A 57,671-nucleotide genomic window follows, 5' to 3' on the forward strand; every position below is an offset into this window, starting at 1 on the left:
GGAGAGATCCCCCAGTTGTCGGCTTCACCCCACCCCTGAAGGGGTGGGCTTTCGCCTCGCTACCGCTGTAAACCATTATGAGAAGTGGTGAGGGTTGTAGTTGTGTTAGGGATACCTGAGAAAAATAGGAAACCATAATGCATTAATATATGGTTAGAAAGTTGCATTAATCTAAATTTCTTTAATGGTATTACTATTGATTAGGTGTATGAAAGAAACTATATGTTATAGCAAACTTCCATCTTGGATAAAGCCTCATGGAAGCTCCCTCTTCTTTCGGTAGAGGTCATTTTACAGTGGTATGTCTATGTTTAATTCATTTGCAAGTTCTTTGTATCGGTTTCTTATGGTTACTTCTGTGACTGACGCTATTTTTGCAACTTCTCTTTGTGTTCTTTTTTCTCCGCATTTTAGGGCTGATATGTATATTGCTGATGCTGCTACTCCTGTTGGCCCTCTACCGCTTACGAGGCCTTTTTCTATTGCTTCGTTGATTAAATCGTGTGCTACTTTTTCTACTGCTTCTGATAGTTCGAGTTCGCTGCAAAATCGTGGTATGTAGTCTTTTGGTGATATTGGGAGTAGTTTGAATCCTAGTTCGCGTGAAATAAATCTAAATGTTCTTCCAATCTCTTTTCTTGATACTCTTGCTACTTCGGCGATTTCGTCTAGGGTTCTTGGTACGTCTCTTTGGCGGCATGAGGCATAGATTACTGAGGCTGTAACGCCTTCTATACTTCTACCTCTAATTAGGTTTTCTTTTATTGCTTGTCTATACAAGACTGCTGAGTCTTCTCTTACGCTTTGTGGTAGTTTTAGTTGTGAACACATTCTATCGAGTTCACTTAAGGCGAACGCTAGGTTGCGTTCCATTGCGTTGCTTACGCGTACTCTTTTTTGCCATTTGCGCATTCGATATAGTTTGGCTCTTTTGTTTGATGATATGCTTCCGCCTTGAGAATCCCGGTTTCTCCAGTCTATCATTGTTGACAGGCCTTTGTCATGTATTGTAAAAGTCATTGGAGCTCCTACTCGGCTTTTACTTTCCCTTTCTGAACTGTCGAAAGCTCTCCATTCTGGACCGGTGTCTATAAATTCATCGTCTACTACCAACCCACATTTTTCGCAAATTAGTTCTGCTCTTTCATGGTCAACTGAAAGTTTTTTTGAACCACATTCATTGCATATATTACTTTCTTCATATTCTCCAATAGATTCCCTCTTTATAATTGATGGAGATTCCCCCTCTCCCTCACTCTTGGAATCGGGTTTTTCATAGGAATCGGTCAATATAAATCCTCCACTAAAAAAACAGTTCTACTTAAAGTCAGAGCGAGATAATAGCCCTTCACGAATTAGAGTAGTACTCTAAATTAAATAAAACTTCGTATAAAAAATAACTTTAATAATTTCTATCTGTTTTTCTGAGAGGTATTTAGGTTTTATTAGGTTTTTAAGAGGTTTTTTGGTTTTTATATCTGTTTTTAATTTATTCTATTTCGATTGGGGTTACCTAAAACTGTTGAATGTTTTTATTGAACCCATTTTCTTAAAGCAATGGCTTTAATTTTTATTGGTTTTGTATTTTTTTATTTATTGTTTTTAGTTGTCTAGATTTATTGTTTTGGAGATATGATAGTATATAAAAAAAATTTCAGTGATTTTATGAAGATTGGTTTTATTGGTGGAACTGGACATATTGGTGAAGGCCTTGCATTGAGGTGGGGTAAAGACAGTAAACACGAGATATATATTGGTTCTCGTAATGATGAGAGAGGGGAAGAGGCAGCAGGTAAGTATAGAGAGATTTTGGATGAAGCGGGATATAGTAATGATATTAGTGGTGGGGATAATCGGTTTGCTGTTGAAAACAGTGATGTTGTAGTTGTATGTATTCCGCATAAGTCGGTGGTGGAAACGATTAGGTCTTTAGAAGATGTTTTTGATTGTCAGGTATTAATCTCCCCTATCGTACCGATGTATAAATCTGATGGTAGTTTTTGTTGCGAAGATTGTTGTGCTGCTGTAGAACTTGATGATGCGGCTCCAGATAGAGTTGATGTTGTTTCTGCATTCCATACCGTTCCAGCAAAGGGTTTATCTGAGTTTGATCGACCATTAGATTGTGATGTAGTTGTTTGTGGAGATGATTCAGAAACTAAGGAAGTTGTTTTTGACCTAATAGACGATATTGAGGGAATGAGGGGTCTGGATGGTGGAGATCTATCTGTTTCACAGTTGACTGAAGCAATGACTCCGCTTCTTTTGAACGTTTCTATAAGAAATGATATTTCCCACCCCACGATAAAATTCATATCTCCTTAACCTTTTCTATATTTTCTATTTTGGCTATATCTCCATTACATTTTGAAGGACCTAAATAGAGGGTTTAGTTCTCTCAACTTCTTACAAGTTTTAATGGTTTTTAGGGAGGGGGCTTACTTTCTCCTAGTCGTAGGTTTGGTTATAGGTTTATCTCTGTTTTCTGTGTAAATGGTTTTTGGTAGGGTTTTTATTTTTTTTGTTTTTTGGTTCTGTAAAATGGTTTTTGAACAGGTTTTATGTTTTTTGTTGTTTTTGTTTTTGGTTGGTTTTTGGTTTTTTTACCAAAAGATTTTAAGGGTATAGATACAACTTCATAGGAAAATTTTTAGTATTGCTAATTGGGGCAATCAGTATGAAAGATGCATTTCTTGCCTTGGAAGATGGCACGGTTTTTAGGGGCCGGGGTATTGGTTCTGAGGGGCTCACCAGAGGTGAATTGGTTTTCAACACTTCTTTTACTGGTTATGAGGAGGCTATGACCGGCCCGTCATATAAAGGACAGGTATTGATGTTTACTTATCCGTTGGTCGGTAATTATGGCTTTAGTTATGAGTCTATTCAGTCTGAAGAAGTGGGTGCTGAAGCGGTTGTGGTTAGAGAGGCTTGTGACAACCCTTCTCACAGGAATTCAGAGGCAACTTTTGATGAGTTCTTAAAGGATATGGATACCCCGGGGATTGAAGGTATTGACACGAGGATGTTGACTATTAAAACTAGAGAGAGGGGAACGCTTAAGGCCGCTGTGGCGGTTGGAGACTATGAAGTTGATGAGGTTGTTGAGTATGCTAAAGGAGCGCCGGACATACAGGACCTTGATCTTGTAAGTGAAGTTAGTTGCAATGAGAGTTATAGTATTGAGGGAGATGGTTCAAGGATTGCAGTGTTGGATTGTGGTGTTAGGAAGAGTATACTTGATAGGTTGAGTGAGAAAGATTTTGATATCAAGGTTTTCCCTGCAGATAGTTCAAGTGACTTGATACGTGAGTTTGATCCTGATGGGATTCTTGTTTCGAATGGCCCAGGTAATCCTAAGATGGCTAAGGCGCCAATTAATTTAGTTAAGGATTTGGTTGGTGAATTACCGGTTTTTGGTATCTGTTTTGGTACTCAGATTATTTCTCTTGCAGTTGGAGCGGATACCTATAAAATGAATTTTGGTCACAGAGGTGCTAACCATCCTGTTAAAGACCATGAGACGGGGACGGTTCACATTACTTCTCAAAACCATGGATTTGCAATCGATAAGGAAAGCCTTGATGGGACTGGTTTAAATGTTGTTCAAACAAACGCTAACGATGGTACGGTGGAGGCGGTTGAAAACGAAGAACTAGATATTTATGGAGTGCAATACCATCCGGAAGCGGAGCCAGGTCCAAGAGATACGAAGGATCTGTTTCTAAATAAAGTTCTTAAAATTATTGAGGGTTAAAATGCCGAAAAGATCAGATATTAATAAGGTCTTGATGATCGGGAGTGGGCCTATACAGATTGGACAGGCTGCTGAATTCGATTATTCTGGTTCTCAAGCTTGTCGAGCTTTACGTGAAGAGGGTGTTGAGGTAGTTCTTGTAAACTCAAATCCAGCGACTATAATGACAGATCCCGAGATGGCTGACGCCGTTTATATCGAGCCATTAACCGTTGAATCGGTGAAGGAGATAATTGAAAAAGAAAAGCCTGATGGAGTTGCAGCAGGCCTCGGTGGGCAGACAGGATTGAACTTGACAGCGGAGTTGTCGGAAGCAGGTGTGCTTGAAGAATATGATGTTGAGGTACTAGGGACTCCTATCGAAACTATCTACGACAGTGAAGATCGAGAACGGTTCAGAAAGATGATGAACGAAATTGGTGAGCCTGTTGCAGAAAGTATTGCTGTTGAATCTATAGAAGCAGCTAGAGAAGCAGCTGAAGAACTGGGTCTACCTATAGTTGTTAGGCCAGCATACACACTTGGTGGTTCTGGTGGTGGTATAGCTAAAACAGAAGAACAACTTGAGAACATCGTTGAGCGTGGACTTAAGTTATCAAGAATAGATCAAGTCTTAATCGAAGAAAGTGTTCTTGGATGGAAGGAAATAGAGTATGAGGTAATGAGAGATTCCAAAGACACTTGTTTAACAGTAGTGAACATGGAGAACTTCGATCCAATGGGTGTGCACACCGGTGAATCGACGGTTGTAGCTCCAAGCCAAACACTGTCTGACAAAGACCACCAAAAAATGAGGTCAGCAGCTATAAAGATAATACGGTCTCTGGGAATAGAAGGAGGATGCAACATACAGTTTGCTTTCAATTCAGAGACAGGTGAATACAAAATAGTTGAAGTCAACCCACGTGTATCCAGATCTTCAGCACTTGCATCAAAAGCTACTGGATATCCGATAGCTAGGGTATCTGCAAAAATAGCGATCGGCATGGATCTAGATGAAATACCAAACGATGTAACCAAATCAACTCCCGCTGCTTTTGAGCCAACCGTTGACTACACAGTTGTCAAAATACCTAGATGGCCTTTCGATAAATTTAGAGATATAGACAGAACCCTTTCAACCCAAATGAAGGCCACCGGAGAGGTTATGGCGATAGGTAGAACCATGGAAGAAAGTATACAGAAAGCGGTTAGGTCTTTGGATATAGGTGAAGATGGTTTAAACCCTAACAAGCGAAGGGTGTTCAGTGATGAAGAAGAGATAGTTAAATATCTTGAAACACCTACCGATCTAAGGTTGTTCGTTATATACGATGCCTTGAAAAATATGTTCACGGTTGAAGATGTTTCTGAAATAACTGGTATGGATCCCTTTGTAATCAATAAAATCCAGAACATAATCGATCTTGAAAAAGAGATAGAAAAAGATTGGAAATCCTGTATTCAAGAAGCTAAAATATCTGGTTTTACAGATGGACAGATTGCAGATATTGCTGGAATAGAGGAAACTGAAGTACGTGACTTTAGATATGAGGAGATGGATCCTACCTACAAGATGGTTGACACATGTGCAGCTGAATTTAAAGCAGAAACGCCATATTACTACTCTACATATGAAGAAGAAAATGAATCTAAAGGTGAGAGCGATAATGAGAAGGTATTGATTCTGGGAGCCGGTCCAATAAGAATCGGTCAGGGAATCGAGTTCGATTATTGTTGTGTGCACGCTGTCTCTGCTCTTAAAGAAGAGGGTATTGAAACCATGATAATGAACAACAACCCAGAGACAGTATCAACAGACTACGACACAAGCGATAACCTATTTTTCGATCCTCTAACACTTGAAGACGTAATAAACGTAATCGAGAAAGAAAAACCAGATGGAGTAATGGTTCAGTTTGGAGGGCAAACATCGGTAAACCTAGCGGTTGACTTAAAACAAGAGCTTGAGAGAAGAGGTCTGGATACAGAGATATATGGAACCGATCCAGAAAAAATGGATATGGCAGAAGATAGAGATCGGTTCAACCGACTACTAAAAGACATGGATATACGACAGCCTGAAAGCGGAATAGCTTCATCAAGAGAAGAGGCATTAAAAGTTGCGGAGAAAATAGGTTTCCCATTGCTTGTAAGACCTTCATACGTATTAGGTGGTAGGGCAATGGAGATTGTTCACGACAACGCCGAGCTAGAGGAATACATAGAAGAAGCAGTTAAAGTAAGTCCAGATCACCCAATACTAATAGACCAATTTATCGAAGACGGAATCGAAATCGATGTAGATGCGGTTTCAGATGGCAATGAAGTTCTTATTGGCGGCATAATGGAGCACATAGAACAAGCTGGAGTCCATTCAGGAGATTCAGCATGTGTACTACCCCCACAATCAATAAACAAAGAAACCATCGATGAAATAAAGAAATACGTACGGGAAATAACAAAAGAACTCGAAGTAATAGGCCTCATAAACATACAGATGGCTATTAAAGATGGAAAAGTATACTTACTTGAAGCAAACCCAAGATCAAGCAGAACAATCCCCTATGTAAGTAAAGCAACCGGAATACCACTAGCAAAAATAGCAGCGAAGACTATGGTTGGTAAAACTATAAAAGAACTCGGATACAGCGAGGTAACCGATCTAGACCACGTAGCAGTTAAAGAAGTCGTAATGCCTTTCGATAAACTACCAGGCGTTGACGCAATACTAGGTCCAGAAATGAAATCCACTGGAGAAGTAATGGGTATCGACTACGAATTCGGAAAAGCATTCTACAAAGCTGAAATCGCAGCTGAAAATGAAATACCCACAGATGGAACAGTGTTCATGTCAATAAAAGACGAAGATAAAAAACCAATGGTTCCAATAGCCAAAAAATTCATGGAACACGGTTTAAAACTCGTTGCAACAAAAGGCACCGCCGATTACCTAAAAGAACAAGGAATCAAAATAGAAGAAATAAAGAAGGTAAGTGAAGGATCACCAAACATAATTGACTGGATACGTGAAGGAAAAGTAGACCTAATAATAAACACACCAACATCTGGAAAACAACCCAAAAACGATGGATATAAAATAAGAAGAGCAGCAGTAGACCTAAAAACACCATACATAACAAACATACAGGCTGCCAAAGCAGCAGCAGACGCAATCGAAGCAATCAACAAAGGCGAAATAGTAACCAAATCAATAAACAAATACCAAGAAGGAATAGGAGAAAAACAAAAATGACTAAAGTAGTACTCGCATACTCAGGAGGACTGGACACATCCGTCTGCGTACCCCTACTAAAAGAAAAATATGGATACGATGAAGTAATAACAGTAACCGTTGACGTAGGACAGCCAGAAGAAGGCTTAAAAGAAGCAAAAGAAAGAGCAAAACAAATGGATGTACAGCACTACGAAATAGACGCAAAAAAAGAGTTCGTAGAAAACTACCTACATCCATTAATACAAGCAAACGGAAGCTACGAAGGATACTACCTCGGACACGCAATAGCCAGACCATTAATAGCAAAAAAAATATGTGAAATAGCAGAAAAAGAAAACGCAGACGCATTAGCCCACGGATGCACAGGTAAAGGAAACGACCAATTCAGATTCGAAACAACATACCGAGTGCACTCAAAACCAACTACAGAAATAATAGCTCCAGTCAGAGAACTAAACATGACAAGAAACGAAGAAATCGAGTACGCAAAAAAACATGGAGTAAACATAGACTTCGAAGAAAAAAAATGGAGCATAGACGAAAACATATGGAGCCGAAGCATAGAAGGAGGAAAACTAGAAAACCCAAACTACATACCTCCAGAAGAAATCTACCAATGGACCACAAACCCAGAAAAAGCCCCAAACAAACCAGAAATAATAGAAATAACATTCGAAAAAGGAATACCAACAAAAATCAACGGAACAAAACACAACCCAATAGAACTAATACAAAAACTAAACAAAGAAGTCGGAAAACACGGAGTAGGTCGAGTAGACATGATAGAAGACCGAATACTAGGTCTAAAAGCACGGGAAAACTACGAACACCCCGCAGCAACAGCACTAATAACAGCACACCAAGACCTCGAAAACCTAATACTAACCCGAAAACAACTAAAATTCAAAAAAACCGTAGACCAAGAATGGGCCGACCTCGCATACAACGGCCTACTATACGAACCACTATACAACTCACTACAAGCCTTTATAAAAAACACACAAAGACAAATAGATGGAACAGTTAAATTGAAGTTATACAAAGGCTCAATATATGTAGTTGCAAGAGAATCCAAAAACGCTTTATACTCAAAAGAACTCGTCTCCTTCGATGACAAAACAATAGACCAAAAAGACGCAGAAGGAGCATTAAAATACCATGGCTACCAATCAAGACTCTCAAAATCAAGATCCAAAAAAAATAAATAAAACATAAATGGAGGAAACAAAATGGCACTATATCACCATAAATCAAAAAGAAGACAATCTGGCGGAAGAAGAAGACCAAAAAGAAAAAAACGAAAATACGAACTCGGTTCAGAACCAATGCCAACCCAAGTAGGTGAAGAAAAAACCAAAAAAATACGAATGATGGGTGGAAACAAAAAAACCAGAGCACTAAAAACCAAAAAAGCAAACGTAACAAACCCAGAAACAGGTGAAACAACCCAAACAACAATAACAGAAGTAACAGAAAACGAAGCCAACCCACACTACGTAAGAAGAGACATCATAACAAAAGGAGCAATAATCCAAACAGAACAAGGAAAAGCCAAAGTAACAAACAGACCAGGACAAGACGGAGTAGTCAACGCCAAACTAATAAAATAAAAAACAAAAAAACCAAAAAAACAATGAAGAATCCATCCCGAAACCCGGGATGGAGCCAAAAACAGTTTACTATCTCAGTTTACTATCTCTTTTCTTATTCCAAGGGTTTCAATAAACCCTATTGAATAGTTTCTGCTTCAAGATTCCTGATATTTAGACATCTCTGCAGTTAGGTTCTGTATAGGCATTGTCTGAAGCCATACCTTGCCTGGGCCTTCAAGCGTTGTCAAAAACATTCCTTCACCACCGAACAAAACGTTTTTCACACCCTTAACTCGATTGATACTCATATCAACTGTTTCTTCAAACATACCAACTGAACCAGTTTCCACCCTAATTTTCTCACCTGGCTCTAACTCCATAATATGACATTCACCATCTATTTCAACAAACGCATGTCCCTCTCCAGAAAGTTTTTGAAGAATAAATCCTTCTCCTCCAAAAAACCCAGTTCCAATTTTCTTTTGAAAAGCAACGTCATAATCAACAGTTTCTTCAGCACAAAGGAAAGAACGTTTCTGACACAAAACACTTTTTTCCTCAACATCAACCTTTAAAATCTCCCCTGGATAAGTATGTCCAAACGAAACTTGAGCCCCATCTTCTCTAGCTTCAAAGAAATTTAAAAACGTCCCACCACCCGATATCCTTCTTTTTAAAGCCTTTGTAATCCCGCCCTTAGATTTAGTATCCATATCTACTTTCGAATCCATCCACTTCATGTTTCCAGTTTCAGAATAAACCGTTTCACCTTTATCTAACGTGACTTCAACAAAAGGCATAACAGTACCTTTAATCTCATAATTCATACAAAACACCATTTATAACGACCATTATTCTAAAAAAAACATGGCCTAAAAAATAATTCACCCATAAACACTTAAGAACATTGTTTAACATCATTATCTTTGGGGGCAAGATCTTCCTCTCTAAAGAATAGAGGGCTTACTGCTCTCCAGCTCCCCTAAGTGTTAAAAATTAAATCCAAACACAATTGCATTTTGGTGTTATTCAGGGCCTTTGTTTTTTAGTGTTTTCGATTTAATTTATATTGTTTGACGGATATTGAAGTCATAAGTTTGCTGTGGTCTATTTAAGTTTAGGTTGCAGTGTTTGTGTTTTGATTTAAGTAAAGCTGTTATTAGTTTTGGAGTGTTAGTATGATCGATAAAGTTGATTTGGATTACGATCCTGAAGTGATTGAAGGGAGAGTCAGGGAGTTTTGGGAAGAGAATGATGTATATGAGAGGTCAAGGAAGAGAGACCTTGATGTTGAGGAGAGGTTTTATTTTGTTGATGGACCGCCGTATACTACTGGTAGAATTCATTTAGGAACGACTTGGAATAAGATTATAAAGGACGCTGTTCTTCGTTATACTACTCTTAAGGGAGTTCCGGTTATGGATAGGGCTGGCTGGGATATGCATGGCCTTCCAATTGAGGTTAAGGTTGAAAAGGAGTTTGATTTTGAGAGTAAACAGGATATTGAGGATTTTGGTATTGATAACTTTGTTAAGGAGTGTAAAAACTATGCTCTTCAATATAAGGAGAGTATGACGGAGCAGTTTAAGGAGTTGGGGGCTTGGCTTGATTGGGATGACCCCTACATGACTATAAATAATAATTATATTGAGTCTGCTTGGTGGACCCTGAAGCGTGCTGATGAAAGGGGTTTACTTGAGAAGGGAAAGAGGATTGTTAATTGGTGTCCTCGTTGTGAGACTGCTTTAGCCGACAGTGAGGTTGAGTATGACGAGGTTTCAGATCCATCTATATTTGTTAAGTTCCCTGTTGAGGGCTATGAAAACCGGTTTATAGTTATTTGGACAACAACTCCTTGGACCATTCCTTCTAACCTTGCTGTGGCTGTACATCCTGATTATGAATATTCAGTTGTTAAAGCGGTTAGAGATGGTGAAACTGAGGAACTAATTGTTTCTTCAGAGCTTATAGAGGATGTTTTAAGAGAAGGTCGATATGAAGATTATGAGGTTGTTGAGACATATATAGGTCGTGAGCTTGAAGGATTAGAATATAGGTTTCCTTTAAGCGAGCAGGTTCCTAAACAACAAGAACATATATCCGATTTAGTTCACACGGTTTTTGCTGAAGAGTTTGTTACCGTGGAGAAAACCGGTCTTGTACACTCTGCTCCAAGCCATGGCCATGAAGATTTTGATATGGGGCAGAAACGTGGTCTTCCCTTGTTCAATATCGTTGATGAAAAAGGACAGTATACAGACGGAGGAGGTAAGTACAGTGGGTTGTATGTTAAAGACGCTGACCCCGTTATAATCGATGATCTCCAACAAAACGGTTTGTTGTTATCTAGTGAAGAAATCAAACATAGATACGGGCATTGTTGGAGGTGTGATACCTCTATTATATATTTAGCAACCAGCCAATGGTTCTTGAATGTATCTGAACTGAAAGACAAGATGGTTAGTGAGGTTGATCGAGTTGAGTGGACACCTGAATGGGCTGGTTCCTCAAGGTTTAAGGATTGGGTTTCAAACGCTAAAGATTGGTGTATATCCCGACAAAGATATTGGGGAATTCCATTACCAGTATGGGAATGTAGTTGTGGCTCTAGAACAACCATTGGTACAATAGATGAATTAAAAGAAAAAGCATTTAATTGTCCCGAAGATGGTTTAGAGCTACATCGACCACATGTTGATAAAATATTACTCGAGTGTGATGATTGTGGTTCAGATATGGAGCGTGTGGAAGACGTTATCGATGTTTGGTTCGATTCCGGAGTTGCTAGTTGGGCCAACCTCAAATATCCAGAAGAAGAGGATTTGTTTGAGGAGTGGTGGCCTGCAGATTTTATTGTAGAAGGCCATGACCAAACCCGGGGTTGGTTTTACTCCCAACTTGGAGCCGGTGTTATAGCTTTCGATAGAGCGCCATATGAATCGGTTTTAATGCATGGCTTCGTTTTAGATGAAGATGGAAAGAAAATGAGTAAGAGTGTTGGTAACGTTGTGCAGCCCGAAGAGATAATCGAGCGTTATGGAACCGATACTTTAAGGCTATACCTATTAAGTGAATGTGCTCCTTGGGAAGACCTTAAATTCAATTGGGATGAATGTCAGAACGTTAAGAGAACTCTAAACGTTTTCTGGAACGTCTATAAATTCACTTCAACCTATATGTCCCTAGATGACTTCAAACCACAGAAGAAACTTGATGAAAAAGCCTTAAAAACCGAAGACAGATGGATACTCAGTAGACTAAACAACCTCATACTAGATGTTGAAGAAGCAATAGAGAGCCGTCAAATACACAAAGGAGCCAGATACATCAAGTCATTCATACTCGAAGACCTATCACGATGGTACATCCGCCTAATAAGAGACCGAACCTGGGTAGAAGCCGAAGACAAAGACAAACTAACAGCATATGAAACACTACACGAAGTTATACACAAAACACTCATCTTGATGTCTCCATACACCCCATTCATAACAGACAAAATGTACCAAAACCTAGTTAAAACCCAAGATTTTGGAAAAGAATCAGTACATCTAGAGAAATTCCCAAAACCAAAAAAAGAATTCATAAACAACGAACTTGAACAACAAATGGAGATAGCAAGAGAGATAATCGAATCAGCATCTCATGCAAGACAAAAAGTCGAACTAAACCTAAGATGGCCTGTCCAAAAAATAACGATAGAGCCAAACAACCCAGAAACAGTTAAAGCAATAGAAACCATGGATAGAATAATAAAAGACCAAGTAAACACCAAAAAAATAGAGACCCTAGAACCAAACACAGAGTTCCCAGAACTCCAAACAGTGATAGAGCCAGACATGGGAGTTATAGGCCCCAAATTCAAAGATAAAGCTGAAAAAGTGATGAACACAATAAAACAAGGAAACCACAAACCCAAAAACCTACCAAAAACAATCAAAGTGGATGGAGAAGAAATCAAGATAACAAGAGAAATGGTTAACTTAGAAACAAAAGTACCAGAAAAATACTCCACCTCCAGCTTCACAAACGGAGTTGTCTATGTAGACTCAGAACTAACAACAAAACTAAAACAAGAAGGTTACGCCAAAGAAACAATACGCAGAATCCAAGAAATGCGTAAAGAACTTGACCTACACGTAGAAGACTACATAGAAATAAATTTAGACACACCAGACAAAGAATTCAAAAAATCAATCACCAAATGGAGCGAACACATATCCCACGAAACACGAGCCAAAAAACTAGAGATAAACACCCCCCACGGAGACCTCACAAAACAATGGGAAATAAACGGAAAAGAACTAGAGATAGGCCTAACACCCAAAAACAAATAAAAAACCAAAAACCAGATTACAGGGATAAAAAATCCCTAAAACCTCTTTTTTTATAAAAAAATAAACTAAATAGGTATATAAAAATGGATTACAGAGAATGGCTACCTATATACAAAGAAATAACCAACGACCTATCCATCTCTATGCAAAAAGATAGAGAATCCGCAAGAAAGTTAGAACAAAAAATAACCAAAAAACCAGATCTCAACAGCCTCTCCAAAAAAATAAAAGAAAAAGTATATGTACTAGGAGACGGCCCCAACCTACCTAAAGACCTAAAAAAAATACCAAAAAACCAATTAAACAAACAGACAGTTATAGCTGCAGACAACGCCACAAAAACTGCTTTAAAACACAACATAACACCCGACATAATCACAACAGACCTAGATGGCGACATAAAACCAATACTAAAAGCAGATAAAAAAGGCAGCCAAATAATAGTTCATGCACACGGAGACAACCAAGAATTAATAGAAAAATGGACACCACACATACAAAACATCATCGGTTCAACACAAAACAAACCAACAGACAAATTAATAAACTATGGAGGTTTCACCGATGGAGACAGAGCAATATTCCTAGCACACGAACATGGCGCTAAAGAAATCGAGTTATCGGGTTTTAACTTCAAGCAAGCCAGTAAAACCAAACAGAAAAAACTAAAATGGGCCAAAAAACTAATCCAAAAACTAGAAAATAAAGGAGTGAAAATCACATATACCACCCAAAACAAACAAAAATAAAACCTCTACCCCAAATACACAACCAACAAGCTATTTAGATACCCACTAAAAACAAAAAGATAAATAACAGGAGTCATAAAGAATAAACACGATTAATTATGACTAAAACTGAAGACGGCCTGAAAGAAGCTTTCGCTGGCGAATCACAGGCACGAAATAAATATGAAGCATATTCAAGAAAAGCAGAAAAAGACGGATACGAACAAATAGCCAAACTCTTCAAAGCAGCATCTGAAGCAGAAAGAGTTCACGCCAAAAACCATTTTGAAAACCTAGATAAAATAAAAGACACAAAAGAAAACCTAAAAGACGCAATAGAAGGAGAAAAATTCGAACACGAAGACATGTATCCCGAGTTTGTTGAAGCAGCTAAAGAAGAAAATCAAGACAGTGCCTTAGAATCATTCATGTATGCAATGGAAGTTGAAAAAATACATGAAACACTATACAAAAAAGCTCTTGAATCAGTAGAAAACGAAGAAGACCTAGAAAAAACAGATATCTACGTATGCCAAATATGTGGAAACACAGTTTTCGATGAACCACCAGCTGCCTGCCCAATATGCGGATACCCCAAAAACGAATTCAACAAAGTAGATCTATCCTAAACCAAAGCTAAAACCCCTCCTCTTTAAGGAGGGGGGGAACACAGCCTAAAACAAATACAAAGCATAGAACACAACAAAGAAAAAAACAAAACCCCCAACATACAGACTGCCACCAAAAACACTAAAAAAATAATCAAAAAACCAAACTAAAAAACAAAGACACCACCAACCCAAATACAAACAAAATAAATAAAAAAACAAACAAAAAACCCTCATTCACACCAAAACCAAAACCAAAGAAAAAACAAATAAACATTTTCTATCCAATAAACATATACTATCACTTTTTGTTCTGAGTATTTTAGGTAATCTAGGCAGTCACAACTACACTTTAGCCCTTAACAGGTCCAGAGGCCCAATATATAATAAACAAACAAAAACAAATAACAGACTAAATTCTTGGAGAAATCGTCTATGAAAATAAAGCCACTCGGTATCTGGGCAGTCGGCGTAATAGCTTTCCTTTCCGCACTATACCTATTCCTACAAGCAGCAACAGAACAACAAATAACAACACTCCAAATTATAATTTACGTAATCATAGGTTCCATAGGATTAATATTTATCCAAAAAGGACGAAAACTCAAAAAAAATAAATAAAAAATAATTCCTAATCAATCTATTTTCATTAAAAAAAGGTTTTAGAGTAAACTAACAAATAGATCGTGGCCCCCATCAATTGTAAAAAAAACAAGGGGTGGAAGAGATTATACTACAAGGGATAAGAGGTATTTTTTACCTCTATTTAGCCTTCAACTCTATTTAGCCTTCAAAAAAATAAATTTCCATTTTTAACGTAAAATCATATTAAAGAAATCTTTATATTTATGTTCTATTATCTTGTAGACGGTTGATTTTGTAAACAGCTTAAATAGTTATCTTGATTGAAGATTGAAATATTTATTTAAAATCTGTTATTTTTTTGGTTTTGTTTTGTTGGTTTTTAATTTCGGTTTTTTTACTAAAGGGTTTGTGTAATACTTGAATGTGATTATCTGTTTTTTTAATGTTTTTCACCGTGTATAATTCGATTGATTTTTCTTGTTTCGTTGTGACAGGGAAACTATAGTTATCTGATTGATATTTAAATTCCTTACCTTCTTTAATTTTATTTTGAATGAAATCTTTATGGTTTTCGATTCTTTTATTCACTAGTTTATTTGCGATTTTGGGTATTTTTGGGGTTTGTTTTTTGTAGTTGTTGATTAGTTTTTGGTTTAGTTCTATTCCTATTGAGTTTCTTGCTGTTGTTATTGCTGCTGTGGTTGTGGTTCCTGTTCCCCAGAATGGGTCTAGGACGGTGTCTTGGTATGTTGAGTACATGTTGATTAGGCGGTAGGGTATTTGTATTGGGTATGCTGCGGATCTGTCTCGGTCTCCGTTCTGTAGGGTTTGGTTTGTTCCTTTTATGTCTGTCCATAGGTCTGTAAACCATTGGTTTCTTTCTTCCCAGAAGTAGGCTGATTGGTATCTTTCTGGGTCTTTCGGTTGGAATTCCCTTGGTTTTTGTCCGTTTCGGAAAATGAGGATGTATTCGTGTTCAAGTGTAGGGTAGGCGTTGGGTGGTAACATTCCACTACCCATGAACTTAGCTGCACTGTTTACTGGTTTCCTCCACAATATTTCTGGTAATGGGTCGAAACCGAGTTCTGTGAGTTTATTTATAATTCGTGAGTGGTTTTGGTATACTCTGAAGCTTCCATCAATCTTTCTTGTTGCGTCTCCAATGTTTATGCAGACAATACCACCTTCAACCAAGACTCTCTCCAGTTCGCTCCAGACTTTGTCAAGTTCTCTATGCATTTCTTCAAATGCTTTCGTGCCTTCTCCGTTTAGGATGTGTTTTTTAGTTTTTGAGTTGAGTTTTTGAAATAGGCTGTCCCACATCTCGATCATGGGGTATGGAGGGGATGTAACAACTAACTCGATTGAATTATCCGGAATTTCACCCATTTGACGGGAATCACCCCTAATCACTCTATGTTTAGTCTTAATTATGACATCCTCCCTGTAAGTTGTACAAACTACATTGACCCTACTACTTGAAAAACTATTTTTTTAGGTTTTCTATCCACCTCATTGGTTTTTCCGAGGTGTAGTGATTATCGTTTGCCAGTGTCTTAGTAAGCTTTATCAACAGTAATTCTAAATAGTTTTTTGTAATGTCTCTTGATGATGAAGAGGTTGATTTATCTAGTTTGGTTGATGAGTTTGAACGTCTAGAGGAATCTGTTGAATCTAAAAAACATAGAAATCATATTCAGAAGTTAAAGGAAAAAACAATTAAGTTATCGAATCCAAGGATGTTCGGGGTGGTTGTTGAGGGTTTTGGCAAACGTGATATGATTGAAGCTTTTTTAGGTAGTATCTTAATTGGGATTCCTGTAATAATTGAAGAAGGTACTTTGGAGATTGGTGAGTTCATTGCTCAACATCCTTTGTTTCTTTTAGGAACCCTGGTTTTTGGAGTACTTCTTGTTATAGGTATATTATATTATACCGACATTCAAGATGTTAGGATTACAAACCCAATTTTTGGTTTAATTCCTAGAAGACTTTTAGGTATACTTTCTATAGCCTTTATCTCTTCTATAGTCCTTATGACGGTTTGGGGAAGGGTTGATTGGTCAGAACCAATGATTGCCTTCTCACAATGTGCTTTTACGTTTGTAGCTATGTCCATAGGAGCTGCTTTAGCAGATATATTGCCAGGAACTTAACATCCTTGTGACATCCTCCCAAACGCCTGAAGGTGTTGGGTTTTCTTCAGCGTTTCAGAAGGTTCTTAACTCATTGGATTTTCACCTCCAAATCATCTCCAGTTCGGGCTATGTCATCTATAGCCTCCCCCATATCTTGCCAGAATGTATCTGGCTCAATGGACATATCACTGTTTTAGGACATCACCTCTACAGCAATATTAATCAACGCATTAAACTAAATGTCAAGTTCATCATTACATATAAAACATTTGATACTCTCACTGAACACCCATTCATAAATCATAACATTCCTCACTATCCTTAAATGGAGAAAGGGTTCAGTCTATACTATTTAAAAAATAAAATAAAATAAAAAATATTGAGCTATTTTTTTTAAATTAGATTTGTTTTAATGTGGGGTGAACAGGCTCGGGCGGGGTTGCCTGGGGGTTTTATTGTTTTCCTCAGCAGGTATTGTAGGAGTTCTTGTTCGGTAAGTGGGTGGAGGTTGGGTAGGCTCTCCACTCATGGGTGGAGCTCGGGTTTGATGTTGTTTTGAATGTAGTGTTGTTTTTATTGGGGGTGGGTTAGTGTTCCGTTGTATGCTGTCTGTGCTGGACCTTTCATGTAGGCGGTGTTGTTTTTGAAGATTATATTTAGTTTTCCACCTTTTGTTTGAACTTTGATTGTGTTTCCTTTTATTAGATTTGTTTTTTTTGCTATGGCGGCAGATGCTACAGATCCTGTTCCGCAACTTAGTGTTTCGGCTTCTACTCCTCTTTCAAATGTTCTTACTTTAATTCCATTTTTTGTTTTTTGTATGAAGTTTACGTTTGCGCCTTCTGGGAATATTGGGTTGTTTCGTATTGGTGGTGCTTGTTTGATTATGTCTATTGATTCTACGTCGTCTGTTTGTATTACTGCGTGTGGAACGCCTACGTTGCAGGCGCTTACTTGGTATGGGGTGTTTTCTATTTCTTGGTTTATGAATTCTCCTTTACCTTTAGCGGGTATTGTTTTTTTATTGTATTTTGGTTTTCCCATATCTACTTTTGCCCAGAATTTATCGTTTTTATCTGTTTCTATGTTTAGGGTTCCTGCACCTGTTTCTATATCTACGTTTTTGTTTGTTACTATATTTTCAGTTGCATATTTAGCGGCACATCGGATTCCGTTTCCACACATATCTGCTTCGGTTCCATCTGAATTGAAGATTCTCATTTTGAGGTCTGCTGTTTTGGATGGCTGTAGATATAGTACTCCATCTGCTCCGATAGCAAATCTGCGTTTACAGTGTTTTTCTGCGAACGTGGGTTTGTTTTTCTCGGGTATTTTTGTTTCTTGTAGTTCATCGATTATTATGAAGTCGTTTCCATTTCCATGCATTTTTACAAATTTTATTGGGTTTTTTGACATTTTCCTGCCTTTATTTGGTTTTTTGTTTTGTTAAGAGGTCTTTTAAGGTTTCTCTTTCTCTGATGACTCTTGGTTCGCCGTTTTCTATTAATATTTCTGCTGGTAATGGCCTGCTGTTGTATCTTGAAGCCATGCTGTATCCATATGCTCCAGCGTCTAGTATTGCTAGTATATCTCCTTCTTGAGCTGTAATTTCTCTGTTTTCTGCGAGTATATCTCCAGATTCACATAATGGGCCTGCTATCTCTGCTTTTCTATTGACTCCTTTTTTTGGGGCGTTTTCGATATAGTTTCCGGCGTTTTGGGGGTTGGTTGCGTTAACGACGCCGTGATGTGATCCATACATTGCTGGTCTTTGCAGTATGTTGAATCCAGCGTCTACGCCGATGTATTTATGGAATGGATTTTCTTTTATGTCGTTTACTTTTGTGAGTATTATGCTTGAGTCGCCGACTAGGTAGCGGCCGGGCTCTAATGCTAGTGTTGGTTGTTCTAGTCCGTGTTTTTTTAGGCCTTTTTTGAATTCTGTTGTAATCATTTTGGCGAATTTCTCGATGTCGAGTGGTTTTTCTTCTGGTTTGTATGGGATTCCGAGTCCTCCACCGATGTCTATGAATTTTAGGTTTATGTCGACTTGTTGGGTTATTTCACCAACTATATCCATCATTTTTTCGATTGCTGGCCTGAATTTTTCGACTTCGAGTATTCCGGATCCGATGTGCATGTGGATTCCGATGGGTTTTAATCCAAGTTTGATTGCTTCTTTGTATGCTTCTACTATGTCTTCTTCCCATATACCGAATTTGCTTTCACTTCCTCCTGTTATACAGTGGTCGTGGTGTCCTGCTCCTACTCCGGGGTTTACACGGAAGCTTACTTCTGTTGATGTGATTTTGCTTAGTCTACGCATTTCATGGAGGCTGTCAAGGTTTATCATGACTCCTTTATCTACTGCGTATTTTAGTTCTTCGTTGCTTACGCTTGTTCCGGTATATAGTATTTTTTCAGGTGAGTATCCGGCTTTTATTGCGCTGTAGATTTCTCCAGTGCTGACTGCGTCTATATGGCACCCTTCTTTTTCGAGTATTTGTAGTATGTTTAGGTTTGTGTTGGCTTTGCATGCGTAGTGTAGTCTTATATTGGGGTAGTGTTTTTTTAGTGCTTGTTTTAGTTGGTTGTATTTTTGTTTGATTCGGTCACTGCTTGTTACGTAGAGTGGTGTATCATATTTATCTGCTAGTTGGGTTGTGTCTACTCCATCGATTTCAAGGTGTTGTTTTGTTTTTAGGTGTGGTCTAGTCAAAGTTTATTCCCTCCATTCTTTCTACTGCTTCTTCTATTCTGCCGAGGCTTCTTGTTAGGGCGAACCTTATGTATCCTTCTCCGTGTTCACCGAACCCAGAGCCGGGTGTTGCTACTATCCCTGCTTCGTCTAAAAGTTTTTTAGATGTCTCCATTGAGTTGTATCCTTTTGGACATTTTGTCCATATGTAGAATGTTGCCTCTGTTTTGGTTGGCTCTAGTCCTATGGATTCTATTCCTTCAAGTAATAGGTCTCTTCGGTTTCGGTATTTATTGTTGCTGTCGGAGACGCATTCTTGGGGTCCGTTTAGGGCGGTTATTGCTGCTTTTTGGATTGCTTGGAATGCTCCGCTATCTACGTTTGTTTTAACTTGGCCTATTCCGTTCACTATTTCTTGGTTTCCTACTACAAATCCTATTCTCCAGCCGGTCATGTTGTATGTTTTTGATAGTGAATGGAATTCTACTCCAACTTCTTTTGCTCCATCTATGTTTAGGAAGCTTGGTGGCTCGAATTCATATGAAATTTCGGTGTATGCTGCATCGTGACATACTATAATGTCGTGTTCTTTTGCGAATTCAACTACTTCTTGGAAGAACTGTTTGTCTGCTGTACCGGCGGTTGGGTTGTTTGGATAGTTTAGGTACATTATTTTGGCGTCTTCTGCGTTTTTTGGGGATATTTCATCTAGGTCTGGTAGGAAGTCGTTTTCTTCTTTTAAGGGCATTGGTATTGGTTTTCCGCCTGATAGTATTGTGCCTATTTTGTATACTGGGTAGGCGGGGTCGGGCACCAATGTTTTGTCCCCTGGGTTTACAAAGGCAAGTGGCATGTGTGCTATGCCTTCTTTGCTGCCTATTAGGGATATGGCTTCTTTTTCTGGGTCTATTTTAACTTTAAATCTATCTTTATACCAGTTTGCAACTGTTTCTCTAAACTCTTTCATTCCTTTATAGCTTGGATAGCTGTGTGTTGATGGTTCTCTAACTGCTTCAACCATTGACTCTACTATGTGGTCTGGTGTTGATAAATCAGGGTCTCCTACTCCTAGGTCTATTATATCGATTCCTTGTTCTTCTTTTTCTTTTTTGGCTCTATCGAGTTCTGCAAATAAATATGGTGGTAGTGATTCAATCCTATTTGAATACATTTTATCACTTTTTTCTTGAATTGTTAGTTTAAATTCTTTATTTTTCAGTTTTTAAAGACTACATCTCTTTATTCTTTATGTTTAATTATTTTGATGGAGAGAAAAAGCATTATTTCTATAAGGTGTTAGGGGTTTGGATGGTTTATCATCTATTTTTATAGAGGGGTTTTTTGTTTTATGTTTCTTATTTCCATCTTCTTTTTGATCCCTGTACTTTTGTTTTTATGTTTTTTTTCAGTTTTTCTAGTGTTATGTCCTTTTCTTTCTCTGTGTGGTATTTTATACCTGGTTTTGTTTTTTTGCCGATGCCGCATAATGACATCATTCCACTTTGATCTCTATAGAACACTTTAAACCATTCTTCGGAGAAGGCAATTTCGGCGATTTCTCTTCCTTCTTTTTTTTGGCTAAATACTAAATGGTTTTTTTGGTTTTCTTCTGCTACTGTTTTCTCAAAGTCTCCTGATTCGTTTATTATTTCGTAGATTTCTTTTACAGCCTCTCTTAGTTCTTGAGGTAGGTATGCTGCGAGTTTATCGATTTTTGGTTCTGGTATGATTCCTAGTTTTTTTCTGAGTACATCGTTAAATGTCTGTGCTCCTGTCTCTCTTTTTAGCCTTTCAAGTTCTCTATGTACGCTTTCATCCACCTTTATGTTTTTAGTTGGCTGAACCATTGATATCCTCACTTTTATAATTTATTTTTAGGTAGTTTTTTCTTTTTTAGGGACTTGTTAAGAGAATTCAAGCCCGGTTTTTTTAAGTTTAATCCTGCTTAGATATAACAATATCCTTTATCTACAGTATACTGTTTATCTTAAAGATAATCATAATATTTTTGCATAAAATTTATATTGAATAAACGCATTATTAAGTAGTGGAGGCATTAACAATGGAAAACAACAGTATACACAATATCAAAGAGATGAATAAAGACACAGGAAGCTTATTCAAATACGACCTCCTGTTGACCGCAATACCAGCCTTACTACTAACAATGTTTTTAATTGGGTACACTTCACCAATACCAATCGAAATAGGTATTATGGCTGCTTCAATACTATCATCAGGACTTATATTCTTCGGAATAATAGATATAGTGCCCGAAGACAAATCTTTAGGAAATAAACAATCCTAAAACCACTAAATAACTTTAAGAATCCCCGTTCTCAAAACGAGAACGGATAACAAACCGATTCTATTTCTTAACTACTTACTTATAAACGAAAACTCTAAATCAACCAAAAACCTGGGTTTTTATATTTTTTTTAAAAAAACTGATTTATAAAAATTTATAAATAAATATTATTTGGATTTACAATTATTTCTACCTGGGGTTGTCATTAATTGACGGAGTTCGAACGAGATTTAGTTAAAAGTTTTAATAGTTTTTTTGAGCGTGAAGGTGTTAGAGCTATTGCTTATAGACGAAAACAACATCGTTTTTCAAGTCAGTTTGTGGATATTTTAGTTGACTCTATTAAACCGGAGTTTTATATCGCTATTGAGAATAAATCTATTTCAACGGCTAAAGGTGCGAAAAAACTATATTTTTCCCAACATTTTTCTGAAAACCAGGTTGAGAGGATAGATAAGTTCTTAAACAAAAGTGGTAGGCGTGGTTATCTCGCTGTTGAACTTAAACAAGGAAGAGGTAATCCTCGTAAAGCATTCCTAATCCCATGGGATGAAGTTATAACCAGGTATAAAGATGGTGAAAATGGTTTTGGAGTAAACGAAATCAAAGAGTTTAGAGAGATTAAAAGAAATGGTAAAAAATATAGAGTAAAATCTTTTTTTAAAGAAGGGAGTTAACCCCCCTCTATCTCCAAACTCAATTAATTAAACATTTATATCTCTTCCCAACCTTTTTCTGTTTAAATAAAACTGGATTTGGGTTATGTTGTCTTAATTTCTTTTCCAGTATTTATGCTTTCTATGACTTGTTGCGCGATTGCAGTTCCCTTTCTAATTTTAATTGTACCATCTTGACCTACAGTTGCAGTTAAAACGTATTCGTCATCTGCGTGTATATCAACTGTTTCACCTGATTTATCTTTACCCAAATCAAGTACAACTTGATCGGATTCAATTGAGACATTTACGCCATGTGTTTCGATAGATTTATCTTGTTTTGTTGTTTTTTGTTTTAGTTCAGAGAATGGTCTTACATCAATGCTTAAGCCTAATTCCTTTTCAATCTTCGATATATTTTCGCCACCACGCCCTAATATACGGGCGATTTGGTTTTCAGGTACGTAGACAATTGTGCTGTCGTCTGATTTTACTTCTGCTTTTACGTTACCGCCTATGTATTTTCTTATTTCTTTTTCAACCTGTTTTTCAGCCATTTTCCAGATTGGTTTTGTTGATTCAGATTCTTCGATAGGCATTACTACGACTTGTTCGCCGTATGTATATATTTCGTATTCTACTTCGTTTGTTTCGAAGTTTTTAACCTCTATTACAGGTCTAGCAAGGTCTTTCTCCATCATTCCTGCTGGTACTTTTACTGTGAACCCTATGTCGTATACAGTATCTATTTTTGCTTCATCTAAGAAAACTACGGTGTCAACTACTTGTGGAACCATCCCTAGTTCTACTCGCCCTATTAATCTCTGTAAAGCGTCTATTCCTCTGTTTGCGTGTGTTACACCTATCATTCCTACGCCAGCTAAACGCATATCTGCGAATACTTTGAAGTCTGAGGTTTTCCTTACTTCATCGTATACTGTGTAGTCGGGTCTGACTAGAAGTAGTAGGTCCGCTGTAAGGTCTATTCTACCTTCAAGTGATGTGTATTGAGTTATTTCATCTGAAACCTGTAGATCTCGTGGGTCTTCCATAGTTTTAACTATATAATCTTTTTCCAGTAGGTAGTCTGCTATAGCTTGGGCCAAAGTACTTTTACCTGCTCCAGGAGCTCCTGCGAGTAAAACCCCTCTCTGTTTCTCAGATAACCTTGATTTAAGTTCTGTTGATAATCGATAGTCTTCTAGAGATACTTTCGTTATTGGTCTTACAGCAGTAATTTCAAATCCATCGGCAAAAGGAGGTCTGGCGATTGATATACGCATGTCTCTTAATTGAACTACGGTTGCTCCACCTTCATCAAACTCTATAAAACCCTTAGAACTACGTTTGGCTTTCTCAACAATCTCTCTTGAAAGTTTCTGTACTTTTCTTGCAGTCATTATTTGGTCATCAAGTACCTTCATCTTCATCTCACCTGGTACTCCGACCTTCCCCTTCACCTTGGTACCCTGCTTTATGTGAACCGACATAACGTTATCAATCTTGTTAAAGTAATCTATCAACCTAATTTTGGTTTCAGTTTCTTCAGTCTCTGGTTTCAGGTATTTAACTTCTAATCCCTTAACTCTTCCAACCTCTGCTTGAACTACATCACTTGTGATTAATACAGCGTCTTCCTCTATCGCAAGATCTCTTATCAAGGAGTCTATTTCACCACCTGAAGCCAGTTTTATCTGTTCCAAGTTAGGCCTATCTCCCTTGAAAGTAAGTTCGATTCTGCCTTCATCCTCAAGTTGCCTAAGTTTCTGTATTTCTTGAAGTCCATTAAGACCTATTTCTTGGCCTTTATTTGCTTGAGACTCCAGCTCTCCAACAACTGCTTCAGATATTATTACCTCAACTTCTTCAAACTCTCCATCCTCAATTATTTTTGTAACTCTACCATCTATAACGACACTTGTATCAGGAACAATCTTCTTCATTTTTAATCTCCATAAACTTCATTAGGATTGAAAATCCTTTCCTCAATTTCAATAAAACCATCTGTTGTTAATTTCCTATAAAAACAGGTGTGGTGACCAGTGTGACATGCTCCGCCTTCTTGATTAACTTTTAACAAAATGGTGTCGCCGTCACAATCTAAATACAAATTAATTACTTCTTGAGTATTTCCAGATTCCTCTCCTTTTTTCCAGAGTTTTTGGCGACTACGGCTCCAATAATGCGCTACACCTTCTTCAATCGTTTTATTTAAAGCCATTTCATTCATATGGGCGACCATTAAAATTTTATCAGTTTCAAAATCTTGGACAACTGCAGTAATAAGTCCATCTTTAAAATTTATTTGTTCTTTAATATCGATAAACTCAACACCATTCAATATAACCACCAATCTTTAAAACAAAAAATTGAGAATACAGATTTATCCATAAATTGTTATAACTAAGTAAGGACCTCAATACCATTTATTCTTTCCCCAAACACCTAAAAAACAACCACAAAATAAATTTCGAACGATTTAGAAAAGAATATAATAAAGATATATTAAGTGGCCTCTCCCTGGAGATGAGAGGTATTAGCTCTGCTTTAAGATAATGTTTATTAGAAACCTTGTAGTTATACAAATAGGGGGTGGGGTTTAGAGATGGTGGAGCAGAAAACTGTTAAAGTAACTGTTTATTCCTTTATATTGCTTTTTGTTTTATTGGGGGTTACCCTTTCGTTTTTAACAAGAAGCGTTGTTTATGTATTCATAGGGATTATTGGTGGTGGGATTTTATTTTCATTCTACAGGATCTGTCTGTGGCAATCAGTTCCTCTTGAAGAAAAAATTTATTCCTTTGAAGAGAGCGAAACAGAGTTGTACCCAAAATTTAACTCAATGAAAGTTCAAGTAAATGTGGGAGAAAGAGTATTGTCTAACGAAACTATTGATTATAACGAAAATAACCATACTTCCCGAGCTTATTACTGTGGGCAATGTGGCTTGTTTATGAATACTCATCGTGAAGATTCTATGCCGCCTAAATGGCTTTCTCCAGAGCATAAGAAGTATATAGAAACTCCAAGTTTATTGGTCTGTAGATGTCCTTTATGCAATAATACAACCAGGCATGTTTCTTAACTGATTATGATTCCATAAAGTTGGTATGGAAGGTTTATTCCGATGGAGAAATTTAAGTTTTTAGAGCACACAGCAGATGCACAGTTTATCGCTTATGGCCAAACTCTCAACCAAGCTTTTGAAAACGTTGGTTTAGCAACATTTGAAGTTATGATGGATACCGATTTAATCGAAGATATTGAGAAAACTGAAATACAGGTAGTTGGCGATGAGATTGATGCGCTTGTTTATGACTGGCTTTCAGAACTCATATTTCTTTTCAGTGCAGAAAACATGGTGTTCAATAAATTCAATGTTGAAATAATTGAAAAGGAAAAAAGATTCCAGTTAGATGCGGTTGTATGGGGTGAAAAAATAGATATGGAAAAACACCAAATTCATACTGAAGTGAAAGCTCCAACATACCATGGGCTTTCAGTAAAGAAAAACGATTTTTATGAAATTAAAGTACTCCTAGACACCTAACCATATATCTAGTTACTGAGTTTAAAGATCTAAGATACTTTTTATATTCAATTGGATAATGGAGGAATGAATTATGAAGCGAGAAAAACTAACTAAAATTAATGATTTAACTTGGGAAATCCCAGAAAACTACAAAAACTGTATGACCGTTCCAGGAAGAATGTACCTATCAACAGACCTGGTCGACATAGTTGAAGAAGATACTTACGAACAAGTCGCAAACGTTGCATGTCTACCTGGAATAGTTAAATACTCACTAGCAATGCCTGAAGCCCACCTTGGATATGGATTCCCAATAGGTGGAGTTGCTGGAATCGATATAGAAAACGGTGTAATAAGTCCAGGCGGCGTAGGCTTCGATATCAATTGTGGAGTAAAGACATTAAAGACTAATCTAGAGTTAAGTGACGTCAAAGGAGGGGTTGAAGAACTAATAAATAGATTGTTTTCAAACATACCCTCAGGAGTCGGTTCAGAAAGCAAATTAAAATTGAGTTACAACGACCTTGATTACCTACTGGAAAATGGATTGGATTGGGCTTTAGAAAATGGTTATGCAAATGAAGAAGATGTAATATATTGTGAAGAAGAAGGACGTATGGATAGTGCTAACGCTGATAAAGTTAGTAAAAAAGCTAAACAAAGAGGTCTAAGTCAGGTTGGAACTCTTGGAAGCGGAAACCATTTCCTTGAAGTACAGTATGTAGATGAAGTATTGGATGAAGAAGCTGCAGAAAATTTTGGGCTGGAAAAGAACCAGGTAGTTGTAATGATTCATACTGGAAGCCGGGGATTCGGACATCAAGTATGCACCGACTATGTTAAAAAACTTGAGAAAGCTACAAAGAAATACAACATAGATATTCCAGATAAACAGCTTGCTTGTGCTCCATTCGACTCAAAAGAAGGGCAAGATTACTTCTCTGCAATGGCTTGTGCAGCAAATTATGCATGGGTGAATCGACAAGTAATAACAAGTTGGGTTAGAGATATATTCAAAGATTATTATGGAAACGATACAGAACTCAACACACTTTATGATGTCGCCCATAACATGGCTAAAAAAGAGACGCACAATGTTGATGGAGAAAAAAAAGATCTAATAGTTCATCGTAAAGGAGCTACAAGGGCTTTTGGACCAAACCACAGCGATATACCAAGAGATTACCAAGAAACTGGACAACCAGTAATGATTCCTGGGAATATGGGTGCACCTTCTTACATACTTAAGGGAACCGATTTCGCTATGGAAAACACATTTGGTTCAACCTGCCATGGTGCTGGAAGGAAAATGAGTCGATCACAAGCTAAGAGGGAGTATTGGGGGGAAACTGTTCAAAAAGAGCTTTCAAAACAAGGTATATATGTAAAAGCAACACATGGAGCAGTAATAGCTGAAGAATCACCAGGAGCCTATAAAAACCCTAATAAAGTTGTGAACGTAGCTCACAACGTAGGTATATCTAAAAAAGTTGTTAAATTAAAGCCTCTTGGAGTCGCCAAAGGATAACTAACACACCTAATATCTAACTAAAAATCTATTTATGTGGTAACTCATGTTGGGTTACCACATTTTCTTATTTTAATAGTTTTTTGTTTTTGGGTTTTAACGGTCTTGAAGTGTCTCTACTTCTTCAACTAACTGTTTTCCTGCTGCTACTTCATCTATGCTGTGTATAACAGCTCCAGTTTCTTCTATTATTTTCTTAACTTCATTGAAATCTATTTTGTTTCCTTCGATTGTGACTTTAACATTCTCTGTTTGTTGATCTACTTCATATAAACTTAGGTTGACTCCTTCGATTCCTGAAATAGTGCTTATGCTTGTAGCTAGTTCTAGTAAACTTGGTTCGTGTGGTTTCAATACATCCAAAACTACTCTTTTGATAACGCCAGACATCTTTAATCACTAATGTACGTCTAATTATTTAATATTTGATGTAAATTGATTTAATGGTAAAAAAAGAAAAATAGGTAGGTAGCCTCGTTAGAGGCTTTATCTTTCAAGTTTTGCTTTAACTCTTTTTAGTCGGAAGAAGGATTCTCTTTCCATTTCATCGAGTTTCATTTCAATGTAGTCAACGGTGTTTTCGAATTTTGGTATGAGGTTGTATTCTAGTGCGTTGACTCGTCTTTTGGTTTTCTCGATTTCTTCGGATAGTAGTCTGATGCTTTCTTCTATTTCGGCTACCAGTACAATCATGTCGAGGACTTCTTCGAATCTTTCAGCTGCTTCGTCGAGTTGTGGTGGTGTGTCTATTGGTGAAAAACCTCTTTCTCTGTATTTACGTTTTGGGTTGCCTTTTTTCTCTAGTTTGGGTACAGTTACGCCCATTATGTTTTTCTTGGCCGTTTCAAACTCGAGTTCAGTTTCTTTGACTGAGGTTGTTAGTGATTCTACTTTAACTGCTCCAGATTCTGCCTCTGCCTCTATTAGCATTCGGAATGCATCTTCAAGTTCTTGTTCGAGTTCTTCTCTGATTCCTTTTGCTTCTTTAACGACCTCGAATAACTCCATTATTAGGGCGTCTCTTTTTTCTTCCAGTAGGTCGTGTCCTTTTTCCGCTAGCTCTAGTCTTTCCCGCATCTCGAGAAGGTCCATCCGGATGGGACGGACACCGTCAACGATATCTTTAGACATTTTAATTCAACCTCTTTATTGTTCTGTTTCTGCAGCTTCGGTTTCTTCGGTTTCTTCGGTTTCACTGGGTTGGTAGTATTTTTCTATGTAGTCTCGGTCGATTCTTTTGAGTTCTTTTTTTGGTAGTTGTGAGAATATGTCCCAAGCGATTTGGAGTGTTTCTTCTATTGTTCTTCTTTCATCGAGTTTTTGTGAAACGAATTTTTCTTCGAAGTCGTCGGCTATGTTGAGGTACATTCTGTCTCTTTCGGTTAATGCTTCTTCTCCGACAACTGCTACTAGGTCTCTTAGGTCTCTTCCTTCTGCGTAGCTTGAGTAGAGTTGGTCGCTTACGTCTCCGTGGTCTTCTCTTGTTTTGCCTTCTCCTATTCCTGAGTCCATTAGTCGGGAGAGGCATGGTAGGACGTCGATTGGTGGGTATATTCCTTTTCTATGTATGTTTCTTGAGAAAACTATCTGGCCTTCTGTTATGTATCCTGTTAGGTCTGGTATTGGGTGTGTTATGTCGTCGTCGGGCATTGTTAGCATGGGTATTTGGGTGATTGTTCCTTCTTTGTTTTTGATTTTTCCTGCTCTTTCGTATATGCCTGCTAGGTCGGTGTACATGTATCCTGGGTATCCTCTTCTTCCTGGTACTTCTTCTCTTGCTGCTGCGATTTCCCGTAGTGCTTCGCAGTAGTTTGTTAGGTCTGTTAGTAGGACGAGTATGTGCATGTCTTTTTCATATGCTAGGTATTCGGCGACTGTTAGTGCGATTCTTGGTGTGACGATTCTTTCGACTGCTGGGTCGTCTGCTAGGTTGAGTAGGACGACTGTTCTTTCTAATGCTCCTGTTTTTTCGAAGCTTTTCATGAAGAAGTTTGATTCTTCGTTTGTTATTCCCATGGCTGCGAATACAACAGCGAAGTCTTCTTCTTCTCCTCCACGGACTCGTGCTTGTCTTGCTATTTGGGCTGCGAGTTCGTTGTGGGGTAGTCCTGATACTGTGAAGACTGGTAGTTTCTGTCCTCGTACCAGTGTGTTCATTCCGTCGATTACGGATATACCTGTTTCGATGAATTCTTCTGGGTGTTCTCTTGCTTCTGGGTTTATGGATGATCCATAGATGTCTCTTTCTTCATCTGGGATTATTTCTGGTCCACCATCGATTGGTCGGCCGGTTCCGTCTAGTACTCTTCCGAGTAGGTCTTCGGATACACCTATTCTCATTGTCTGGCCTGTGAATCGGACTTTTGTGTTTTTGGTGTCTAGGCCTCTTGTTCCTTCGAATATCTGGATTACTGCTCGGTCTCCTTCGGCTTCTAGTACTTTACCTCTTCTTTTGACTCCGTCGCTTCCGACGACTTCGACGACTTCGTCGTAGGCTACTCCTGATACTTCTTCAACGACCATTATGGAGCCTGATACTTCAGATACTGTTGAATATTCTATTGCTCCGGATTTGCTCATCTTCTAACCTCCTTTTTAAGTTTGTCTACTTCATTTTTCATTTGGTTCCGGATGTCTGTGACTTCTTGTTCGAAATCTTCTTCTGGTACTTCTTTCATCCGGGCTATTCTTTGTTTGACTTCCATTTCTGCTATTTTGTCTGCTGGTACGCCTTGGTCAACTGCTTCTGTTGCTACTTCGTGGAACTGTAGGATTGTTTCTAGCATCTCCATTTGTTTTTTGGGTGAGCAGTATGTGTCTACGTCGTGGAAGGCGTTTTGTTGTAGGAAGTCTTCTCTTAAGATTCTTGATACATCTAATACTACTCTTTCTTTTTCTGGTAATGCGTCTGGCCCTACAAGTTGTACTACTTCTTGTAGTTCGTCTTCTTGTTGTAATAGTTCAAGTGATTTTCTTCTTAGTTCGAGCCATCCGTCTTTTATTTCTTGGTCCCACCATTTTTTGACGTCTTCGTTGTATAGTGAGTAGGATTCGAGCCAGTCTATTGCTGGGAAGTGTCTTCTGTCTTTTAGTTCTGTGCTTAGGGCCCAGAATACTTTGACTATCCGGAGTGTGTTTTGGGTTACTGGTTCTGAGAAGTCTCCGCCTGGTGGTGATACTGCGCCTACTACTGAGACTGATCCTTTTCTGTCTTCTTGTCTTACCATTCCGGCTCTTTCGTAGAATTCTGCGAGCCGTGTTGCGAGGTATGCTGGGTATCCTTCTTCTCCAGGCATTTCTTCAAGTCGGCCTGAGATTTCTCTTAATGCTTCGGCCCACCTTGATGTTGAGTCTGCTTGTAGTGCTACGTTGTATCCCATGTCTCTGTAGTATTCGGCTAGTGTTATTCCTGTGTAGATTGATGATTCTCGGGCGGCTACCGGCATGTTGCTGGTGTTTGCTATTAGGATTGTTCTTTCCATTAGTGATTCGCCGGTTTCTGGGTCTTCTAGTGCTGGGAATTCTTCGAGAACTTCTGCCATTTCGTTTCCTCGTTCTCCACATCCAATGAATATTATTACGTCTGCGTCTGCCCATTTGGATACTTGGTGTTGTAGGACTGTTTTTCCGGTTCCGAATCCTCCGGGAATTGCTGCTGTACCGCCTTTTGTCATTGGGAAGAATGTGTCGAGGACTCTTTGTCCTGTTATTAAGGGTTCGTCTGGATTGAGTTTTTCGTCTTGTGGTCTTGGCTCTCTTACCGGCCATCTTCTCAACATCTTTATTTCTTCTATTTCTCCTTCCGGGGTCTCTATTTCGGCTATTGGTTCGTCTACTGTGTATTCGCCTTCTTTTATTGTTTTTACTGTTCCTTTGATTCCTCTTGGAACCATTACTCTGTGTTCAACTATCTCTGTTTCTGGGACTGTTCCAAGTATTGTTAGTTCTCTTACTTCGTCTCCTTCTGATACTTCTGGCTGGAACTCCCATTTTTTTTCGAAGTCTATTGATGGTACTTCTATACCACGTGGTATGAAGTCTCCTCCTTCTTGTCTTATGTAGTTCAGGGGTCGTTGTATTCCATCGAATATTGAGCTCATTAGTCCTGGAGCTAGGTCGACGGATAGGGGTTGGCCTGTGTTAACGACCTTTTCTCCTGGAGCGACTCCTGATGTTTCTTCATAACACTGTATTACGGCTTTATCGCCGTCTAACTCGATGACTTCTCCGAATAGACCCATTTCTCCTATTTTCACTACCTCGTACATCTCTGTTCCTTTCATGTTGTCGGCTTCGACAACTGGGCCTGAAACTTTAACTATTCTGCCTTCTTCACCACTGGATTCCACTTTACTTTTAGTAGAAATCTTAAATTCCTCCTTTATTTATTTAGATGTCTTCTAGATCTATCTCTACACCAACTGCTTTCTTAACCATTTCCTGTAACTGGGATTGTGTTGACCCATGTTTGTCAGGTATCTCAACTATAATTGGGAATACGTCTCCTCTGTCTCTGAATCTCTTTAATTCTTCTCGGTTTTGTTCTGCGATTCTTTCTGTTGTTATCACTATGCCTATGTCGTCGCTTAATTCATATAATGCGTCTTCGAATTCTTCTCCTTCTTTCGCTACTGAAGCTTCTTTTACTCCGGCTAGTTTGAAGCCTGTTACGGTGTCTTCATCGGCGATTACAGCTACTTTCACAGTACCAAGACCTCCGAGATCTCTTCATAACTCAGGCCTGCGTTTTTGTATGTAAATATTTTTCTGAGGTTCTGAACCTCTATCCTCTTTAAGGCGAGGTATCCTAGTATTACTCCTGGCCCAAGTGGTTCGTCGCGATATATCTCCATAGCGGTTTTCTTAAGTATTTTGTCGAGTTTTATCGATGCTTTTTCTACAACTTCAGGGCATTCGCAGTCTTTTAGTTCGGTGAGTGGTTCGAAGTAGGTTTCTTTTAGTTCTTGGACTGCTTTTCCTAACTCGTCGTATTCAGCCATTGTTAAAAGTATTTCGATGTCTATTTTGTAGGGCTCTATCAAGAATTGTTCGATTTCTTCTGGATCCATTTCGTCTCTTATTGACCTGAGAACTGTTTCTACGTTGACTCGGTCTACCAATAGACCGAAGTATCTTTCAATGTTTTTGTCGTGTTTTTCGAAGTATTTTTTTATTCTTGTGTCGCTGCGTTTGACTTTATTCATTATGTTTTCGTAAAGCTTTAGGTCTAAGAGAACTTCTGGTTCCAGTAGGTCTTCTTGTTCATCGATTTCTTGAAGTATTGGAACTAAAAAACTGTATTCAGTTTTTTTGAGTTTCTCTGCCGCTTCTTTATAGTCCATGGATTTTGCTATATCGTCTATTAGGTTGTATAGCTCTGTATCTGTTTCTATTAAGAACTCTCTGTAGTCATGGTCTTTATCTTTAATCGCCCTCAATGCTACTTTGAGGTTTTGAACGTCCCAACGGTTCATGTATTCTCTAAATACCTTTTTCAGTATTTCTGGACTGTATTTCGCTATGTTGTTTTCTTCTTTAAGAAGATGATTGCAGAGTTCTCGATCTACATCAAAATAGTCTTCATCTTTCGAGATATTTTCACTGTACTCAGTGTCTTTAAGCATCTCTATTGCTTCCGACACAGTGTCGGTTTGCGCGATCTCTGTCATTTTTTGAGGCGAAATTAACTTTGCTTTTTTCGCCCGTACCCTACCAAGAGAAAAATCTAGTGAAGAGATTCCTGTTTCTTTCATTTAATTACCCGGCCAAAAAACTTTTATTAATATTTATAAATATCTGTTGACAACTGCCATCATTCTCAATCTGCTTTTTTTTATTTAAACTTTTGTTATCGATTTCACTAAATGACCACTAAAATCATTTAATTACTAGCAGCGTTAACCCAAAATTTGGTGGCTAACGGAGTTAGGGCTTATAAAACATAGATATTACTACAAACAAATAGGTTTATGGTTTTGATTTAGGGTTTATTTCCGAATTGTCTTAATTTATGTGTTTTGCTTCGATCCGTACTTTATGGAAGACAAGTCCCTCAGGATCCATGGATAATATTCTTTCTTTGTTCTGTCTGTCAGTGATTTTAAGTCCATTTTGGTTTAGTTTTTCTTCAAGTTGTTTTTCCGTGTTGGCTCCAGCAAGGCACGTTACAACCATGGATATATCTTCTCTTAATTCTTCGGGTATATCCTTGTTAACTATTATTTCAGAAAAATAGGCTCTGCCACCTGGCTTTAATATTTTGTTTATGCAGTCCAAAGCCATTTCTTTTTTAATTAGGTTTAAAACACAGTTGGTGAAAACTACATCGAATGTGTTTTCTTTAAAAGGTATTTTTTCGGCGTCGCCTACAACGAACTCTATGTTATCGATATCTAAATCGTTTATGTCTTTTTGGGCTTTATAAGCCATTTCTCCAGAGAAATCAAGGCCGACTACCTCTCCTTTTGGTAGTAGTTGAGATGTTATAAAACAGTTTAGGCCTCCACCGGAACCTAACTCTAAAACTGTTTCTTTGCCTTCCATCTTTATATCATGTAATGGATAATCACATCCAAGTGATATTAGGTCTTCGGAGGCGGTTTCTGCCTCCGGAGATTCGTTTACATCGATTTCAGTGAACCCATCTACCTCGCCTTCGGCTACCTTTGAATAAAACTCTTTTATCTTTTCTTTCATTTGCTCAATCTCTGTATTTGGAGTATATTTTTTCTCGATATAGAGATTCACCGTTTTTGTTTGTTAGGTTGAAGTTACAGAAAGGTATCATCCTTCCGTCTGGGACAACAACGTGTATGCAACATTTCTCTGTTCTGTTTGTTTCATGTGTCCATGCGTCTTGGAAATCCATTATTGATATTGTTAGGTAGTTTTCCATTGCTCTCCTAACAAAGTCTTCCCATCCTCCTGCTTCACAACAGGAGTCGTCGGAACTCATGGTGTCTAATAGTTCTTGAGGATCTGATTCACAGCCACATCGACTTCCTTTCCATCGATTTTCTACAGATGATTTTGTCTTTTCTGCTATATCTCCGACTTGTCCTGAGGCCCCAAGTGTTTTATCTGTTAATGGAAGAAACTCATCGTTCTCATCTAATATTGCGAGACAACTGACATCACAATGTACACTTGGACAGGAGGTTGGAGTGAAGTTTTTAACCCCTATCTGACCTTCTGTCTGGTTTTCAATTGCTTTAGCAGTTTCCCACAGGGTTACTCTGCTGTCTTCATCTAGCCAAGAAGGAGATCTTCCAAACAACGAGACTGGTTGGAAATGAACTCCCTTAACCGCTGGAATCAGTTCTTTTGCAAAATCAACTATTTCGCCTACTTCATTAATGTTGTAGCCTTTAGCAACAGTTGGTACAAGCACTACACCAACTCCGGCTTCTGCAGCTCTCTCTATTGCCTTTACTTTCTCTTCAAGTAGTGGTTTTCCATATCTTTTTTCATAAACATTATCTGAAACCCCATCGAAACTAAGGTAAAGTGAATCGATTCCTTCATCACATATTTTTTTGAAGAACTCTGGGTCTCTAGCTATTCTCACACCATTTGTATTTAATTCGATGTGGTCTATACCAATCTCTCTACCCATCCTAATTATTTCTGGAAGGTCGTCTCTAATTGTGGGTTCTCCACCAGATATTTGAACAAGAGAACTACCATCTGACCTCTCTTTAACTGTTTCAAACATATCTCTAATCTGGTCTAAAGATGGTTCATAGTAATCTCCACCTTTTTTTGAGTCAGCAAAACAAATAGAGCAATTCATATCGCAGTTTTCAGTTACCTCCAAAACAGCGATGCATGTATGTTGTTTATGTTCATTGCAGAGCCCACAATCCATTGGACATCCTTCTTCTCTTATTGTTTTTGGAGATGTTGGTTTTGTACGATCAACCTCGAAATCCTCCATCCCTAAATAGAAATCTGAATTTCTTGATGTCACTGTTTTAAAGACACCATGTTCCTCACATTTTTTTTCAAGAACCACTTCATCATTTTCTATATATTTCTCTCCAACAATGACTCCAAGACACTCTGGACATACACTTTTATATTCTCCTAATTTTTTAACCAAAAAAACACCTCAATCTAAATATCACAGCTAAACAAAAAATATCTCGCTATTTAGATATTCTAAATAGTATTATTTTATCTTTTTTCTTAAAATATTGATTTATTGTATATTCTGTTTTTTATTTTTTAATTAATTCATTTTTTTAGGCTAACGCTATATGGTTAGCTAACGCTATCTGGTTTTGTCTTATTATAAAAATAAAGCTGGGTCAGGGGTGTTTAGCCCCTTAATCCCTTATTTTTTAGGAATGGTTAGGCTCTTTTTTCTTCTAAGATGTTTGCTGCTGCGGGTAGTGTTTTTACAGCGACGTCTTCGGATACGTATCCTTGTTCACAGTCTGGACAATACATTCCTAATACAGGTCTTGTGATACCTAGATAGCTTATGTCTATGTTTTTTTCTCTGGCTTTTCCACCACATGCTTCGCAGACCCATTCTTCAAGTTCTGTTCCTGGGCCTCCGGAGGCTGGACCTTCAATTGACATTTTATGTCCGTATGCGGATACGAGTTTGAATTTGTCTTCATCGACTTTTCTGTATCTTGCGTATGTTGTAAGGTTGTCGCCTTCTTTTTTTGATAGGACTGTTCCGTCTTCGTTATTTACTAATTTGTGTCCTGATTTCTCGCCTTCATGGATTGCTGCCTTTATGCTTTTTTCATCCAAGCCTCGTTCTTCTACGAGATCTTCTACTTCACCTGACATTTCTAATTCGAATTTTGGTTTCTTTTTCCAAATCATTATTCATACCCCCTTTTTAGAACCTCTCATACTGTCCATGGTCTTTGGCCGCCCTCACCATTGCATGTATATTTCCTACTGGTGCGTATGTTGGGCATTCACAGGCTGTTCCTAGTATGAATCCTCTTGGGCTGTCTTTTCCTTTTTCAAGCTGATCTACAGCTTGATCGTATACTTCTCTTGGAGACCCCATCTGGACAAGTGATGTGTCTACTACACCGAATGTTGTACATTTATCTCCGAAGTTTTCAACTAATTTATCTGCTGAGAATATTTCTCCATCTTCGTATCCTATCTGCATAACGGTGAATGGGGACATTGGTGCGTCGGTCCATAGGTCCCAGTCGTCTTTGTGTTCACCACATAGGTGGTAATATACTCCTGGGCCTGAACCGTCTTTCAACGTGTCTTTCACGGCTTTACAGGTTGGCTCGTAGTTGAATCTCTCGATTTGATCTCGGTTGAGTAGGTCACCATTTGCAACAACTGAACCGGCTATCATAACGTTCATTCCATATCTATCAGCGACTGCTCTGTTTGCTTGTAGCATGTGGTCGGCCATTTTATATACAAGGTCTTCTACAATCTCCGGCTCTCTTATTAACCACATTAATAGTTGTTCTGCTTGAACCATGTTTGAGGCTACATCGAATGCTCCATTGAATTGTGTTACCGGTGCAAACATATCGGGGTATTCGTCTAGACAGGTGTCTAGTGCTGTAAAGTGTCTTTCAAGTGTAGGGCCTTCTGCAAGTTCTTCTGGACCTTTTATCTCTAGGTCGTCTACGTCTTCGGGTTCTTTTAGTGGGTATTCATCTATGACTGGTGGACTTTTTTCAGTATATTTGAGTTTAGCTCCATAGTCTTCTCCCCAGTAATCTCCCCATAAATAATGGCCTACTGGAGTTATGTCGTATATTTCACAAGCATTACAAACCATTCGTACTGCATCATCGGGATTCTGCCAGAAATACTTGGTGTCTTTCCTGAATAGCGTTGCAGCGTTTGACAGAAGTATTGGGTCTACAATGACCCGGTCCGATGGTGTATCGGCGAATGGCGTTGTCCATAATGTCGCGGCTTTCCCTAACCATTCTTCATCTATATTGGGTAAAAAATCATCTCTTGGCATACTCTAAAACCTGTTTATAGATTTGACAACATTTATTATTTATACCTTTCGGTTTTAGGGGTATTAAAATCGTTTATTAACTAGTATATCTTTATAAAAACCCCATATAAAGTTTTTTTACTAAAAAAAACGATATATAATTAATTTTTTGGTAAATACACTCTATGAACCTAATTTTCTTTATTTAAAAACAATTTAGTGTTTTTATGTTACTAAGGTTTTTTAGAGTTACTAACATTTTTTTGGATTTTTATTATGTTTGGAAATTATTTTATTAAAAACTGATATAACAAAAAAACTAAAAAATAGTTTATAGATTTCTTATAACTTCTTGTTTACAGCGAGTTCCGTGAAATCGTCCTTCTCCTAAATAGACGGAGTTCTAAGCCCTTACCTAATATAAAAAAAATAGTTGTTTGGCTCCACCCTATTTGTTGGGTGGCGGGCCAAACTGTTTTACGCAAACTTTGAACCCTTAATAAATCTAGTAAATATAATATTTAAAAAACAGTTTTTAGTTTCTTTTTGTTTTCTGGTCTATAGTTCCTCCACTTCATATCACCTTCTTCATTTCTTCATTTCTTTTTTCTTTTTTTGGACATGCCATCTGAATACTTTGAAAGATAGTAGCACCGTTATTAGGAATCCAGTTAGGGTTCCTATTACGATGCCGATACCAGGGAACGTAATTCTTCCGCCGATGTATAGTCCAGCGAAAGAGGATGCGATTACTATGCCCGCAAAAACTACGCCCCACAGCATGCCTTTTAACATTACATCTTTACTCATTTTCTAAATCAATTTTCTATTAAATTCCAAATACCAGTAGTAGCGCTATCAATAGTCCGTAGATCGCTAGAGCTTCCGCGAAAGCGACGTATATAATTGTTATACCGCTTACTTCTGGGTTCTCTGCTATTGCGCCTGCGCTTGCTACACCGACTCTTGATATAGCCCATGCAGCCACGAGTGCTGGTATTGCTATAGCGAGTACTGCTGCAAGATTTAATCCAATTTCTAACTCTATCATATCTTCACCTCCTTCTATGTTTTATTTTAATTTAAAGGGAATAAACTGTCTTGATCCACCTTCATAGAATTTATCGAACCATTCGTAGTAGTGTAGTCTTAGAGAGTGTAGGAAGACGATTATTCCGTCTAAAGCGAGTATTACTAGAGTTGCTATGCTGTAGAACAATATCCATCCTAATGTAATTCCAAGGGCTCCTCCTCCAGAAAGGGCTGTGAATACTTCAGCAACCTCTACTAATGCTAGGAAAAGGCCTATATGTACTAACGCGAGGGCGAAAAGCCGGCTGTATGAGATTGTGTTTGAAACAAAGGATAATATCCCGTGGAACGCTTCGAAAGCACCTTCTCCAACTAGGGTTACTGCTTCTTTAGTTCCTTTGAAGTGCCCTATCTCGGCGATTAGTTCTCCTAGGGTTAGTAGTATTACTGGTGGTACGAGTACTGCTAGGAAGAGTGGTATGTTCCATGCCATTGGATCCATGCCATGTTCAGTTATGGATATTGCAACTAAGCCTGCAGCACCTAATAATATCCATATTTTGGATATTGGTATTACTGTTGCTCTGACGGAATGTTTTAGTTTGTTGAATATATCTAGTGTCATTCCCACTGTCATATGTATAATTCCAAATGTTAATGCGATTATTAGGAAGTTTATGGGTTCGTATATTGGGTATATGAATAATGCGTGGTCTGGTGGGGTTATTGTGAATCCAAGCATTTCGGATTGGGCTGCTGGTGTTAAACCCATGAATTTCCCATATACAAACCCAAATAGCATCGAAAAGAATCCGAGTGGCAACATAACTACTGCTAGGTCTTTGATTGCTCCTTTAGCTACTTTTAGTAGTAATAGTCCTGCTAGGAAAACTATTAATCCGTGTCCTACGTCTCCGAACATTACACCGAACAGTAGGGGGAGGAATAGTGCCATTACGGCTGTTGGGTCGACTTCGTTGTATCTGGGGAGTGCGTATGTTGATGTTAGTAGTTCGAATCCTTTGAAGTATGATGGGTTGTCTAGTTCTACGGGTACGTCTTCGTCTTGTTCTGGTTCACGTGTTTCTATTAGGGCGATACCGTTTGTTATGTTTTCTACAATTTGGGTTAGTTTTTTTGATTTTTCTTTAGTTATCCATCCTTCTATTATTGATACTCTTGTGCTTTCTCCCATTTTTTCTTGAGCGTCTTTTCTGTCGAGCATTACTTCAAGTGTTTTTTTTATTTTTTTGGTTTTATCTCGGTGTTCGGTGTCCATCTCACTGATTCTTTGTATTATGTTTTTTTGTGTTTCTTTTATTTTCTTTAAAGCTGATTCGGTTTCTCTGACTATTTGGCTTGGTGTTTTTTCTGGTTTTTCCTCTGGTGTGAATAGTTCTACGTCATGTTCTTTCAGTGTTTCCATTATGTTTTCTTTTTGTTCGTTGAGGAAGGTTGCTGCAATTGTGTCTTTGCCTTGTTCTTCTTTCTTTATGTTGATCCATAATGCTGTTTCTTGGGTTTCTAGTTTGTCAAGGAGTTTTTCTCCTTTTTCTCTAGATATTTTACCCATTACTGTGTAGGTGTAGTTTGATTCTCCTAGATAGCTTAATGGTATTTCGAACCTTGTGTATTGCTGTATGTTGTCCTTATATTCTTTGAGGTTTTCTTCTTTTGTTTGTAATTCTGTTAGCTGGTTTTCCAGTCTTTTTGTTTCTCCTACGATTTCGTCGATGAAATCTAAGTCTTGAGTTTTTACCTCGATTTCGGGTTCTATTGTTTTTTTGGTTTTTTGATCGCTTGAGAATAGGTTTTTTATTTTTTCTCCAAATGATTCCTCTTCTGTTGTAAGTTCTTTTATTTTATCGAATATGTCAAGGATTCTCCGAGATTTAAGGTGGTAGGATCTTAGGTTCTTTTTTTCTTCACTTGCATCGCTAAATGTGAAGAAATCTGGAAAATCCTGGATGCTTTGGGTGGCCTCATCGATGTGTACAAGGCCGGCTTTTTGTAGTTCTTCGATAAGTGGGTCTCTATAGTTTCTTAGGGTTACGATCTCCACTTTCTCCATCCGTTTTGGCCAGAACAATTATTTCCCTCCATAGGTTTGTGTGGGGTATAGATTTATGGGTTGAAGTTTGGTTTTGGTTGATTCAATTGTTTTTCTCTTTGTTTTCGACTTATTATGACTAATTTCGCAATTATTTAAACCTTTCTGGGTTGTTTGGGGTATTGCATTCATGGAATTTGATTTATATGTCACTTTCTTCAACCATACCTTGTTTTTTAGAAACATACCCTGTTGACTATCTGTCGTATTTCTCCTCTTTTTCTTCTGATTATCTCTTCGATTGTGTTATCTATTGTTATTGATTTGTCTTGTGATGTTGCGGTTATTCCTGCAGCGCTATCTATTTTTTCTCCGATTTCGATTTCGATTTGTTTGTTTAGTGTTTCTTCGATTTCTTCTTTGATTAGGTTTTTGTTTTCTTTGATTAATTCGAGGTCTTTGGTGTTTGCGTTTATTATGAGTTTTTCTGTGTTTATTTCTGTGAATGATTCTTTGATTAGGTTTTGTAGTAGTTCTAGCTTTTTTTGTTCACTGTAATTTGTTATAGATGTTTTGATGTCTTCTATGATTTCGTTTATTAGTTGTTCTTTTACGTCTAGTTTTGATCTTTTGGCTTTGAGTTTTGCTTCTGCCATCATGCTTCTTTTTTCTTGTTCAATCTCTTCTCTTCTTTCATCGATTATTTCTTGTTTGTTTTTCTCTGCTTTTTCTTGAGCGTTTTTCTTTATGTTTTCTGCTCTTTCTTCGGCATTGGAGACAAGTTCACTGGCTTCTTCTTCGGCTTTATTAATTATCTCTTTTTTTAGCTTTTGAACGCCACTTTCCATCTGCATTTGTAATACACCATAATTATTTTTATCTGGTTTTTCTTTATGTTCCGATTAATAGTTCAAAGACTTCTTCTTCGGCTTTATCTGTGTTTTCTTTGGCTTTCTCCAACATTTCTTCGGCTTCAGATTTTCCTTCGCTAATTATTTTTTCCGCTTCTTCACTGGTTTCTTTGAGTTCTTCTTTCTTGATTTCCTCTATTTCTTCTCGAGCTTCTTTTTTGGCGTTTTTAGATATCTCTCTGGCCTCCATCTCGGCTTCTCTGACTATTTCTTCGGCTTTAGTTTGAGCGTCCTCTATTATTTCAAGAGCCTTTTTTTCAGCCTCTTTGATTTCCTCTAGTTTTTCTTTTTCCATTGAATAACCCTCTATTGTTTTTTGGTCCATCAGGCTTTAAGACCTAACACCATTTAAATCATTACTGATGGCCTAGATTCATAACGATGTGAATCAATTGTTCGGTTTTGTGTTACGATCGAGTTTTACGGTAATTGAAAGTCAACATATTATTCCTCATGTTCTACTTAGTTTTTAGTTTTATCCCATCTACAGGTTCCTTATTTTTTTGTTTTTTGTTTTTTATTTAGGTTTTAGAACATGAGAATTGAGTATATCATGTATATTGCGAGCATTAATACTATTAGGAATATTGCAAAGCTAACTCCCCGTCCGCTGTCTATGTCGTAGTTTTGTTGTTCTTCTTTTTGTGCGTTTATTGATTTTAGGATGGGTTCGAATATTTTTGTTGAGAAGTATCCGTTTACCGTTGTTCCTGTTAGGTTTACTATATTTGATGTCTTTGTTATTCCTTTAATTATTGAGTTATAAATATTGTTTACTGTAAACAATTTAGGCCAACTTCTTGTTTCAAGTTTAAGTATGTATGCTCCTGAATATAGGGCTATACCTATTGCGAATGATGTTAATACTGCTGTTAGGTCTTCTGTTATGAAGACGTTTATTTCTGATACGTATGTTATTGATTCTGGGTTTAATGAATGGGTTTCCAGTACTGGTGTTATTAGGTTTTGTAGTAATGTGCTTGGGAAAAGGCCGATCAAGATTATTAGTGTTGCTATAGTTCCTACTGATGCTGCCATTAGTTTTGGTGCTTTTTTTATTTTTTTGTTTGAGTCACCAGTTAGGAATGTGGATATTAGTAGTTTTAGTGAGTATGCTACAGTTCCGCCGCCTATGATTTTGAATAATATTTCTGCTATGTATAGTGATTGGTCGCCGGTTAATGCATAGGCATCGTATAATGCATGGTGTATTATTGTTTTGCTGACGTATCCATTGAATAGTGGCATGCCGGCTATTCCTAGTAGGGCTATTATGCATAAAATGAATGTTATGGGCATTTTTTTGTAGAGCTGGCCCATTTCACTCATTTTTAGTGTTCCGGTTCTGAAGTATATGATTCCTGCTATGAAGAATAAAGCTGATTTGTAGAGGGCGTGGTTTGCTACGTGGTATAGTGAGCCGGCATATCCCATTGCAGCGCCTTCGTATCCAAGGTATGCGGCTGCTCCTATCCCTATCATTAGAAGGCCTATCTGGCTTATTGTGCTGTATGCGAGAAGTGTTTTTATGTTGTCTTGGAATAATGCGAATATCCAGCCGATGAATGAGGTTATTATTGCTATCCAGATGACCCAGTAACCGATTTCGGGTAATGCCCATGTTGTTGCTAGGTCGCTGGGTGTGAATATTGTTCCTGTGGTTCTGAATATTCCGTATATTCCTGCTTTAACCATTATTGCTGATAGAAGGGCTGATGCGGGGGTTGGGGCGACTGGATGTGCTTTAGGGAGCCATATGTGTACTGGGAATATCCCTGCCTTTCCTCCGAATCCAAGTATCATTAATCCCACGATTAGGTATTTGAGGTTTCCAAGCTCCGATATTTCCCCTAGCCTTGGGTTTATCGACATGGAGCCGGTGTTCATGAATAGTAGGATTATTCCTATTAACAACATCAATCCACAGAACGCGCCGACGTAGAAATATACTTTACCAGCTTGGTATGATTCGAGTGATTGTTCGTGTATAACGAGCATTAGTGAGAAAAGTGCGAGTAGTTCGAAGAATATATATATGACGAATAGGTCGCCGCCAACGATGACTCCCATGTTGACGGCTAGTGTCATTATTAAGAATAAGAAGTATCGGTTTGTGGCGTGTTCTTTTTTTACGTATGTTATTGAGTAGATGGTTGCTACCATCCATATAAAGGAGGTTGCAAGGGCGAATATAAATGAGAAGGAATCTACGTAGAATGTTATTGGATACATTGTTGTTAGTGAGGCGAGTGTGTATTCGATTTCGCCTCCACCACTGACGTATGGATACATCAGAACGGTGATTAAGAAAGTTAATATTGATATTAATGCAGCTGTATAATGTCCATATTTTTCACGCCAACCCTTCCCAATGATGTAAGCTATGAATGCGCCGATTAGAGGTACAAGCACGACTAAGGCGGGTAATGATATCACTGTTGCCTGGGTTGACATTGAGATCATGTTTTTACCTTTTTTTTGTGGGAAGAGGTTTTAGTTCATTACTTTAGGGGAGGAGTGGATTTAGTTATTCAGTTTACTGAAATTTTATCTACTTGTTTAAATCTGTTTCACTGGGATTCAAAATGGGTTTTTATTCCATTTTTATTCTCCCGATATTTTACAACCTAGCAATATTTAAAACTTTTAGGTATGGAGGTTTTTTAGGTGGTTGGTTTGTTTGGTTTATTATATTTTGAAGTGTTATTGGATGTGTTTGTTATTTCTGGATATTTCCTTCTGTATCTATTTCTCCTTTTCTAATTCTGGTTGAGGATATTGGTTTTCCGTTTTCTGCTTTCTGTATTGGTATCTCGATTATTTTTAGTGGTTTTCTATTAAGCTGGATTCGTTTTTTATTTATTTTTTCTGCGTTTGGACGTGTTTCAGGGGATACTATTATTGCATCGATGTCTTTTTGTAGGCTTACCCCGATTTCATCTTCTATCTTAACTATCTGGTATTCTGTATTTTTGGAGATGTTTTTAAGGTAGTTATAGAGTTTTTTTCTACGTGTGTTGTAGTCTTCTATCTCTCCATGTTTTTCGCTGCACATTTCGTTTGATGTCAGCCCTATGATTACATGGTCTCCTATTTCGAAGGCTTTTTTAAGAAGAGTTTTATGGCCTTTATGTAAGTGTGAGAATGTTCCGCCTAAAACTACCTTCATGTTTGTTCGATGGTTTTTATATTTTAAGCAGGCTTTTTTCCTTTAGAGAGGGTTGGGTTCACCTGGTTTCTATTCCTTTTTGGTTTAGGTATTCTTTTACCTCTTTGACTGTGTATTCGTTGTAGTGGAATATGCTTGCTGCTAGGCAGGCGTCTACATCGGTTTGTTTGAATGCTTGGTGCATGTGTTCTGGTGTTCCTGCTCCTCCTGATGCTATTACTGGTATGTTTGTTGCTTTGGTTATTGCTTTGTTTAGTTCGTTGTCGTATCCGTCTTTTGTTCCGTCTCTATCCATGCTTGTTAGCAGTATTTCTCCTGCTCCTCTTTCTTCTACTTCTCTGGCCCAATCGATTGCGTCGATGCCTGTGGATTCACGGCCTCCATATATAACTACTTCGAACCATCCTTCTTCTCCATCTTCGAACTGTATGTTGTTTCGGCCTTCTTCTGGTTTTTTATTTCTTTTGGCATCTATTGCTATAACTATGCATTGGCTTCCGAATTTTTTTGATGCTTTGTTGATTAGGTCTGGGTTTTTAACTGCTGCTGTATTTATACCTACCTTGTCGGCTCCGGCTCTTAATGTCCGGTTTATGTCTTCAATTGATCCGATTCCACCGCCTACTGTGAATGGTATGAATACTTCGTTGGCTGTTTTCTGGATTACGTCGATCATGTTTTCTCTGCCTTCTGCTGAAGCGGTTATATCTAGGAATACGAGTTCATCGGCTCCTTGGTCGTTGTATTTTTTTGCTAGGTCTACTGGTGTTCCTGCTTTCTTTAGGTCTTTGAATTCAATTCCTTTTACAACCATGCCGCCTTCTCCGGATAGTTTTACGTCTAAACAGGGTATTATTCTTTTTGCAACCAAATTTATCCCTTCATTAGTTTTTCTATTGATTTATATGCTTTTTTAAGTTCTTTAGGTCCCCAACTGGATTTGTCTTCAACTAACTGTATCTCTAGTTTTTTGTTTTGGATCTGTCCAATATGTGATAGTAGGTTGTCTTCTATCTCTAATTCTTTTTTAGATATCAGTAAGAACCTTCCATAGCTTTCTGAGAAAAATATTTCTTCTCTATCCAGCTCTCCCTGTACATCGGTTAGGTCTGTTTTTATTCCAACGTTGTTTTTTATAGCGGTTTTTGCTAAAGCTGTTATTAATCCTCCACGTGAAATAGCTCTAGCTGTAGCGATATCGTTTTCACGTACAATCTGCCGTACTTTCTTTATGTTCTCTGTATCCTGGTCTGTGGGTATAGGTGGGTTTTCTCCAACAGAGTTGTATATCTCTTTGAAGTATTGTGATGCTCCTAGTTCGGGTCTTGTTTCTCCATATAGGTATACATGGTCTCCGGTTGAGACATCCATGCTGGGTATCTGCTCGATATCGGGTATCCAGCCTACCATACCTATGTTAGGGGTTGGTTTTACTGTGGAGCCGTATTCTATACTCTCATTGTAGAGAGATACATTTCCACCTACAACAGGTATATCCATTGAATCGGCCATCTCAGCCATTCCTTTAACTGTTTCTTTGAATTCCCAATATATCTCTTCTCTTTCAGGGTTTCCAAAGTTTAGGCAGTCAACCATTGCAATCGGTTCTGCACCCATCGTTGCGAGGTTCATTGCGTTTAACAGTACTGAGCCTTTACCACCCATAAATGGATTTAGGTATGTGTGGTGTGAATTACATCCAGAAGTTAGAGCTATCCCCTCTTCATCCATCTGTAAAACAGCAGCATCTGCACCGGGCTTGACAACAGTTCTTGTCTGCACCTCATAGTCGTATTGGCTGTATATCCATTCTTTTGAAGCGATGTTTGGATTGGCCATTATTTTAGTTAAACTTTCTTCAACAGGTGGTGTTGTTCTTGAGGAAATCTCTTGAGACCTATCAACTTCTTTCTCATTTCGATTATATGTGGGTGCTTCTTCAGTCAATAACTTTACAGGTAGATCTACAACTTTTTCATCATTATGCCAAGCAATATACTGTTCTTCTTTTATGACCTCTCCCACTACGTTGGACTCAAGGTCATATTTCTCAACTAACTCACGTGCTTTATCGATGTTTTCAGGGTCTATTTCAACAAGCATTCTCTCTTGTGACTCAGATAACAATATCTCAAGAGGATGCATATCTTCCTCACGTAAGTGTACCTTGTTTAAATCAATTTCAGCTCCAAAACCTCCTAGTGAGCACATCTCAGATGAAGCTCCTCCTAAACCAGCTGCACCAAGGTCTCTACACGCCTCTATCAAACTTTCTTCCGCCATCTCAAGTATACAGTCAATTAATAGTTTCTCTGTAAATGGATCTCCAACCTGAACACTTGGCCTCTCCTCTTCAGACTCCTCTTCAAGCTCTTGAGAAGCAAATGAAGCTCCTCCTAAACCATCACGACCCGTAGATGCACCTACAAGAAGTAATGAATTTCCGGGAGTTTTTGCTTTAGCTGTAACTAGGTTTTCCACAACCCCTACACAAAAAGCGTTTACAAGGGGATTCCCATTATAACTTGAATCAAACTCAACCTCACCACCTACAGTTGGAACCCCTATGCTGTTTCCATAATCAGAGATTCCATCCACAACTCCTTCAAGCAAATAACGGTTCTTCTCCTTATCTAGATCTCCAAACCTTAATGGATCAAGCAAGGCAATCGGCCTCGCACCCATAGACAATATGTCTCTAACGATTCCTCCAACCCCTGTTGCAGCACCGTTGTATGGATCTACATAAGAAGGATGGTTATGGCTTTCTATAGCTAGTGCCAACATCTCTCCATTCGGAAGGTTGATAACCCCTGCGTCATCACCCGGACCAATAACAACGTTATCGCCATCTGTAACAAAGTTGGTTAAAACAGGCCTACTAGACCTATAAGCACAGTGTTCACTCCATAAGTTAACGAAAAACTCTTCTTCCACCTTATTAGGTTCTCTACCCAATCTATTCTTTATAATATCTAAATCATTTTGTTCAAGTGTCAAGACATGCACCTCTTATTTAAACATACACCTAATCAAATACAACTACCTTTACAGCATAACTTCAAAAATATCTACAAATACAAGTTTGTACCGGTCACGTTATTTAAAAAACTAAATCTCGGTTTTTTGTTCTTTATGGTATTTTGTCTTGTGGGAGTTTCCCTGCCTGCATACTGAGGTCTGTTAGAACTAGTGCTGCCATAGATTCTAGGACGGGTACTACTCTTGGACATATACATGGATCGTGTCTTCCTTCTATCTCTAGATCTATCTGTTCTTTATTTTGGAGGTTTATCGTTTTTTGTTTTTTATTGATTGAGGGGGTTGGTTTTATTGCTGCTCTGAAAATTATTGGCATACCGGTGGATATTCCGCCTAAAACACCACCGGCATCGTTTTCCAACATTTTAACTTCATCGTTTTCAATTGTGATTGGGTCGTTTGATTCACTTCCAAGCATAGTTGCGGAGTTGAATCCTGCGCCTATTTCAAATCCTTTTACGGCTCCAACAGACATTATGGCTTTAGCTAACTCTGATTCGAGTTTTTTGAATACAGGTTCTCCAATTCCTGGTGGGACATCTTCTGCAATAACTTCAACTACTCCTCCAACTGAATCGCCTTTATTTTTAGCTCTGAGTATCTCTTGCTCCATCTGGCTGGCTTTTTCTGGGTCTCCACACCTAACAGGGTTTTCTTCGACAAAACGCTTTATCTGACTTGGTTTGGGGTTTGATTCAACTTCACCAACTTTTTTTACATGTCCATATATCTCGATATCTATAGTTTCTAAGAGTTTTTTAGCTATTGCACCACCACAAACTCTTCCAACAGTTTCACGTCCTGAAGACCTCCCGCCACCTCTAAAATCTCTATATCCATATTTAGCTTCATATGTATAGTCTGCGTGACCAGGCCTCAATTTAAAACGACTATATTTAGATGAATCTACGTCCTTGTTCTCAACCAACATACCTATTGGTGTTCCAGTGGTCTTTCCCTTGAAAACACCGGAAAGTATTTTCACTAAATCCTTTTCATCACGGCTTGTTGAGACATTACTTTGTCCCGGACGCCTTCTATCTAATTCAAGTTGTATATCTTTTTCTGAGAGCTCTAGGCCTGCAGGAGAGCCATCTACAACTGCTCCAACAGAGCCTCCATGAGACTCTCCAAATGTAGTAACGCTAAATAAGTTACCAAAAGTATTAGACAATGCTAAACACCCAAAGTACCTAGAACTGGATTAAACTTATTTTTTGAGTTAAAAAACCTTTTTTTATTTTATTTTTTTACTTCTGTATACCTTGTCTCTGTCTTTTTCTATCTTCTTCCTAATTCTCATTAGAGTTATGTATAGTAGTGTGAAGGCAATTACAGAAAAGATCATGGTTATCTGCATCGAGGTCTCCATTCTCACCTCACTAATTTCTATCACCCTTGGATGTATTGTATCCCATATCTCTATCGATATATATGTTATTGGAACGCTTATGAAAGCGATTACTCCATAAACTGCTGATAACCTACTTGTTTTCTCCGTTTCCAAGCTATGTCTTAGGGTTAGGTATCCAATGTATATTATAAACATTATGAGTGTTGTTGTTAGGCGGGGGTCCCAAGTCCAAAATACTCCCCATGTTGCTTCTGCCCAAATAGATCCGAGTATTAAAGTTAGGCCCGTGAACAACACACCTATCTCCGCTGATGTATATGCTGTTATGTCCCAGTTTCGGGATTCATTTCTTAGATATTGTATGCTCGATATAAATACTATGAAGAACGCTAGGAATGATGTCCAAGCTAGGGCTACATGGAAATAAAAAACGTTCTGTATGACCCCCATCTCTATGTCTGTTGGTGAATATATGAAGATTAGGTAGATGGTGATTGCCATAACGATGGTGGTGGCCAGTATTAATAGGTTGTCCTTATCGATTTTTTGTTGTATTTTTTATTCCCCCATTACGTAGTTGAATGTTAGTATTGAGGCTGTAAAGAATATTACTGCATATGCACTTAACATCTGTATCCATGGTAGGTAGTTTTCTCCATTGTTCAAAGCTATAGTGGTTGCCTCTACCGATCCAATTACAACCGGTATTATTATTGGAAATAGGAGGACCGGTAGTATCATGGTTTGGAGTCGGCTTGAAGATGTTATTGCTGAAAGTAGGGTGCCTACAGATACGAATCCAAATGTCCCGACAATTATTACTAAAAGGATTTTGGGTAATGCGGTGATAACTCCTGTTAAGTTGAATAGAAATATAAAGAAGATTAGGGTCAGTAATTCGACAGATAGTATTATTATGTAGTTTGAAATTGTTTTACCGATGTATATGGCGCTCCAATCAATTGGTGTTAATAACACTCCTTTTATAGCACCTGATTCTCTTTCAAACGCGAAACTCTGGTTTAAACCTAATATTGCGGCGAATATATATGTTATCCAAAGTAGGCCAGGGAACATTTCACTGTAGTTGTTTGATAAGTTTTCTGTTACGGCGAAGTTTAATATGATTATTACTATGGCGGAAAAAGCCGCCATTGATGTTATCATTTCTTTAGTCTTTATTTCTATTAAAAGGTCTTTATAGGCCAATTGAAGTGTTTTAGAGAAATAATCCTTCATAGAAAGCTCCGGGTAATGGTTTTTCTGGATATATTCGATTTGACATCCTTTTATACCTAAGGAGAGGGGTTACTGCTCTCTCAAACCCTCACAAAAGTTAATATTTTTTTGTGTAACCAATAAACTGGTTTTTGGGTTTTTATTCTTCTTTTTCTGGTTTGTCAACTCCTCTCATTCCCTCTATAAGAATTACAGGTCCATAGGTTGCTTCCTTTATTTTACCAGCCATGTCTCCTAATATAAGGTCTTTCAGGCTTTTACCAATCTTGCCTATAATCAATAACCCGTACTCTGGTGATCTTTTTTCAATCTCTTTAACTAGATTTTCTCTATTGATTTCTATTCTTTCTGTGATGTTTTCTAGTTTTATTCCATGTTCCATTAATGTTGAAACGCCCTGATCCAGAGTTGTTTCTTCAGGATCAACCAACATCAAACCAACTTCAGGTTCTTTAAGTCCGAGTTGGTTAATAAATTCACCAGATTTCTCCAGGTTTTCTAGATATCTGTATACTATCAACACCTTTTGGTAGGGTGGTAGTGGGTTTAGTAGTATTGTTGCATCCACTTTTTCTTCTTTCTCTATCCTTTCTATTGTTTCTTTTTTATTGTGTGTGAATGCTTGTCTTGTCTGGGTTGTTGCCCCTGCTTCATCAAAGCTTTTTTTAATGTTTTCAAGAACTACCTCTACCTTGTCTTTGTATTGGGAGCTGGCTTGACTTGCTGCAGTTTGTTCAGGTATTTCATGTATCCCAAGGAGAATTACCTCCATATCTGAAAGGAGGTTGATAATTCCCTCGGATACTGATTCTTTTTTAACCACTTCGATTGGAATTAATACTTTTTTAGTCATTCTTCCAATACTCCTTTAAGTTCTACATCTGATGCGTAGATTACTGTCCACAAACCTGCTATCAACAGTATTGCTATACCTATCCATCTAGAAGCAGGCTGCATAAAGGCTATTAAGACGAAACTTGATATACCTCCTATTATCGGTAGCCCTGGATATCCAGGGGTCTTAAAATCGGGTTCATACCAATCTGGAGAGGTTCTTCTAAAGAAGATTACAGAGAAACAAATCAATCCATACATAACTAAGTGGAGAAATGAAGCTACTTCAGCAAGCAACTCAACCTGCCCTACTAAAACCAAACCAACTATAAATATACCTGCAGATATCAACGCTATGTGAGGAGTCCCGTATTTAAGATTAATCTCACTAAGTTTTTGAGGTACAAGTCTATCTCTACTCACACTGTACAAAGCCCTTGACGAAGCCAGTATAGAGGCATTGGCGCTTGATATCGTTGCTAACAAACCAGCCACAAGAATCGTAATCGCTCCTAAAACCCCTAGAAGCTCTCTAGAAACCTCAACTATAGCTGTCTCCCCAAAACCACCTAAAGTTACACTATCGATTGCGCTAGTAGCAACAAAGATAGTTAACGCATATAATATAGTTACAACCACAACAGAGCCAACCATCGCAAGAGGTAAATTCCTACCTGGATCTTCAATGTCTCCTGCTATCGTTGCCACTTGAGCAAAACCAAGATATGAAGTGAATACCAATGCAGCTGTTGAGAAAACAGGGGCTATACCGAAAGGCGCAAACTCCTCCGGAACAGTCTCTCTACCTAAAACACCAACCGCATCTAAACTACCATAAATCAAGAAAACAACCAAAATAACTATTAAAAGAGTTACAACTGAATTCTGCAGTTTCTCCGTATTTTCAGTCCCAGAAATATTAATTAAAACCAATAAAACTCCAAAAAACACCGCCAATAACACAACTGGATCAAAACCAATCGTCAAACCAGCTTCATACAAAACCTGAATCGCATAATAACCAAACCCAACAAGATAAAAAGCTGTAGCAAAAATCAAACCAAACCAAATAGACACACCCACCATCCCCCCGGCCTTAGTACCCAACGCCCTAGAAATAAAGAAATAACCACCCCCACTTCTAGGCATCGCAGTAGCAAGTTCAGAAGCAGGTAATGCAACCAATAAAGCGATTAAACCACCAATAATAAAACTAAGTATAGCTGCAGGCCCTGCATTACCAGCAGCAAGTCCTGGAAAAACAAATATACCAGCACCAATCATAGTTCCAATACCAATAGTGAGTCCTCCCATCAACCCAATTGTTCTCTCAAGCTCAACCCCTTCCTCATGAACACTAACCTGCTCACCATCCTCCTCAGGAATAGCCTCGGACACACCATTGCCTAAATCATTATCCTCAGACACAAACACCACCCAAAACCCCATATCAGTAAAGACCGGTGACATCCTCCCCTCTCTGAAAGAAGGGGGTCTCGGCCCTGAATTGAGATAAAAGGTTTTTATATTAATCTAAAAATCTCACAGGCAGTTTAAATGTAAAATCAAAACCCTATTTATTTTTTTGGGAATCCCAATTTTTTAAAAAAAAAACATCCTCTTCCCAGTAAGGAAGTCTCAGTTTTAAGTTGAAATACAACCGGTTTTTGTTTTAGAGATGCTAATGATTATATTATTTTGATAGTGATATATGTATTAAAAACATTTTTTGTGGGTTTTTTGTTCGGTGTTTGTCATGCTTGAGGTTAAAAATATTGTAAAGGATTTTGGTTATGTTAGGGCTTTAAATAATGTTAATTTATCTGTAGATGGTTTTAAAACTGTTTTTGGGCCTAATGGTGCTGGTAAAACCACGTTAATTAAGATATTATCTAGTGTTATGGAGCCTTCTCTAGGTACGGCAATGGTTAATGGTGTTGATTTAAGGGAGAATCCTGTTGATGTTAGGTCTCAGATTGGGGTTGTTTCGCATCAATCTTATTTCTATGGTAAGTTGACATGTGAGGAGAATTTAAGGTTTTATGCTGGTATGTATGGTGTGGATAAAGACAGGCGTGTTAGGGAGCTTTTATCTAAAGTTGGTTTGTTGAGTAGGGGTTTGGATAAGGTTGAGGATTTTAGTAGGGGGATGGAGCAAAGACTATCTATTGCAAGGGCTTTGCTTCATGATCCTCCGATTCTCTTGTTAGATGAACCCTATACGGGGCTAGATCTTCAGGCCAGTGAGATGTTGAGAGATACCTTATCTGACCTAGATGGTAAAACAGTCTTGATGACTACACATAACATCCAGAGAGGTCTTGAGTTATCTGATTCTATCTCAATACTTATCGATGGCGAAGTTGTATTCGATAAAAATAAGGATGAAATAGATTTGGATAGTTTCCCAAGTATCTATCGGTCATCGCTTAAAGGAGATCTTAGTATGGATTAGTTCTACAGATGAGAAGGGATAGTGCCTTGGAGCTTGTGGACGGCTCTTCCGTTAACCACTCCACCGTTCGAGAAGATACGTTCGATGGTTGAACTGGGAGTATTAGCAGTTAACCCACGGGAAAAAGCCTCGGAGCTCAACCCCGAAGCAGTTCACTTTCATTTTCAATTCACTCTCTTGGAAATCAATTTTTAGTTTTAAGTCAGATCTTTTTTTGATTATGTTTAGTACTGGATTTGAAAGGCTTGATAGTTTTCTCGATCCCTCTCCATTTAGTTGCGGTAATCTGGTTTTGTTTCGTGGAGATGGATGTATGGATGTTTTTTATAGGTTTGTTGCCTGTAACGCTGGCTATAGTGTTATAGTGGATGGAGGTGGTTGTATCAATCCATATCTGATTGGAGAGGCGGGAGATGAGTTAGGGCTTAGCAGGGAGAGTGTGCTACAGGTTCCGGTGTCCAGGGCCTTCACCACGTACCAAATCAGTGGGATAATAGATAATCTATGGAGCCAGGACTTCAGGGTTGTTTGTTTTCTAGAGCCCTTTGATCTATTTAGAGATGAGGAAATCGATGAAAAAGAGAGTATGGGGGTTTTAAGGAATTGTTTATCTGAGCTACAGAAGATCTGTATCGATAAAAACGCTGTCTCAGTGATGTTTTCCCTAAATGGGATAGGTTGCTTTAGTGAGGTTTTGAGTAATTTTTTAGATGATGTTGTTGAAATCCAGGAAAGCAAGGGTTGTTTTGAAGTTTATTGGAGGGATATGGTTAGGAGTTTTTGTCCATCCTTAGATAGGCATCAAACAACTATCGATAGGTATGTAGAGGTTGAGGGGGTCAGGGAATTTAGTTTTCCATTTGAGGCTCAAAGAAGGTTAAGTCATTTTATAGAGGTCGATGTGAACTACCTCGGGGTCGAGCTCCGAGGCTTCTTCCCGTGGATTAACTGCTAATACTCCCAGTTCCACCATCGACCGTATTGTCTCGAACGGTGGAGTGGGTCACGGACGGCTGGTTCACACAGCCCGATGCCGACTGTCGCAACTCTCCAGTACGAATCACTGGGAGTGTATAGAGGGTCGGCACATTCCAATCAACTTCTGCTTCCGCAACGCCTTTCACAGCGATATTGACGCCTGCATTCCTATCCGAATGGTCTTGATGACTACACTCTAGACATTTGAATCGCTTCCGCTTCCGATTCGCCTTCTCAGCGTACCCGCACATTGAACACCGTTGCGACGTGTACTCAGGGTTAATCCACGCTACTGGAATCCCTTCGAACGCTGCCTTGTACGAGACGAACGATTGAATCAGATTGAATGGCAAGTGATGTAGGCGTCGGTTCATTCGAGTACCATAGTCGATGTTCTCACGCATCTCCTTGAGGTCTTCAAGGACGATACATGGGTGTTCGAACTGCTGGCACCACTCTATGACTTGCCGTGACAATTTGTGCGTCTTATCGTTCACGAATCGCTTCTCCTTGTCTCCAAGTGCATGGAAAACACTATTTTTCTCGGCGTTTTGAACTCGCTTTCGGATTGTGAAGTACCGATGGCGTTCGAACTTGATTTCAGGGAACTCGATAACAATTGAGTCTTGGACTCCTTCTTCTGTGAGGGCGGAAAGAGCGACGTTATCTTCGTTCACATCGAGTCCGATTAGGGTTTTGCTGTCTTGCTGGTCTCGAATCGTCAGCTCTTCGTTAGTAATGTTCACGTGGAGTTCAGGCTTTTCGTCATGGTATATAACTTCACTTGTACCAATACTCCACTCATCACTTTGAAGTGCCGTGCGGAGTAGGTTGAGGTGTTGGTCACTCCCATTGAGGGTTCCTTTGACGTGCTTGTACGGCTTCGCACTAACACGGAACTTGACGCACCCATCATCAGCGAGCGACAGGTTGTAGCCTTCTTCGTAGTTCGACCGAAGCGGATACGATCCATCCTTGGTGTGACTGGGTTTTCCGAAGTCGTCGTACTCGTAATAATTCTCCATCGCCCCCAGTGCCTTTGCAACGATTCGCTGTGCTGTATTCTTCACAAGGTCGAATTTCTCGGCTACGATGTCATCAATATCGTCCCAGTCTTCACCTTGCTTAGCGAGTTGGATGGTTTCGTTATAGGCTTTTCTTGCTTCAAGCGTTCCATCGTACAGCACTCCCTCGTTGCCACTCTCGATGTCCATTTGAAAGTCAAGAGTTTTCGTGAGAGGTTGCTGTTTTCGAGTCATGGGTAGTTACTCTTCGTTATTTGGTTGAACGTGTCTGTAGTGCAGGATGAGCGTTCGAAGTACGCTATCGAAGCTCTTGTGGTCTTCATCCTCTTTTATTTCTTCGAGGTCTTCATGCACTTTATCGGAGATATTCAGTTGCGTCATGACACATACTTTATGTTGAACTGTTATATATTTTGCGGATATATCTAAGAAATACTATTAGTATTTTAACAAATAATTATATGTATGTCAGAGAACCGTTCGAACCATACAGTATACAATATCAACTATCACTTCGTCTGGTGTCCGAAGTATCGACACTCGGTGTTAGAAGAAGTCGAAACCACTATTGAGAATAGTATTCGGACGGTGTGTTCCGAGTATGAATATGATATACGCTCATTACACATCTCTCCCGACCATGTTCACTTATTCGTCTCTGCTCACCCAAAACACTCACCGAGCAAGATGATTCGAGTGTTGAAAAGCATCACAGCAAGAGACGCATGGAAGAATCACGAGGATTTGTTAGAAGAGTATTTCTGGGGTGGTGGGTTTTGGGAAGAATCCTATTACGTTGGAACAGCTGGTAATGTTTCAAGTACAGTAATTCAGAAGCATATCAATCATTCCGAACATGTGTAGGGTGGACGGGATTCACCCTCGGGGTCAAGCCCCGAGGCACTCTCCCTCTACCGCCTGTAGACATGACACACCTAAAATAATAAAAGAATTTCAAAAAGAAGTTCTAGAACTACTTAAAAAAGCGGATACGATAAAAGAATATAGAAAAAAACAACTAGAAGCCCTAGAACTCCTAGAAAAATACAAAAAACAGATAAAACAAGGTTGTATATCAAGAGAAAAACTTGCATATACCTCAAAACCATCTAAAAAAATAGAAGACTACAAAACAATGAATAGAAACAAGGCCGCGTTAATAAAATACAGAGATAAAGGCAGTGAAATAAAACCTGGAAAAAAAATCAAATACATAATCAGAAATTCAAACCTAAAAAACAGAGATAAAATAGCATTAGTAGAACAAGAAAGCCCTATCGACATAAACCACTACACCAAATTATTGGAGCGCGCATACCAAACCCTCCAACCAAACCAAACCAAAAAAATAAAAAATAAAAAAATAAGACAATGCGATATAGAGGCAAACTACTAATCTACCTATTAGTTTTCTTGAGAACCATTAGTTTTCTTAAGAAGCCAAGCAATATTTTTACCTAGATCCTTCATAGTCTCCATACCCTCATCATCTTCTGACACTTCACCTTTCTCACCACCCATACCAAGGTTCCAATAACTTGAGCCAACGACAAACATCTCATTGATCAAGAAAAAATGGTTTATAGAATCCAAGGTATGTATAGAGCCCGCTCTTCTAACAGCTGAAACACTTGCACCAACTTTTCTACGTAAGAAATTATCGTTAGCAGAACAGACATATCCGGCTCTATCGATAAGTGCTTTTGTTTCCGAGGTTAAGTCGGAGTAGTATGTTGGAGAACCGATGATAATACAGTCGGCCTCAGCCATTTTACCAATACACTTATTAACTATATCATCATCGATAACACATTTCATGTCTTTGTTATCGAAACATTTCAAACAGGCAGTACACCCTCTAACTTGCTTCCCACCAACCTGAATCAACTCACAATCAATACCTCTGTCTCTAAGTTCATCAAAAACCTTCTCAATTAAAATCTTAGTGT

Annotated in this window: 54 protein-coding genes (1 of these 54 running past the window's edge); 19 read left to right on the plus strand and 35 right to left on the minus strand. The window is 38.3% G+C overall.

Annotated features, from left to right (window positions below):
• Positions 1 to 291: 291 nt before the first annotated feature.
• Complete coding sequence (locus QEN48_RS00005) at positions 292 to 1,230, minus strand: transcription initiation factor IIB (RefSeq protein WP_347985137.1); 939 nt, start codon at positions 1,228 to 1,230, stop codon at positions 292 to 294.
• Between the two features lie 435 nt (positions 1,231 to 1,665).
• On the opposite strand from QEN48_RS00005, the gene npdG reads away from it, so the two are divergent.
• From npdG to QEN48_RS00030, 5 genes are all read left to right on the plus strand, one after another.
• Positions 1,666 to 2,325 (plus strand): NADPH-dependent F420 reductase, encoded by a 660-nt coding sequence (gene npdG / locus QEN48_RS00010; protein WP_280108366.1) that lies wholly within the window; start codon positions 1,666 to 1,668, stop codon positions 2,323 to 2,325.
• Positions 2,326 to 2,677: 352 nt separating this feature from the next.
• Positions 2,678 to 3,754, plus strand: a complete 1,077-nt coding sequence (gene carA, locus QEN48_RS00015; protein WP_280108367.1) for a glutamine-hydrolyzing carbamoyl-phosphate synthase small subunit — start codon at positions 2,678 to 2,680, stop codon at positions 3,752 to 3,754.
• Between the two features lies 1 nt (position 3,755).
• On the plus strand, positions 3,756 to 6,989 hold the full coding sequence (carB, locus tag QEN48_RS00020) for a carbamoyl-phosphate synthase large subunit (RefSeq protein ID WP_280108368.1): 3,234 nt from the start codon (positions 3,756 to 3,758) through the stop codon (positions 6,987 to 6,989).
• Positions 6,986 to 8,179, plus strand: a complete 1,194-nt coding sequence (locus QEN48_RS00025; RefSeq protein WP_280108369.1) for an argininosuccinate synthase — start codon at positions 6,986 to 6,988, stop codon at positions 8,177 to 8,179. The genes carB and QEN48_RS00025 overlap by 4 nt, the downstream gene beginning before the upstream one ends.
• A 21-nt stretch (positions 8,180 to 8,200) precedes the next feature.
• Positions 8,201 to 8,581 (plus strand): 30S ribosomal protein S8e, encoded by a 381-nt coding sequence (locus tag QEN48_RS00030; protein WP_280108370.1) that lies wholly within the window; start codon positions 8,201 to 8,203, stop codon positions 8,579 to 8,581.
• Between the two features lie 137 nt (positions 8,582 to 8,718).
• On the opposite strand, the gene QEN48_RS00035 is transcribed toward QEN48_RS00030, so the two are convergent.
• Positions 8,719 to 9,390 carry a TIGR00266 family protein gene (locus QEN48_RS00035; protein WP_280108371.1) on the minus strand — a complete coding sequence of 224 codons (672 nt, stop codon included), beginning with the start codon at positions 9,388 to 9,390 and terminating at the stop codon, positions 8,719 to 8,721.
• A 351-nt stretch (positions 9,391 to 9,741) separates the two neighbouring features.
• Here QEN48_RS00035 and ileS point away from each other — a divergent pair, with 351 nt between their 5' ends.
• The 4 genes from ileS (at position 9,742) to QEN48_RS00055 (ending at position 14,857) form a co-directional block, all read left to right on the plus strand.
• A complete protein-coding gene (gene ileS, locus QEN48_RS00040) occupies positions 9,742 to 12,900 on the plus strand; it encodes an isoleucine--tRNA ligase (protein WP_280108372.1) in 3,159 nt (1,052 codons plus the stop codon).
• Between the two features lie 83 nt (positions 12,901 to 12,983).
• Positions 12,984 to 13,649, plus strand: a complete 666-nt coding sequence (locus QEN48_RS00045; RefSeq protein ID WP_280108373.1) for a 6-hydroxymethylpterin diphosphokinase MptE-like protein — start codon at positions 12,984 to 12,986, stop codon at positions 13,647 to 13,649.
• Between the two features lie 98 nt (positions 13,650 to 13,747).
• Entirely contained in the window at positions 13,748 to 14,257 is a 510-nt protein-coding gene (locus QEN48_RS00050; protein WP_280108374.1) for a rubrerythrin family protein, read from the plus strand.
• A 414-nt stretch (positions 14,258 to 14,671) separates the two neighbouring features.
• Positions 14,672 to 14,857, plus strand: coding sequence for a hypothetical protein (locus QEN48_RS00055; RefSeq protein ID WP_280108375.1), 186 nt, complete (start codon positions 14,672 to 14,674; stop codon positions 14,855 to 14,857).
• Between the two features lie 300 nt (positions 14,858 to 15,157).
• On the opposite strand, the gene QEN48_RS00060 is transcribed toward QEN48_RS00055, so the two are convergent.
• A complete protein-coding gene (locus QEN48_RS00060) occupies positions 15,158 to 16,210 on the minus strand; it encodes a DNA methyltransferase (RefSeq protein ID WP_280108376.1) in 1,053 nt (350 codons plus the stop codon).
• Positions 16,211 to 16,419: 209 nt separating this feature from the next.
• On the opposite strand from QEN48_RS00060, the gene QEN48_RS00065 reads away from it, so the two are divergent.
• Positions 16,420 to 16,977, plus strand: a complete 558-nt coding sequence (locus QEN48_RS00065) for a DUF2391 family protein (protein WP_280108377.1) — start codon at positions 16,420 to 16,422, stop codon at positions 16,975 to 16,977.
• Positions 16,978 to 17,532: 555 nt separating this feature from the next.
• Here QEN48_RS00065 and dapF read toward each other — a convergent pair.
• The 4 genes from dapF to QEN48_RS00085 form a co-directional block, all read right to left on the minus strand.
• On the minus strand, positions 17,533 to 18,375 hold the full coding sequence (gene dapF / locus QEN48_RS00070; protein ID WP_280108378.1) for a diaminopimelate epimerase: 843 nt from the start codon (positions 18,373 to 18,375) through the stop codon (positions 17,533 to 17,535).
• A gap of 10 nt (positions 18,376 to 18,385) precedes the next feature.
• Complete coding sequence (gene lysA, locus QEN48_RS00075; protein ID WP_280108379.1) at positions 18,386 to 19,678, minus strand: diaminopimelate decarboxylase; 1,293 nt, start codon at positions 19,676 to 19,678, stop codon at positions 18,386 to 18,388.
• Positions 19,671 to 20,828: an LL-diaminopimelate aminotransferase gene (locus tag QEN48_RS00080; protein ID WP_280108380.1), complete on the minus strand. Its 1,158-nt coding sequence runs from the start codon at positions 20,826 to 20,828 to the stop codon at positions 19,671 to 19,673. The genes lysA and QEN48_RS00080 overlap by 8 nt, the downstream gene beginning before the upstream one ends.
• 184 nt (positions 20,829 to 21,012) lie before the next feature.
• Positions 21,013 to 21,504, minus strand: a complete 492-nt coding sequence (locus QEN48_RS00085) for a hypothetical protein (RefSeq protein WP_280108381.1) — start codon at positions 21,502 to 21,504, stop codon at positions 21,013 to 21,015.
• Positions 21,505 to 21,719: 215 nt separating this feature from the next.
• Here QEN48_RS00085 and QEN48_RS00090 point away from each other — a divergent pair, with 215 nt between their 5' ends.
• Together QEN48_RS00090 and QEN48_RS00095 are read left to right on the plus strand one after the other, a co-directional pair.
• Complete coding sequence (locus tag QEN48_RS00090; protein WP_280108382.1) at positions 21,720 to 21,965, plus strand: hypothetical protein; 246 nt, start codon at positions 21,720 to 21,722, stop codon at positions 21,963 to 21,965.
• A 209-nt stretch (positions 21,966 to 22,174) separates the two neighbouring features.
• Entirely contained in the window at positions 22,175 to 22,642 is a 468-nt protein-coding gene (locus QEN48_RS00095; protein WP_280108383.1) for a hypothetical protein, read from the plus strand.
• Between the two features lie 83 nt (positions 22,643 to 22,725).
• On the opposite strand, the gene QEN48_RS00100 is transcribed toward QEN48_RS00095, so the two are convergent.
• Both QEN48_RS00100 and hisI read right to left on the minus strand, forming a co-directional pair.
• The gene (locus QEN48_RS00100) at positions 22,726 to 24,564 is read right to left on the minus strand and encodes a PINc/VapC family ATPase (protein ID WP_280108384.1); all 1,839 of its coding nucleotides are present in this window, start codon (positions 24,562 to 24,564) and stop codon (positions 22,726 to 22,728) included.
• Positions 24,565 to 24,566: 2 nt separating this feature from the next.
• Positions 24,567 to 24,962 (minus strand): phosphoribosyl-AMP cyclohydrolase, encoded by a 396-nt coding sequence (gene hisI / locus QEN48_RS00105; protein ID WP_280108385.1) that lies wholly within the window; start codon positions 24,960 to 24,962, stop codon positions 24,567 to 24,569.
• A gap of 264 nt (positions 24,963 to 25,226) precedes the next feature.
• Here hisI and QEN48_RS00110 point away from each other — a divergent pair, with 264 nt between their 5' ends.
• The 3 genes from QEN48_RS00110 (at position 25,227) to QEN48_RS00120 (ending at position 27,681) form a co-directional block, all read left to right on the plus strand.
• Positions 25,227 to 25,706, plus strand: a complete 480-nt coding sequence (locus QEN48_RS00110; protein WP_280108386.1) for a hypothetical protein — start codon at positions 25,227 to 25,229, stop codon at positions 25,704 to 25,706.
• A gap of 42 nt (positions 25,707 to 25,748) precedes the next feature.
• Complete coding sequence (locus QEN48_RS00115) at positions 25,749 to 26,171, plus strand: archease (protein WP_280108387.1); 423 nt, start codon at positions 25,749 to 25,751, stop codon at positions 26,169 to 26,171.
• A gap of 73 nt (positions 26,172 to 26,244) precedes the next feature.
• Positions 26,245 to 27,681, plus strand: a complete 1,437-nt coding sequence (locus QEN48_RS00120) for an RtcB family protein (protein ID WP_280108388.1) — start codon at positions 26,245 to 26,247, stop codon at positions 27,679 to 27,681.
• A 96-nt stretch (positions 27,682 to 27,777) separates the two neighbouring features.
• Here the strand turns inward: QEN48_RS00120 and QEN48_RS00125 are convergent, their stop codons facing one another.
• The 24 genes from QEN48_RS00125 to QEN48_RS00240 form a co-directional block, all read right to left on the minus strand.
• On the minus strand, positions 27,778 to 28,071 hold the full coding sequence (locus QEN48_RS00125) for a DUF211 domain-containing protein (protein WP_280108389.1): 294 nt from the start codon (positions 28,069 to 28,071) through the stop codon (positions 27,778 to 27,780).
• A 96-nt stretch (positions 28,072 to 28,167) separates the two neighbouring features.
• Positions 28,168 to 28,812, minus strand: coding sequence for a V-type ATP synthase subunit D (locus tag QEN48_RS00130; RefSeq protein WP_280108390.1), 645 nt, complete (start codon positions 28,810 to 28,812; stop codon positions 28,168 to 28,170).
• A gap of 15 nt (positions 28,813 to 28,827) precedes the next feature.
• Complete coding sequence (locus tag QEN48_RS00135; protein ID WP_280108391.1) at positions 28,828 to 30,261, minus strand: V-type ATP synthase subunit B; 1,434 nt, start codon at positions 30,259 to 30,261, stop codon at positions 28,828 to 28,830.
• Positions 30,258 to 32,030, minus strand: coding sequence for a V-type ATP synthase subunit A (locus QEN48_RS00140; protein ID WP_280108392.1), 1,773 nt, complete (start codon positions 32,028 to 32,030; stop codon positions 30,258 to 30,260). The genes QEN48_RS00135 and QEN48_RS00140 overlap by 4 nt, the downstream gene beginning before the upstream one ends.
• 40 nt (positions 32,031 to 32,070) lie before the next feature.
• On the minus strand, positions 32,071 to 32,385 hold the full coding sequence (locus tag QEN48_RS00145; RefSeq protein ID WP_280108393.1) for a V-type ATP synthase subunit F: 315 nt from the start codon (positions 32,383 to 32,385) through the stop codon (positions 32,071 to 32,073).
• The gene (locus tag QEN48_RS00150; RefSeq protein ID WP_280108394.1) at positions 32,382 to 33,434 is read right to left on the minus strand and encodes a V-type ATPase subunit; all 1,053 of its coding nucleotides are present in this window, start codon (positions 33,432 to 33,434) and stop codon (positions 32,382 to 32,384) included. Before QEN48_RS00150 ends, QEN48_RS00145 begins: the two co-directional genes overlap by 4 nt.
• A gap of 250 nt (positions 33,435 to 33,684) precedes the next feature.
• A complete protein-coding gene (locus QEN48_RS00155; protein ID WP_280108395.1) occupies positions 33,685 to 34,377 on the minus strand; it encodes a methyltransferase domain-containing protein in 693 nt (230 codons plus the stop codon).
• 4 nt (positions 34,378 to 34,381) lie between these two features.
• A complete protein-coding gene (trsS, locus tag QEN48_RS00160; protein ID WP_280108396.1) occupies positions 34,382 to 35,782 on the minus strand; it encodes a radical SAM (seleno)protein TrsS in 1,401 nt (466 codons plus the stop codon).
• Between the two features lie 251 nt (positions 35,783 to 36,033).
• Positions 36,034 to 36,522: a hypothetical protein gene (locus tag QEN48_RS00165; RefSeq protein WP_280108397.1), complete on the minus strand. Its 489-nt coding sequence runs from the start codon at positions 36,520 to 36,522 to the stop codon at positions 36,034 to 36,036.
• Between the two features lie 16 nt (positions 36,523 to 36,538).
• Positions 36,539 to 37,654, minus strand: coding sequence for a uroporphyrinogen decarboxylase family protein (locus tag QEN48_RS00170; RefSeq protein ID WP_280108398.1), 1,116 nt, complete (start codon positions 37,652 to 37,654; stop codon positions 36,539 to 36,541).
• 567 nt (positions 37,655 to 38,221) lie between these two features.
• Entirely contained in the window at positions 38,222 to 38,443 is a 222-nt protein-coding gene (locus QEN48_RS00175; RefSeq protein WP_280108399.1) for a hypothetical protein, read from the minus strand.
• Positions 38,444 to 38,462: 19 nt separating this feature from the next.
• Positions 38,463 to 38,684 carry an ATP synthase subunit C gene (locus QEN48_RS00180; RefSeq protein WP_280108400.1) on the minus strand — a complete coding sequence of 74 codons (222 nt, stop codon included), beginning with the start codon at positions 38,682 to 38,684 and terminating at the stop codon, positions 38,463 to 38,465.
• Positions 38,685 to 38,705: 21 nt separating this feature from the next.
• The gene (locus tag QEN48_RS00185; RefSeq protein WP_280108401.1) at positions 38,706 to 40,754 is read right to left on the minus strand and encodes a V-type ATP synthase subunit I; all 2,049 of its coding nucleotides are present in this window, start codon (positions 40,752 to 40,754) and stop codon (positions 38,706 to 38,708) included.
• 197 nt (positions 40,755 to 40,951) lie between these two features.
• Entirely contained in the window at positions 40,952 to 41,569 is a 618-nt protein-coding gene (locus QEN48_RS00190; RefSeq protein ID WP_280108402.1) for a V-type ATP synthase subunit E family protein, read from the minus strand.
• Between the two features lie 37 nt (positions 41,570 to 41,606).
• Positions 41,607 to 41,951, minus strand: coding sequence for an ATP synthase archaeal subunit H (gene ahaH / locus QEN48_RS00195; RefSeq protein WP_280108403.1), 345 nt, complete (start codon positions 41,949 to 41,951; stop codon positions 41,607 to 41,609).
• A gap of 203 nt (positions 41,952 to 42,154) precedes the next feature.
• On the minus strand, positions 42,155 to 44,089 hold the full coding sequence (locus QEN48_RS00200) for a proton-conducting transporter membrane subunit (RefSeq protein ID WP_280108404.1): 1,935 nt from the start codon (positions 44,087 to 44,089) through the stop codon (positions 42,155 to 42,157).
• A 256-nt stretch (positions 44,090 to 44,345) separates the two neighbouring features.
• Complete coding sequence (locus tag QEN48_RS00205; RefSeq protein WP_280108405.1) at positions 44,346 to 44,795, minus strand: phosphopantetheine adenylyltransferase; 450 nt, start codon at positions 44,793 to 44,795, stop codon at positions 44,346 to 44,348.
• Between the two features lie 58 nt (positions 44,796 to 44,853).
• Positions 44,854 to 45,666, minus strand: coding sequence for an imidazole glycerol phosphate synthase subunit HisF (gene hisF / locus QEN48_RS00210; RefSeq protein WP_280108406.1), 813 nt, complete (start codon positions 45,664 to 45,666; stop codon positions 44,854 to 44,856).
• 2 nt (positions 45,667 to 45,668) lie between these two features.
• On the minus strand, positions 45,669 to 47,795 hold the full coding sequence (gene purL / locus QEN48_RS00215) for a phosphoribosylformylglycinamidine synthase subunit PurL (protein WP_280108407.1): 2,127 nt from the start codon (positions 47,793 to 47,795) through the stop codon (positions 45,669 to 45,671).
• Between the two features lie 133 nt (positions 47,796 to 47,928).
• Positions 47,929 to 49,011 carry a chorismate synthase gene (gene aroC, locus QEN48_RS00220; RefSeq protein ID WP_280108408.1) on the minus strand — a complete coding sequence of 361 codons (1,083 nt, stop codon included), beginning with the start codon at positions 49,009 to 49,011 and terminating at the stop codon, positions 47,929 to 47,931.
• Positions 49,012 to 49,074: 63 nt separating this feature from the next.
• The gene (locus tag QEN48_RS00225) at positions 49,075 to 49,746 is read right to left on the minus strand and encodes a cytochrome c biogenesis protein (protein WP_347985138.1); all 672 of its coding nucleotides are present in this window, start codon (positions 49,744 to 49,746) and stop codon (positions 49,075 to 49,077) included.
• A gap of 3 nt (positions 49,747 to 49,749) precedes the next feature.
• Positions 49,750 to 50,430, minus strand: a complete 681-nt coding sequence (locus QEN48_RS00230) for a heme exporter protein CcmB (RefSeq protein ID WP_280108409.1) — start codon at positions 50,428 to 50,430, stop codon at positions 49,750 to 49,752.
• Between the two features lie 139 nt (positions 50,431 to 50,569).
• The gene (locus QEN48_RS00235; protein ID WP_280108410.1) at positions 50,570 to 51,283 is read right to left on the minus strand and encodes a hypothetical protein; all 714 of its coding nucleotides are present in this window, start codon (positions 51,281 to 51,283) and stop codon (positions 50,570 to 50,572) included.
• The gene (locus QEN48_RS00240) at positions 51,280 to 52,662 is read right to left on the minus strand and encodes an APC family permease (protein ID WP_347985139.1); all 1,383 of its coding nucleotides are present in this window, start codon (positions 52,660 to 52,662) and stop codon (positions 51,280 to 51,282) included. The genes QEN48_RS00235 and QEN48_RS00240 overlap by 4 nt, the downstream gene beginning before the upstream one ends.
• Positions 52,663 to 53,020: 358 nt before the next feature.
• Here QEN48_RS00240 and QEN48_RS00245 point away from each other — a divergent pair, with 358 nt between their 5' ends.
• Positions 53,021 to 53,719, plus strand: a complete 699-nt coding sequence (locus tag QEN48_RS00245) for an ABC transporter ATP-binding protein (protein WP_280108412.1) — start codon at positions 53,021 to 53,023, stop codon at positions 53,717 to 53,719.
• Between the two features lie 313 nt (positions 53,720 to 54,032).
• A complete protein-coding gene (locus tag QEN48_RS00250) occupies positions 54,033 to 54,674 on the plus strand; it encodes a hypothetical protein (protein ID WP_280108413.1) in 642 nt (213 codons plus the stop codon).
• Here the strand turns inward: QEN48_RS00250 and QEN48_RS00255 are convergent.
• Positions 54,664 to 55,956: a transposase gene (locus tag QEN48_RS00255; protein WP_347985111.1), complete on the minus strand. Its 1,293-nt coding sequence runs from the start codon at positions 55,954 to 55,956 to the stop codon at positions 54,664 to 54,666. The two genes, QEN48_RS00250 and QEN48_RS00255, sit on opposite strands and share 11 nt — an antisense overlap.
• Before the next feature lie 231 nt (positions 55,957 to 56,187).
• On the opposite strand from QEN48_RS00255, the gene tnpA reads away from it, so the two are divergent.
• Both tnpA and QEN48_RS00265 read left to right on the plus strand, forming a co-directional pair.
• On the plus strand, positions 56,188 to 56,586 hold the full coding sequence (tnpA, locus tag QEN48_RS00260) for an IS200/IS605 family transposase (RefSeq protein ID WP_280108415.1): 399 nt from the start codon (positions 56,188 to 56,190) through the stop codon (positions 56,584 to 56,586).
• Position 56,587: 1 nt separating this feature from the next.
• The gene (locus QEN48_RS00265) at positions 56,588 to 57,118 is read left to right on the plus strand and encodes a DNA polymerase domain-containing protein (protein ID WP_280108416.1); all 531 of its coding nucleotides are present in this window, start codon (positions 56,588 to 56,590) and stop codon (positions 57,116 to 57,118) included.
• Positions 57,119 to 57,126: 8 nt separating this feature from the next.
• Here the strand turns inward: QEN48_RS00265 and QEN48_RS00270 are convergent, their stop codons facing one another.
• Positions 57,127 to 57,671: the 3' portion of a flavodoxin family protein gene (locus QEN48_RS00270; RefSeq protein WP_280108417.1), read on the minus strand. Its footprint extends 43 nt past the window's final position; only the last 545 of its 588 coding nucleotides appear in the window; the start codon falls outside the window, past its right edge; it ends in the stop codon at positions 57,127 to 57,129.

This window comes from Methanonatronarchaeum sp. AMET-Sl (assembly GCF_029854155.1).
In the GTDB taxonomy this organism is placed as follows: Archaea; Halobacteriota; Methanonatronarchaeia; order Methanonatronarchaeales; family Methanonatronarchaeaceae; genus Methanonatronarchaeum.

Coding starts and splice junctions, on each gene's coding strand:
- QEN48_RS00025 (WP_280108369.1), top strand. CDS start 6,986: ATGACTAAAGTAGTACTCGCATACTCAGGAGGACTGGACACATCCGTC.
- QEN48_RS00055 (WP_280108375.1), top strand. CDS start 14,672: ATGAAAATAAAGCCACTCGGTATCTGGGCAGTCGGCGTAATAGCTTTC.
- QEN48_RS00050 (WP_280108374.1), top strand. CDS start 13,748: ATGACTAAAACTGAAGACGGCCTGAAAGAAGCTTTCGCTGGCGAATCA.
- QEN48_RS00230 (WP_280108409.1), bottom strand. CDS start 50,430: ATGAAGGATTATTTCTCTAAAACACTTCAATTGGCCTATAAAGACCTT.
- tnpA (WP_280108415.1), top strand. CDS start 56,188: ATGTCAGAGAACCGTTCGAACCATACAGTATACAATATCAACTATCAC.
- QEN48_RS00030 (WP_280108370.1), top strand. CDS start 8,201: ATGGCACTATATCACCATAAATCAAAAAGAAGACAATCTGGCGGAAGA.
- QEN48_RS00255 (WP_347985111.1), bottom strand. CDS start 55,956: ATGACTCGAAAACAGCAACCTCTCACGAAAACTCTTGACTTTCAAATG.
- QEN48_RS00170 (WP_280108398.1), bottom strand. CDS start 37,654: ATGCCAAGAGATGATTTTTTACCCAATATAGATGAAGAATGGTTAGGG.
- ahaH (WP_280108403.1), bottom strand. CDS start 41,951: ATGGACCAAAAAACAATAGAGGGTTATTCAATGGAAAAAGAAAAACTA.
- dapF (WP_280108378.1), bottom strand. CDS start 18,375: ATGTCAAAAAACCCAATAAAATTTGTAAAAATGCATGGAAATGGAAAC.
- QEN48_RS00250 (WP_280108413.1), top strand. CDS start 54,033: ATGGATGTTTTTTATAGGTTTGTTGCCTGTAACGCTGGCTATAGTGTT.
- QEN48_RS00130 (WP_280108390.1), bottom strand. CDS start 28,812: ATGTCTAAAGATATCGTTGACGGTGTCCGTCCCATCCGGATGGACCTT.
- QEN48_RS00155 (WP_280108395.1), bottom strand. CDS start 34,377: ATGAAAGAAAAGATAAAAGAGTTTTATTCAAAGGTAGCCGAAGGCGAG.
- QEN48_RS00165 (WP_280108397.1), bottom strand. CDS start 36,522: ATGATTTGGAAAAAGAAACCAAAATTCGAATTAGAAATGTCAGGTGAA.
- QEN48_RS00085 (WP_280108381.1), bottom strand. CDS start 21,504: ATGGTTCAGCCAACTAAAAACATAAAGGTGGATGAAAGCGTACATAGA.
- QEN48_RS00080 (WP_280108380.1), bottom strand. CDS start 20,828: ATGTATTCAAATAGGATTGAATCACTACCACCATATTTATTTGCAGAA.
- QEN48_RS00180 (WP_280108400.1), bottom strand. CDS start 38,684: ATGATAGAGTTAGAAATTGGATTAAATCTTGCAGCAGTACTCGCTATA.
- QEN48_RS00120 (WP_280108388.1), top strand. CDS start 26,245: ATGAAGCGAGAAAAACTAACTAAAATTAATGATTTAACTTGGGAAATC.
- QEN48_RS00135 (WP_280108391.1), bottom strand. CDS start 30,261: ATGAGCAAATCCGGAGCAATAGAATATTCAACAGTATCTGAAGTATCA.
- QEN48_RS00175 (WP_280108399.1), bottom strand. CDS start 38,443: ATGAGTAAAGATGTAATGTTAAAAGGCATGCTGTGGGGCGTAGTTTTT.
- QEN48_RS00100 (WP_280108384.1), bottom strand. CDS start 24,564: ATGAAGAAGATTGTTCCTGATACAAGTGTCGTTATAGATGGTAGAGTT.
- QEN48_RS00245 (WP_280108412.1), top strand. CDS start 53,021: ATGCTTGAGGTTAAAAATATTGTAAAGGATTTTGGTTATGTTAGGGCT.
- QEN48_RS00125 (WP_280108389.1), bottom strand. CDS start 28,071: ATGTCTGGCGTTATCAAAAGAGTAGTTTTGGATGTATTGAAACCACAC.
- QEN48_RS00065 (WP_280108377.1), top strand. CDS start 16,420: ATGTCTCTTGATGATGAAGAGGTTGATTTATCTAGTTTGGTTGATGAG.
- QEN48_RS00150 (WP_280108394.1), bottom strand. CDS start 33,434: ATGAAAGAAACAGGAATCTCTTCACTAGATTTTTCTCTTGGTAGGGTA.
- QEN48_RS00235 (WP_280108410.1), bottom strand. CDS start 51,283: ATGACTAAAAAAGTATTAATTCCAATCGAAGTGGTTAAAAAAGAATCA.
- QEN48_RS00190 (WP_280108402.1), bottom strand. CDS start 41,569: ATGCAGATGGAAAGTGGCGTTCAAAAGCTAAAAAAAGAGATAATTAAT.
- ileS (WP_280108372.1), top strand. CDS start 9,742: ATGATCGATAAAGTTGATTTGGATTACGATCCTGAAGTGATTGAAGGG.
- npdG (WP_280108366.1), top strand. CDS start 1,666: ATGAAGATTGGTTTTATTGGTGGAACTGGACATATTGGTGAAGGCCTT.
- QEN48_RS00060 (WP_280108376.1), bottom strand. CDS start 16,210: ATGGGTGAAATTCCGGATAATTCAATCGAGTTAGTTGTTACATCCCCT.
- QEN48_RS00110 (WP_280108386.1), top strand. CDS start 25,227: ATGGTGGAGCAGAAAACTGTTAAAGTAACTGTTTATTCCTTTATATTG.
- carB (WP_280108368.1), top strand. CDS start 3,756: ATGCCGAAAAGATCAGATATTAATAAGGTCTTGATGATCGGGAGTGGG.
- QEN48_RS00200 (WP_280108404.1), bottom strand. CDS start 44,089: ATGATCTCAATGTCAACCCAGGCAACAGTGATATCATTACCCGCCTTA.
- QEN48_RS00035 (WP_280108371.1), bottom strand. CDS start 9,390: ATGAATTATGAGATTAAAGGTACTGTTATGCCTTTTGTTGAAGTCACG.
- carA (WP_280108367.1), top strand. CDS start 2,678: ATGAAAGATGCATTTCTTGCCTTGGAAGATGGCACGGTTTTTAGGGGC.
- QEN48_RS00090 (WP_280108382.1), top strand. CDS start 21,720: ATGGAAAACAACAGTATACACAATATCAAAGAGATGAATAAAGACACA.
- QEN48_RS00115 (WP_280108387.1), top strand. CDS start 25,749: ATGGAGAAATTTAAGTTTTTAGAGCACACAGCAGATGCACAGTTTATC.
- QEN48_RS00045 (WP_280108373.1), top strand. CDS start 12,984: ATGGATTACAGAGAATGGCTACCTATATACAAAGAAATAACCAACGAC.
- QEN48_RS00205 (WP_280108405.1), bottom strand. CDS start 44,795: ATGAAGGTAGTTTTAGGCGGAACATTCTCACACTTACATAAAGGCCAT.